This window comes from Micromonospora radicis, from assembly GCF_003583405.1.
Classification (GTDB): domain Bacteria; phylum Actinomycetota; class Actinomycetes; order Mycobacteriales; family Micromonosporaceae; genus Micromonospora; species Micromonospora radicis.
Window position 1 is genome coordinate 1 of record NZ_QXEC01000014.1, and the last position, 56401, is coordinate 56401.

Consider the following 56401-nt stretch of genomic DNA (forward strand, 5'->3'; position numbering starts at 1 on the left):
GCAAGAAACCGATGGCCGGCACCCGAGAAGGGTGCCGGCCATCGGCATACCCACCGTCGCCAACACACCCCGTGCCGGGCGGCCACCGGACGGAGCCCGACCCGGACGGGGCTGGGGGCGACCGTACCCGGCACAGGGATCAAGCCTGACCGCCCGAAGCCGGGGCACGGTCGCCCCAACCCCCACCCCAACCAGAGAAACTCGAACCCCGCCGGAACCGACCGGAGTGAGTCCCCCGCGAGTGGGAACAAGAACAGACGTGGGTCGGTTGTACCGAGCGTCGGTGTGATCCAGTGTCCCCGGGCCTCACCTATATCGCCTTCGCGGAATACCGTTCGGCTGGAGCCGCGTCGTGCCACTCGCCGAGAGGCGACCTGCGCACCGACACCCACCGCCGCCCTCGGCCCGCCTCGGGTCGGGGGCGGTGTCATGCCCGGTTCCGTCGACCTGGCTCGCCGCGGCGGCTCGGCTGGCCTAAGGTCAGGACGGAGAGTGCGGGCGGAGGTGACGAACGTGGGTCTGCGGGACGTGTTCCTGGGCTGGCCGGTCTTCCGGCAGCTCACCGGCGCCGACCCGCTGGGTCGGGGTGCCGCGGCGCAGTCCGCCCGTTCGGCCGAGCTGACCGCCCGTACCCAGCACGCCGACCGGGTGGCCCGTTCGGTGTGCCCGTACTGCGCTGTCGGCTGCGGTCAGCGGGTCTTCGTGGCCGATGGCCAGGTCACCCAGATCGAGGGCGACCCCGACAGCCCGATCTCCCGGGGGCGGCTCTGCCCGAAGGGGTCGGCCAGTAAGAGTCTGGTCACCAGCCCGCTGCGGCAGACGACTGTGCGTTACCGCCGGCCGTACGCCACCGAGTGGGAGGATCTGGACCTGGAGACGGCGCTCGACATGATCGCCGACCGGGTGCTCGCGGCCCGCGAGCAGACCTGGGAGGACGTCGACGAGCAGGGTCGTCCGCTGCACCGTACGTTGGGCATCTCCAGTCTGGGTGGGGCGACCCTGGACAACGAGGAGAACTACCTCATCAAGAAGCTGTTCACCGCGATGGGGGCGCTTCAGATCGAGAACCAGGCGCGGATTTGACACTCCGCCACCGTCCCCGGTCTGGGGGCCAGCTTCGGTCGCGGTGGTGCGACGGTCTTCCAACAGGACGTGGCCAACGCTGACGTCATCGTCATCCAGGGTTCCAACATGGCGGAGGCCCATCCGGTGGGTTTCCAGTGGGTGATGGAGGCGCGTAGGCGCGGGGCGAAGGTGTTCCACGTCGACCCGCGGTTCACCCGTACCAGCGCGGTGGCCGACGCGTACCTGCCGATCCGGGCGGGGACCGACATCGCGTTGCTCGGTGGGGTGGTCAACCACATCCTGACCAACGAGCTGGACTTCCGGGAGTACGTGCTGGCGTACACGAACGCCGCGACGATCGTCAGCGACGACTTCGTCGACGCCGAGGACGCCGCCGGGATCTTCTCCGGCTACGACCCGCAGACCGGCAGCTACGCGCAGGACTCCTGGCAGTACGCCGGGCACGAGCGGGACTCCGGCAGCGGCGACACCGCGCAGGCGCGGGAGACCGCCGCGGGGCTGCGGCACGAGTCGCACGGCGCGCCGATCTCGGGGCAGGCCGAGCGGGACGAGACGCTGCAACATCCGCGCTGCGTCTACCAGATCCTGAAGCGGCACTTCGCCCGGTACACGCCGGAGATGGTGGAGCGGGTATGTGGTCTGCCGCAGGAGAAGTTCCTGGAGTTGGCGCGTGCCTGGACGGAGAACTCGGGCCGGGAACGGACCGGCTGCCTGATCTACTCGGTGGGCTGGACCCAGCACACCGTCGGGGTGCAGTACATCCGTACCGGCGCGATCATCCAGCTGCTGCTGGGTAACGTGGGTCGGCCGGGTGGCGGTGTGCTGGCGTTGCGCGGGCACGCCAGCATCCAGGGCTCCACCGACATTCCGACGTTGTTCAACCTGCTGCCCGGCTATCTGCCGATGCCGCACCACGCCCAGCACCCCACGTTCGACGCCTGGGTGGATGCCATCCGGCATCCGGGTCAGAAGGGCTTCTGGGGTAACGCCCGCGCCTACGCGGCGAGTCTGTTGAAGGCGTACTGGGGGGACGCGGCGACGCCGGAGAACGACTTCTGCTACGACTACCTGCCCCGGCTCACCGGGGACCACGGCACCTACCGGCAGGTGCTGGACATGATCGACGGCAGGATCAGGGGCTACTTCCTGCTCGGTCAGAACCCGGCGGTCGGTTCGGCGCACGGCCGGGCGCAGCGGCTGGGCATGGCGAACCTGGACTGGTTGGTGGTCCGCGACCTGTTCATGATCGAGAGTGCGACGTTCTGGCAGCGTGGCCCCGAGGTGGCCACCGGCGAGATCGTGCCGCGGGAGTGCCGGACCGAGGTGTTCTTCCTGCCCGCCGCGTCCCACGTGGAGAAGGAGGGCACCTTCACCCAGACGCAGCGGCTGTTGCAGTGGCGGGAGAAGGCCGTGGAACCGCCGGGCGACGCCCGTTCGGAGTTGTGGTTCTTCTACCACCTGGGGCGCCGGCTGCGCGAGAAGCTGGCCGGTTCGACGCTGCCGCGCGACCGGGCGTTGCTGGACCTGACCTGGGACTATCCCACGCACGGTCCGCAGGCCGAACCGGACGCCGAGGCGGTGCTGCGTGAGATCAACGGGTATGACACGAGCACCGGTCGTCCCCTCGCCGGGTTCGCCGAGGCCCGCGACGACGGTACGACCGCCGTGGGTTGTTGGATCTATGCCGGGGTGTACGCCGACGGGGTGAACCAGGCGGCGCGGCGTCGGCCGGGCCACGAGCAGGACTGGGTGGCCGCCGAGTGGGGGTGGGCCTGGCCGGCGAACCGGCGCATGTTGTACAACCGGGCCTCCGCCGACCCGCAGGGACGGCCGTGGAGCGACCGCAAACGTTTCGTCTGGTGGGACGCCGCCGCCGGGCGATGGACCGGTCACGACGTGCCCGACTTCGAGGTGACCAAGGCGCCGTCGTACCGGCCGCCGCCGGGCGCCACCGGCCCGGCGGCGCTGGCCGGTGATGACCCGTTCGTGATGCAGGCCGACGGCAAGGGCTGGCTGTACGCCCCGAGCGGCGTGTTGGACGGCCCGCTGCCGACGCACTACGAGCCGCCGGAGTCGCCGGTGCGTAACCCGCTCTACGCCCAGCAGGCCAACCCGACCCGCAAGATGTACGCCGACCCGGTGAACTCGACCAACCCGAGTCCGCCGCAGCAGCACAGCGAGGTCTTCCCGTACGTGTTCACGGTCAGCCGGTTGACGGAGCATCACACCGCCGGTGGGATGAGCCGTACGGTGGCGCCGTTGGCGGAGTTGCAGCCGGAGATGTTCGTCGAGGTCTCCCCGGACCTGGCCGGGTTGGCCGGGTTGACCCACCTCGGTTGGGCGCATCTGGTCACCGCCCGCGCGGTGGTCGAGGCGAAGGTGCTGGTGACCGACCGGCTGGTGCCGTTGCGGGTGGACGGCCGGGTGATCCACCAGCTGTGGTTGCCGTACCACTTCGGGTACGAGGGGTTGGTCACCGGCGACTCGGCCAACGACCTGTTCGGCATCACCCTGGATCCGAACGTGCTGATCCAGGAGAGCAAGATCGGTACGTGTGACGTGCGGCCCGGTCGCCGGCCGACCGGGGTGGCGCTGCGCGAGTTGGTGGACGACTACCGTGTCCGGTCCGGTGCCGGACCGGGTGCCGCCGCGCCGGCGGTCACCCCGGGTGCGCGGTTCGAGGCCGGCGGTGCTCCTGCGCCGGACGGTGACGGAGAGGGGAACCGGTGATGGCCGACCCGTACGACCGGTCCGACCCGCAGGACCCGGCCTCGGGTGCCGGCTGGGTCGAGGCGCCACCGCGGATGGGCTTCTTCACCGACACCAGCGTCTGCATCGGCTGCAAGGCGTGCGAGGTGGCCTGCAAGGAGTGGAACGGGGTGCCGACCTCCGGACTGGACCTGCTCGGCATGTCGTACGACAACACGGGTGCGTTGACCGCGAACTCCTGGCGGCACGTCGCCTTCGTCGAGCAGCCCCGTCCCGCCGGTCACCGGCCCGCTGCGGATCCGGCGGGCGCCGCCGCGGCGACCGGCGACCCGGCCGGGCCGGCGTCGGCCACCGGCGGGGAGTTCCTCGGCATGCCCGCCGCCGGGCCGCCCGGCCGGACCGGCAGCGCGCAGGGCCGCACCGACTTCCGCTGGCTGATGATGTCCGACGTGTGCAAGCACTGCACCCGGGCCGGCTGCCTGGACGTCTGCCCGACCGGCGCGTTGTTCCGCACCGAGTTCGGCACGGTCGTGGTGCAGGAGGACATCTGCAACGGCTGCGGCTACTGCGTGTCGGCCTGCCCGTACGGCGTCATCGACCGGCGGGCCGACGACGGCCGGGCCTGGAAGTGCACCCTGTGTTACGACCGGATCGGCGCCGGGATGACGCCGGCCTGCGCGCAGGCCTGCCCGACCGAGTCGATCCAGTACGGGCAGCTGGACGAGCTGCGGGAGCGGGCCGCCGCCCGGGTCGCCACCCTGCACGAGCGGGGGGTGCCCGAGGCGCGGCTGTACGGTCACGACCCGCACGACGGCGTCGGTGGTGACGGTGCGTTCTTCCTCCTGCTCGACGAGCCCGAGGTGTACGGGCTGCCACCGGATCCGCAGGTCACCACCCATGACCTGCCGAAGATGTGGCGGCGGGCCGGGGTGGCCGCGCTGGCCATGGCGGCCGGCGCGGTGGTCGCGTTCCTCGGCGGTCGCCGGTGATCCCCGAGCGTCCGTCGGTGGGCGAGCGGTTCCGCCGTTTCCGGGAGCGGCTGCGCGGCGACACCCCCACGTCGGCCGAGCCCGTCCGCCCCGGTCGGGTGGGCGCCGGCCCGGATGGGCGATCCGGCGGTTCCTCGACCGGACCGGTCGACGCCTGCCCGACCGGAGTCACCGGCGGTGGTGGTCGGGCCGGCCGGGGACCTGGTCGGCGTGGCCGCGCCGACGCCGACCTGGCCGTGCCGCCGGCCGAGTTCACCTCGTACTACGGGCGGCCCATCCTCAAGCCACCGGTCTGGACCTGGGAGATCGCCGCGTACCTGTTCACCGGCGGGCTCGCCGCCGGGTCGTCGCTGTTGGCGGCCGGTGGGCAGCTCACCGGCCGACCGGCGGTACGCCGCGCCGGGCGGGTCGCGGCGCTGGCCGCGGTCACCGCCAGCGCCGGTCTGCTGGTCGGTGACCTGGGCCGGCCGGAACGCTTCCACCACATGCTGCGGGTGGCCAAGCCGACGTCTCCGATGTCGGTGGGCACCTGGATCCTCACCGCGTACGGCCCGGCCGCCGGGCTCGCCGCGCTCGCCGAGGCGGCTCCGCTGCTGCCCGAGCGGGGTCCACTGGGCCTGGCCCGTCGGGTGTTGCCGCCGGTGGGGCGGGTGGCCGGGCTGGCCGCCGCGGCGACCGCCCCGGCGTTGGGCACGTACACGGCGGTGCTGCTCTCCGACACGGCCGTGCCGTCCTGGCACGAGGCGTACCCCCATCTGCCGTTGGTGTTCGCGGGCAGCGCCCTGGCCAGCGGCGCCGGGGTGGGTCTGCTGGCGGTGCCGCCCGCGCAGGCCGGCGCGGCCCGCCGGCTGGCGGTGGCCGGTGCCGCCCTGGAGTTGTTCGGGGCGCATCGGCTGGAGACCGGCCTCGGCCTGGTCGGCGAGCCGTACCGGACCGGTCGTGCCGGTCGGCTGTTGCGGGCCGGGCGGGCGTTGACCGCCGCCGGGGTGGCCGGCGCGCTGCTGGGCCGGCGCAGCCGGCCGCTGGCCGCGATCTCCGGCGCGGCGTTGCTGGCCGCGTCGGTGGCCACCCGGTTCGGGGTGTTCCAGGCGGGTGTCGCCTCGGTGCGTGACCCCCGGTACACGGTGCTGCCGCAGCGCGAGCGCCTCGCCCGTCGGCGCGCCGACGACGCGGCGACCGACACACCGTAGCGGGCCTGCGGGAACGCGCCGGTGACCCGCGACGGTGGCGGCCGGTCACCTCGCGGTGTCGCCGTGACCGCCCTGTGATCCAATGCTCGGTGGAGGCGTTCAGGTGGCTGGTGCCCCTCCCGGTCTTCAAAACCGGTGTGGTCCGGGATCCGGGCCAGGCGGGTTCGATTCCCGTCCGTCTCCGCCAACGCTGCGAGGAGATGACCCGATGGGCGACGGTCACGCCGACCCGCGCCGCCGCGTGCCGCGTACCGACGCGTTGCTGGCGGCGCCGCGGCTGGCCGCCGCCGTCCGCATCCTCGGTCGGGACCGGGTCAGGGCCGCCGTCCGGCAGGCCCAGGACCGGGTGCGGCGCGGCGAACTCGACCCGGAGCAGGCGACCGAGGCGGCGTTGGCCGGATTACCACCGGCCGCCCCACGCGCGGTGCTCAACGCCACCGGGGTGCTGCTGCACACCAACCTCGGCCGGGCCGCGCTCTCCGACGGCGCGGTGGCGGCCCTGGTCGCCGCCGCCGGGCACACCGACGTCGAACTGGACCTGGACAGCGGGCGGCGGGCCCGCCGTGGCCGCGACGCCCTGGCCGCGCTCGCCGCCGCCGTGCCGCACGCCGAGGCGGTGCATGTGGTCAACAACGGCGCCGCCGCCCTGGTCCTCGCCGCCACCGCCCTCGCCGTCGACGCGGAGATCGTGGTCAGCCGGGGTGAGCTGGTGGAGATCGGCGACGGCTTTCGCCTGCCCGACCTGCTCACCAGCACCGGCGCCCGGCTGCGGGAGGTGGGTACCACCAACCGGAGCACCCTGGCCGACTACGCCGACGCCGTCGGCCCGCGGACCGGTTTCGTGCTGAAGGTGCACCCGTCGAACTTCCAGGTAACCGGCTTCACCTCGGCGGTGCCGGTACGGTCGCTGGCCGGCCTCGGCGTTCCGCTGGTCGTCGACATCGGGTCCGGGCTGCTCGCCCCCGATCCGCTGCTGCCCGCCGAACCGGACGCGGCGAGCACCCTGCGCGCCGGGGCGAGCCTGGTCACCGCCAGCGGCGACAAGCTGCTCGGCGGCCCGCAGGCCGGCCTGCTGCTGGGCGCCGCCGGCCTGGTCGACCGGCTGCGCCGGCACCCGCTGGCCCGGGCGTTGCGGGTGGACAAGCTGACCCTGGCCGCGCTCGCCGCGACGCTCGGCGGTGCCGGCACACCCACCCGCGACGCGTTGCACACCGACCCGGCGGTGCTGCGGGCGCGCACCGAACGGCTGCGTGACGCGCTCGCCGCCGACGGCCGCAAGGTCGAGGTGGTGCCGGCGGTGGCGGTGGTCGGTGGCGGTGGCGCACCCGGGGTGGAGTTGGACTCCTGGGCGCTGAGCCTGCCCGAGCGGTACGCGCGGCCGCTGCGCACCGGCGAGCCGCCGGTCCTCGGCCGGGTCAGCCAGGGCCGGTTGCTGTTGGACCTGCGCTGCGTACCGGACGAGGCCGACGCCGCTGTGCGGGCCGCCGTGCTGGCTGTCGCGGTGGACGACTGACCATGCTGGTGGTGGCCACCGCCGGGCACGTCGACCACGGCAAGTCGACGCTGGTGCGGGCGTTGACCGGGATGGAACCCGACCGGTGGGCCGAGGAACGGCGTCGGGGCATGACCATCGACCTCGGGTTCGCCTGGACGACGCTGCCCTCCGGGGTCACCGTCGCGTTCGTCGACGTGCCCGGGCACGAACGGTTCGTACCGAACATGCTCGCCGGTGTCGGTCCGGTGCCGGCGGCGGCGGTGGTGGTCGCCGCCGACGAGGGTTGGATGCCGCAGTCCGCCGAGCACCTGGCCGTGCTGGACGCGCTCGGGGTGGCGTACGGGCTGCTGGTGGTGACCCGCGCCGACCTCGCCGACCCCGGCCCGACCCTGCGGCAGGCCCGGGCCGAGTTGGCGACGACCTCGCTGGCCGGGGCGCAGGCGGTGGCGGTCAGCGCGGTCACCGGCACCGGCCTGTCCGACCTGCGTGCCGCGCTGGACCGGCTGGCCGCGCGGCTGCCCGGCCCGCAGCACGACGCCCCGGTGCGGCTCTGGGTGGACCGCAGCTTCACCGTGCGGGGCAGCGGCACCGTGGTCACCGGCACGTTGGGCGCCGGTGGGCTGCGGGTCGGTGACGAACTGGTGGTGGCCGGCACCGGCGAGGCGGTACGGGTGCGTGGCCTGCACCGCCTCGGCGAACCGTGCCGCGAGGTCGGTGCGGTGGCCCGGGTGGCGGTCAACCTGCGTGGGGTAGCCCACGACCGGTTCGTCCGGGGCGAGGCGCTGCTCACCCCGGGCCGGTTCGGCGGCACCGACCTGGTCGACGTACGGCTGACCGGTGACCCGGTGGCCGACCTGCCCGCCACGCTCACCCTGCACGTCGGCTCGGCGGGCGTGCCCGCCCGGGTCCGGCCGCTGGGTGCGGACACCCTCCGGCTGCGGTTGGGGCGCCCGTTGCCGCTGCTCGTCGGGGACCGGGCGGTGCTGCGCGACCCCGGCCGACGACACGTGGTGGGCGGGGTGACGGTGCTGGACGTACTGCCGCCACCGTTGCGGCGTCGGGGTGCGGCGGCGGCCCGGGCGGCCGTGCTGGCCTCCGTGGACGGCCGCCCGGACCTGGCCGGTGAGCTGCGTCGGCGGGGTCTGGCGCGGGCCGTCGACCTGATCCGGGCCGGGGTGCCGGTGGACGTCGCACCGGTGGCGGGGCAGTGGTTGGCCGATCCGGAACACTGGCGGCAGCTGTGTGGTCGGCTCGTCGCGGCGGTCGCTGAGTACGCCCGGACGCATCCGTTGGAGCCGGGCGCGCCGGTGGAGGTGCTGCGGCAACGCCTGGAGCTGCCCGACCGGATTCTGGTCGAGGCGCTGGTGCGGCCGCCGCTGCGGCTCGCCGCCGGGCGGGTGAGTACCGCCGCGGCGGATGCCCTGCCCACGCCGGTGGCCCAGGCGTTGGCGCTGCTGCGGGCCGACCTGTCGGCCCGTCCGTTCCGGGCGCCCGACGCCGATCGGCTCGCCGCCGTCGGGCTCGGTGCCCGGGAGATCGGTGCCGCGGTACGCGCCGGTGCGCTGTTGCGGCTGGCCGGTAACGTCCTGCTGCTGCCGGACGCGCCGCAGCAGGCGGTACGGGTGCTGGCCCGGCTGCCGCAGCCGTTCACGCTCAGTGCCGCCCGGCAGGCCCTGGACACCACCCGCCGGGTGGCGGTGCCGCTGCTGGAGTTGCTGGACCGCGGCGGGCAGACCCGCCGGCTGCCCGACGACGTGCGGTTGGTGGTGCCGACGCCCGACGAGGTGGCGGCCATGCCGCAGTGATCCGGCACCGGCGGGGCCGGTCGTGATCCGGCACCGGCGGGGCCGGTCGTGATGCGGCACCGGCGGGGCCGGGTTGGGGTAACCGCCGGCCGGCGGGCCGTCCGGGCACCTACCGTGACGCCATGGACCCGAGTGCGGTCTGGCGGGACAGGCAGCACCGGTGGCGGATCGAGGCGTACCGCGCACCGGACCTGCGGTTCGCCATCTTCGCCACCAACGGCACCACCGAGTCGGCGCCGCTGTGGCTGTTCGGCATGTCGGCGCTGGCCCGCTGGCTGATGAGCCACAAGATCTCGCTGGACGACCTGGAGACCGACTGACCGTCGTCGCCCAGAAGAGGGACAATCATCGCGTTCCGGCCTTCCGTCGCCGGCCCGGTCGTACGGTGCGAGCTGTGAAGGACCGAGGCATCCGGAAGTTCGTCGCGGTGCTCGCCGGGCTCGCCGTGATCTACTTCGGTACCACCGGCCGCTCCTCCTCCCCGGAGGACGGCGGTGGCATCTCCGGTGGGCTGGTGGTGCTCGCGCTGCTCGCGTCCCTGCTGGTGTGGCACCTGACCAAGCCGGCGGCCAAGTGAGGCCGACCCCGCGTGCAGGCGGCGGCCGAGGTCGGCTCAGCGCCGCGCGGCGCTGCGGCTGATCTGACCCGCCGACTCCTCACCGAGCGCCACCCGCACCAGCGCCGACGCCAGTCGGCTGAAGTCGACGTCGTCGACCAACCCGGCCAGCCGGTCCGTGGTGGCGGGCAGGCCGAGCCGTTTCGCCCCGGCGACGGTGCGCCGGTCGGCGTAGGGCCGCAGCTCCGGCCAGACCGCCTGTACCTCGCGCAGGAAGATGTCGGCGCCGGTGGGGCCGATGCCGGGGAACTCGACCAGCAGCCGGCGCAGCGTGTCACGGTCACCGCCGGCCTCCCGGTGCAGTCGCCGTAGGTCGCCGTGCCAGCGGTCCAGACAGAGTCGGGCACCGGTGCCGAGCATCGTGGCGGTCCGCTCGTCGTAGCGGCGGTAGTGGCCGCGACCCAGCGCGTCGACCCGCTGCTGCCAGCTCGCCGCCTCCATGGCCTGCGGGGTGCGGTAGCCGGCGGCGAACAGCTCGCGGGCGGCGGCCACCCCCACCTGGGCCCTGATCCGGGTGCTCAGCAGGGTGACGAGCACCAGCAGTTGGTACAGCGGCGCGGGTCGGTCGGCGAGGGAGATCCCCGCCTCCTCGGCGTACGTACGGCGGGTCAGCAGCGCCCGCGCGACAGCCCGTTGGTCACCCATCCCCGGCGGGTACCCGCCCCGCGGCCGGTTAGGCCCGGCCCGGGGCCCCGGCCGCGGTGTGCCCTCGACGGCGGCGGGTAAGCCGCGGGTGGACGCCGGCCGCCGGCCGTCGTCCGGGCACCCTGGCGAGAGGAGACGACCGTGACGAAGCCGCAGCAGGAGGAGCTCCGCCGTAACGACCTGGGCGCGACGAGCCAGGAGAGCAAGGGCCCGGGCCCGGGCGGGCATCCCCGCAACCGGGGTACGTCGCCCGGGGACACCGGTCGCCCGGTGCCCCGCGGGCAGGTGTCGCCGTACGGGCCGGCCGGGCAGCCGGTCGCCGAGGACGAGAGCGACCGGGTCTAACGCCCACCGGGAGTCGACGGCCGCAGCCTGTTCCAGGTGGCTGCGGCCGTCAACCCGTACGCGAGGTGCGGGACGAGGTCGGCGAGCCAGTCGGCCCGCCGCCAGGTACGCGGGTCGGTGACGCCGAGCAGCGTCAGCGAGCCGTCGGACAGGGTCATCGCCCCGCCGCCGAGCAGCGCGGCGGCGCGCAGGGTCGGCTGCCGCCGCCCCCGGGCCAACATGGCGAAGCCGACGGCCGCGGCCACGCCCAGGCCGTAGCCCATCAGCGCGCCGATCCCCGACCGGCGGTTGGCCGCCTGCTTCGGTGGCCCGAGGCTCACGTGGGCGGCGTCGGTCAGCCGGCCGGCGCTCTCCTCGGGAGTCTGGCTGGCCGGTCGGGCCCGCAGGGTGATGTCCAGGTAGGTCACGACGTTGAGGGCGGTGGTGCCCACCGCCCCCGCGATCAGCCCGTCGGCCAGTGCGCCGCCGCTCACTTCGGGTCGCCCGGCTCGCGGTTGCCCTTCGGGCCGTACGTGCGTTCGCCCCGGACGATGCCCCGCTGGCCCCGGTCCTCCTGCAGGATCCGGTTGGCGGTCTCGTCGGCCCGTTCGTCCGCTGCGCCCCGGCCGGAGTTGTCGATGGCGTTGCGGATGCGGGCGCGCTGCTTGTCGTAGGCGTTGCTGCCCGGCCTCGGTCCTGGCATCGCTGCCTCCTCTGGATGGTCGCCGGTGACGTACGCGCCCCGTCTACCCGCCTGGACCGGGGCCAACCCCGCCGGCCCGCCCAGCTCGCGTCGGCCCAGCCCGGCCAGCCCAGCCCGGAACCGGTCAGCCGGGTGCGCGGACCACCGCGACCGGGCAGGAGCTGTGGTGCAGCATCGACCGGCTCACCGAGCCGAGCAGCAGCCCGGTCAGCTCGCCGCGCCCCTGACCGCCGACCACCAGTAGCTGCGCCCGCCGGGAGAACTCGGCGAGCACCTTCGGCGCCCGGCCGCGTACCGACTCTTGGATGATCGGCACCTCCGGGTAGCGCTCGGCCAGCCCGGCGACGGATTCGGCCAGTGCCCGCTCCTCGTCGGCGCTCAGCTGTGCCTCGTCGTAGACGAGGGGCTGGATGTCGCCGGGGCCGGTGGAGACCGGATGGCGGTAGGCGTGGGCGGCGAGCACGGTGGCGCCGCGCCGGGCGGCGGTGCGCACCGCGAACTCCACCGCCCGGCGGGACAGTTCGGAGCCGTCCACGCCGACCACCACCGGCCCGTCGGGCTGGGCGGTGCCGCGGGCGACCAGCACGGGGCAGTCGGCGTGGGCGGCCACGGTGACCGCGACCGAGCCGACCACCAGTGCGGCGAAGCCGCCCAGGCCGCGGTCGCCGAGCACCACCAGCGCGGCGGTGTGGGCGGCGTCGAGCAGTACGGCGGCCGGCTGCCCGTCGACGATCTCCCCGGTCACCCGCAGGCCGGGCGCGGCGGCGGTGGCCTCGTCCACCGCCGCGGTGACGAGTTGTTCGGCCTGACCGCGCAGCCCGCGGCCGGGCGGACCGTCGGTGGCCGGGGTGACGGGGGAGTGCAGCGTCGGCCAGACGAAGGCGTGCACCACCCGCAGCGGCCGGTGCCACCGGGCCGCCTCGGTCGCGGCCAGCCGGACCGCGGCCCGCGCCGAGTCCGAGCCGTCCACGCCGACCACCACCGCCGTCGCGCCGTCGGCCGAGTTCACCGCCACCTCCCAGTCGGGGCCCGTACCGGACCGGTCTGGGTCAGTATCGCGGGGCGGTGCCGGTCAGCGGGGCGATACCGGTGAGCGGCGGGGTGTCGGTACGCTGGCCCCGAGCGCCGGGAGGGAGCGTCATCGATGGTGGAGCCCGACCAGCCGAGTACGGCACGGATGATCGACTTCTGGCTCGGCGGGGAACACCACCACGCGGTGGACGTGGCCGCGGCCCGGGCCTTCGAGCAGGCGTACGGGCCGTGTGCGCCGGTGTTCCGGTCCCTGCGGGCCTTCCTCGGCCGCGCGGTGCGCGCCATCGCCGCGACCGGTGTGGACAGCTTCCTGGTCTTCGGCGCCGGGGTACCGACGATGGGCAACGTGCACGAGTCGGCACCCGAGGCGACCGTCCTCTACACCGATGTGGATCCGGTGACCATCCGGCTCGGGCAGCGCCTGCTGGCCGGCAGCGACCGGGCGGGTTACGGCTTCGGTGACGCCACCGACATCGGCACGATCGACCCGGCGTTGCTGCACCGGTTCGTGCCGGGTTGGGGCCGTCGGCCGGTGGGTGTGGTGTTCCTCGGGCTGGCCGCCTTCCTCGCCGACGACGTCCTCGCTCGTACCCTCGACGAGCTGTACACCGCGACGGCGCCGGGCAGCCACCTGGCGATCGACTTCGATACCGAGGAGTTGGCTGGTTACCCGGAGGCGCTGGCCATGATGGGTCCGGCGTTCCGGATGCGGGCGCCGGCGACGTTCGGCTCGCTGCTCGGGCGGTGGACGCCCACATCGGAGGGGATCGTTGCGGTCCGGCACTGGCGGCCGGCGCGGCCGGTGGAGCCGGTGCCGGACGCCTTCTACGGTGCGGTGGCGGTGCGGTCGACCGGGTGACCATGGGCGGGGCCGCCTCCGTATGATGCTTGCCCCTAGGCAAGTATCTTCGGAGGATGGTCATGGCGGATGCGCTCACGGGGGTTTCGCGCGCCCTGCGGGAGGCCCCGCCCGACCGCGTGGTCGAGGCCGCCGACCGGGCCATCCGGTCCGTCCTCGGCGCGTCGGGCACATCCGTGTTCGTCGCCGACTACCGGACCAACGGCCTGTGGCCGGTGCTCGACTCGCGCCAGCCGGAGGCTGCCACACAGGCCGTGCAGAGTCTGGTCCAGCGTTGCTTCAGCAGCCAGCGTTCGGTACGAGACACCGGTGTGGAGGGTCGGTGCCGCCTCTACCTGCCCCTGTCGGTGTGGGGTGAGCGGCTGGGTGTGCTCATGGTGGAGCTGCCCGGGACGCCGTCGGAGGAGGTCGTCGGCCGGGCGGCGGACATCGCCGGTGAGGTGGCCATGGCGTTGCGCGCGGCGGACCGGGAGACCGACCGGTACCGCCGGGCCCGGCGGCGGGAGCGCCTGAGCATGGCCGCCGAGCTGCAGTGGGAACTGCTGCCGGGACGCAGTGTCAGCCACGGCGCCTTCCACCTGGCCGGGCAGCTCGAACCGGCGTACACGGTGGGCGGTGACCACTTCGACTGGTCGGTGGACGACGACCGGCTGACCGTCACCGTGCTCAACGGCGACGGCATCGGACTGGCCGCGGCGCTGCTGACCGCGGTCACTGTCAACGCGATGCGCAACGCCCGGCGTTCCGGTGGCGGGCTGGTGGAGCAGGCCGAGCTGGCCTCCGACACCGTCTACTACCAGCATCGGGGGCATCGGCACGTGGCCACCGTGTTGCTCGAACTGGACTGTGCCACCGGCCGGGTACGCGCGGTGGACGCCGGCTCGCCGCACCTGATGCGGCTGCGCGGCGGCACCGTCACCCGGGTGCAGCTGGAACAGCAACTGCCGTTGGGCATGTTCGCCGAGACCCGGTACGACCTGCAGGAGTTCGACCTGGACCCGGGCGACCGGCTGTTCGTGGTCTCCGACGGGGTGTGGGGCGCCGATCCGAGTGGTCGGGAGACGTACGGGCAACGGGCGATGGCGAGGTCGATGCGGGCCACGCGGTTGCAACCGCCGACCGAGGCGGTTGGTACGGTGATGCGCGAGCTGCAGGCCTTCCACGCGGACACCGACCTGCGCGACGACGCGGTCGTGGTCTGTCTGGACTGGCATGGTTCGGCCAGCCGGGAGGACGGTTGACCGACGACGCCGGGGCGGCCGGGCCGGATCAGCGGGACAATCGCAGGGGACGTCGGGTGGAAAGACCGGAGCTCGCCGCGGCGATCGACGTGGCCGCCGAGGCGTTGGTGGGTGTCCTCGACGCGGCCGTGTCCCGGCAGCGGCTGGTGGTCTCGCCGACCCAGTTGCGGGTGCTGGCGTTGCTCAGCAGCCGGCCGGCGACCAATGTCAACGGGCTGGCCGAGCTGTTGGACGTGGTGCCCTCGTCGGCGAGCCGGCTCTGTGACCGGTTGGAGGCGATCGGCCTGGTGCGTCGGGTGGCCGACCCACGGGACCGGCGCGAGGTGCGCCTGGAGCCGACCACCGCCGCGCAGGCCCTGCTGGGGGAGGTGCGTTCACGCCGGCACGAGGCGGTGCAGGCAGTGCTCGACCGGATGCCACCCCGGGTGCAGCAGGACCTGCTGCGGGCGTTGGTGGCGTTCGGGCAGGCCGCGGCGGTCGCGCAGCAGCCCGAGGCCGCCGCCCACACCGCCTGAGCGACCACCGGCCCGGCCGGGTCCGCCAACCGGAACCCATCATCCTAGGACGCTCTGCGCGCGGTGACCCACGCCACACGAGACGCCGCACCGCGCAGCCACCGCCGCTGGGCAACGGCACCGTCACCGGGGCCCGATATAGTGGCAGCGCATCCGGCCGGCCCGAGATCATCGGCGGTGGCCGGCAGGGCCAGGGGAGGTCCCGGAACGGGATCGCAGGGGGCGCCGGCGCCAGCCGGCTCGACAGCGCGCACCACGTGCCACGGCGGACCACGCACGGACCCGCGGTGGCCGGCGTGTGTCGCGGAGGAGGTTCGGTGGCGCGTCGGCCCGCTGGGGCGCAGCAACCGCAGGCCGCGGGCACCGGTGCGGACGCGCCCGACGACCGGGTGCTGACCCTGCCGAACCTGATCAGTTTCGCGCGGCTGCTCGGCGTACCGCTGTTCCTGTACCTGTTCCTCGTCGCGCGCGCGGACGTGGCCGCGATCGTGGTGCTCGCGATCGGTGGCACCAGCGACTGGGTCGACGGCTGGATCGCCCGCCGGCTGCGTCAGGTCAGCCGCCTCGGCGAGTTGCTCGACCCGCTGGCCGATCGGCTCTACATCCTGGCCACCCTGGTGGCGTTCACCGCGCGGGAGGTGGTGCCGTGGCAGTTCACCGTGGCGCTGCTGGGCCGGGAGTTGCTGCTGCTCGGCTCGCTGGCGGTGCTGCGTCGCCACGGCTACGGTCCGCCGCCGGTGCACTACGTCGGTAAGACGGCCACCTTCCTGCTGTTGGCGGCCTTCCCGACGCTGCTGCTGGCCGCCTCGGTGCCGGCCGCCGCGGCGGCCGCGGGTGCGGTGGGCTGGGCGTTGGCATGGTGGGGCTTGGTGCTCTACTGGGTGGCCGGTGCGTTCTACGTGGTGCAGGCGCGGCAGTTGGTGCGGGCGGTACGCGGAGGGTCGGCATGAGCGAGCGCACGGGTGACGACTCCGGTGAGGGTCGGCGCGGCCCGCGGACGTTCACCCCGGACTTCCTCACCGAGTTGTTCCGTAACCCGTTGGATCCGGGTTACGGAGATGCGGCGTTGCGCCGGGCGCGCACCGGGCAGCCGGCGCGGCCGGGTTGGTCGGTGAGTCCGGTGAGTGTGGTGGTGATCGTGCTGCTCGGTTTCCTGTGCGCGGTGGCGTACCGGCAGACGACGGCGGAGGAGCCGGGGCGGGCGCAGGCCCGGTCGGGGTTGGTGGCGCAGATCAAGCAGCGGCAGGCCGACACGGACGCGATGTCGGATCGGGCCGAGGTGTTGCGCGAGGAGGTGAACCGGCAGCGGCAGGCCGCGCTGGGTGGTTCGCAGGCGACGCGGTTGCGCAACCTGGAGGCGAGCACCGGGCTGGGGCGGGTCCGCGGCGACGGTGTGGTGGTGCGGCTGGCCGACGGGCCGGCTGGTCAGGGTTCGCTCAGCGGCGCCAACGTGGGTCCGGCCGAGGTGCTGTACAGCGACCTGCAGGGGGTGGCCAACGATCTGTGGGGTGCGGGCGCGGAGGCGATCTCGATCAACGGTCAGCGGTTGACGTCGACCTCGACGATCCGCAACGCGGCCAAGGCGATCCTGGTGGACTTCCGGCCGGTGACCGGGCCGTACGAGGTGTCGGCGATCGGGCCGGGGTCGATGCGTAAGCGGTACGAGGCGAGCCGCAGTGCGTTGACGATGCGCAAGGTGGCGCAGGACACCGGGTTGTCGTTCGAGGTGCGGGACGCCGATGACCTCACCCTGCCGGCGGCGCCGGAGCCGCAGCTACGCTACGCGGAGCCTGCGGTGAGTCCGAGTGCGTCGCCGTCGGGTGGTGACGAGTCGTCCGGCTCGGGTACGTCCCCCAGTCCCTCCGGAGGTGGTCGATGATCGCGGTGCTGGCGCTGTTGGCTGGCGTGGTGCTCGGGCTGTGGTTGGATCCCACGGTGCCGGCGGCGCTGCAGCCGTACCTGCCGATCGCGGTGGTGGCGGCGTTGGACGCGGTGTTCGGTGGGGTCCGGGCGAAGCTGGATCGAATCTTCGACGACAAGCAGTTCGTGGTGTCGTTCATCTCGAACGTGCTGGTGGCCGCGCTGATCGTGTATCTGGGTGATCAGTTGGGGGTGGGCGGGCAGCTGTCCACCGGTGTGGTGGTCGTCCTGGGGGTGCGCATCTTCGGAAACGTGGCGGCGATCCGTCGGCACATGTTCCGGGCGTAGGTTTGTGGCGTGAGTGACGAGCACACCGAGACGGGTACGGGGTGGCCTCAGCCGGCGGGGCCGGCTCGGCCGGGTGGGCCGGCGGGCGATCCGGATCCGCGGCCGGAGGCGCCGGATCCGGATGAGTTGAGTCCGTTGTCGCCGCAGGGGCGGCCGGCGCGCGATGGTGCGCAGCCGGCGGAGCCCGACGAGTCGCCTGCCGTGGCGGATCCGGTCGAGCGGCAGGCACCGGCTCCACCGGTGGAGCCGGCCGAGTCGGTGGTGGTGGAGCCGGCCGGGACGGTTGCCGGTGTCTGGTGGCGGCGGTTCGGTTCGGCGACGGTGATGATCGCCGCGTTGTTGGGGTTGCTGGGGTTCACCCTGGCGGTGCAGTTGAAGACGACGTCGACGGATTCGTCGTTGGCGGCGGCGCGGCAGGAGGACCTGGTGCGGATCCTGTACGACCTGGAGGCGCGGGAGAGTCGGCTGCGGCAGGATGTCGCGACGTTGGAGGAGAGCCAGCGGCAGTTGCGTTCGGGTGAGCAGGGGCGTCAGGCGGCGTTGGCGGAGGCGAGTCGGCGGGCTGACGAGTTGGGCATCCTGGCGGGTACGTTGCCGGCGCGGGGGCCGGGTCTGGCGGTGCGGTTCGAGGCGGGTTCGAAGCCGATCTCGGCGTTCCGGGTGTTGGACGCGGTGCAGGAGTTGCGGGGTGCGGGTGCGGAGGCGATGCAGATCTCCGGTGGGGATCGGGCGTCGGTGCGGATCGTGGCGTCGACGTACTTCCTGGACGGGGAGAACGGGTCGTTGGTGGTGGACGGGCGGCGGTTGACGGGTCCGTTCACGATCACGGTGATCGGTGATCCGGCGACGATGCGTACGGGGCTCAACATTCCTGGTGGGGTGGTGGCGTCGGTGGCGCAGGACGGCGGTAACGTGATCGTTGAGGATCGTGAGGTTGCCGAGGTTTCGGCGCTGCACAAGCCGAGAACGTTGGAACACGCCCGTCCGGTCGGCTAGGCCGGCCGGGCCGGCACCGGTTGGTCCGGTGTCGCGATGGATGAGGACGCTGCTGGTGATTCCTGAGGATCTGCGTTACACCGCTGAGCACGAGTGGGTGGGGGCCGCTGACGGCGGGGCCGTGCGGGTCGGCATCACCCACTTCGCGCAGGATGCTCTGGGCGACATCGTGTATGTGCAGTTGCCGGAGTCCGGTGCGGTGGTCGCGGCCGGTGAGTCGTTGGGTGAGATCGAGTCGACGAAGAGCGTGTCGGAGATCTACGCCCCGGTGGGCGGTACGGTGTCGGCCCGGAACGAGGTGTTGGTCGACACGCCGGAGGTGATCAACACGGATCCGTACGGGTCGGGTTGGTTGGTGGAGATCACTCCGGTGGATGTGGCGGCGGTCGACGGGCTGTTGAGCGCGGACGCGTACCGCGAGTTGACCGAGAGCTGAGCGTTTCCTGTGCCGGCGGGTCGGTATCTTGTGCCGCGCGTCCGGTTGCCCTGTTTTTCGGCGCTGGCTAGGCTCGCCCAGTCGACCGAGAACCCATTTGTTGAGCGTCGCGGACAGCCTTTCGGGGCACGGAGAGCCAGCCGCTGGGTGGATGTGCGCCCGGCGGCCAGACCCGCCGTCTCCCGACGCCGACCGAAACAGATCCGTGAGGTGGTCCCATGACTCGCCCAGGCGACGAGTTCCCCCCGCTCGACGTCACGTCGACGCTCAATCTCGGTTCGCTCGAAGAAGCGTTGGAGGGGCCGGACACCGATGTGGTGCCGAGCCGGATGTCCGGTTCGTTGCCGCCGGGGATGGCGCTGCTGGTGGTTCGTCGCGGTCCGAATGCCGGTGCCCGGTTCCTGTTGGATCACGATGTGACGACCAGTGGGCGGCATCCGGACAGTGACATCTTCCTGGACGATGTGACGGTGTCGCGTCGGCATGCCGAGTTCCACCGGGACGGTGGGACGTTCACGGTGCGGGACGTGGGCAGCCTGAACGGCACGTACGTGAACCGGGAGCGGGTCGAGGCGGCGACGTTGACCAACGGGGACGAGGTGCAGATCGGCAAGTTCCGGGTGGTGTTCATCGCCGGTCCGCGCCCGGAGGGTGAGGCCGGCCGGGGGTGAACGAGCCTGCGGCCTCGACGCCGTCCGGGGCGGGTCATGTCCAGCCGTTGATGAGTATCGGCGAGGTGTTGGCCCAGCTGCGGGTGGATTTTCCCGACGTGACGATCTCGAAGTTGCGGTTCCTTGAGGCTGAGGGCCTGGTGGAGCCGCAGCGGACGGCGGCGGGTTATCGGAAGTACGGCTGGGAGGATGTCGCTCGGCTGCGGTTCGTGTTGACGGCGCAGCGGGACCAGTACCTGCCGTTGCGGGTGATTCGCGAGCAGTTGGCGCAGTGGGACGCCTCGGGTGAGGCACCGGAGCGGGCACGGCCGGCGTTGGTGGCGGTGGGTCCGGACGGTGAGGTACCGGGGCGTGGCGTGGCGCAGCCGGGTGAGTCGGGTCAGTTACGGCTGGACCGGTCGGAGCTGGTGGCGCGTAGTGGGCTCGACGAGTCGACGTTGGGCGAGTTGGAGCGGCTCGGGTTGGTGGTGTCGGATCCGCCGGGTTGGTACGACGGTGATGCGTTGATCATCGCGCGGGCGGTGGCGGGGCTGTCGGCGTACGGGTTCCAGCCGCGGCATCTGCGGGGTTACCGGACGGCGGCGGATCGGGAGGTCGGTTTGTTCGCGCAGTTGGTGGCGCCGTTGGTGCGGCAGAGTGATCCGGCGGCGCGGGCGCGGGCGGCGGAGACGTCGCGGGAGTTGGTGGCGTTGTCGCAGCAGTTGCATGCGGCGTTGGTGCGGGTGGGGTTGCGCTCGACGTTGGGTCGGTGAGGTGCGTTGTGCGTGCTGATCGGCGGGTTCGTGAGTGGCGTAGGCTTGCGGGGGTAACCCCTCTTCTGGCGCGGTTGTTGGGTGCGGGAAGCGCATGGGACGGCCGTGTCGCGGTCCGTGTACCGTGCAGGGAAGGGCGCGGTGCGGCGTAGGTGACAACGACACGGAGGCGGCGGTGCGCGAGCTGAGCGTGGTCGGGGTTCGGGTGGAGTTGCCCAGTAACCAGCCGATCGTCCTGCTCAGGGAGGTCGAGGGGGACCGCTATCTGCCGATCTGGATCGGCGCGGTCGAGGCGACGGCGATCGCTTATGAGCAGCAGGGTGTCAAGCCGGCCCGGCCGTTGACCCATGATCTTCTGCGGGATGTGTTGGCGGCGTTGCAGGCGCCGTTGCAGGCGGTGGAGATCACCGAGCTGAAGGAGAACGTGTTCTTCGCCGATCTGTTGATCGGTGATGGGGTGCGGGTTTCGGCCAGGCCCAGTGATTCGATCGCGTTGGCGTTGCGGGTTGGTGCGCCGATTCGTTGTGCCGAGCAGGTCCTCAGTGAGGCGGGGATCGTGATTCCCGACGAGCAGGAGGACGAGGTGGAGAAGTTCCGGGAGTTCCTGGAGCAGGTGCGGCCGGAGGATTTTGCCGGTTGAGTGGGTGGCCCCGGTGTGGCTGGGGTCGGTGTTTCCTCGTTCCCGGGGTCGCTGGCGGTTGTCGGTGACTCCTGGTGATGGTGATGCTCGTCGCTGTCGATGCGCGGCGTGTCGCGATGGTTTCTCCGTGGTAACCCTCGGCGGTCGCTATAGGGTTGCCGTGTCGAGGGGTGCGCGTCCCGGAAACGACGTGTCACCGCACTGACGGGGAGGTTGTCCGGATGCACGAGCCGCGAGATTCCGATCCGGTTACGGGGCTGGACGAGTCGGGTGGGACGCCCGGTTCGGCAACTGACAGTGACGGTGCGGTGGGGTACCGGGGTGTGACGGCATGCCATGCGGTGGGGATCAGCTATCGACAGCTGGACTACTGGGCGCGTACGGCGTTGGTGGTGCCGAGTGTGCGGGATGCCTCGGGTTCGGGGACGCAGCGGTTGTACTCGTTCCGCGATCTGGTGGTGTTGAAGGTCGTGAAGCGGTTGCTGGACGCCGGGGTGTCGTTGCAGAACATCCGGAAGGCGATCGAGGCGTTGCGGTCGCGTGGTGTGGAGGATCTGGCCGGGATCACGCTGATCTCCGATGGGACGACGGTGTACGAGTGTCGTTCGCCGGAGGAGGTGGTCGACCTGTTGCAGGGTGGTCAGGGTGTGTTCGGCATCGCGATCGGTGGGGCGTTCAAGGAGATCCAGGGTTCGTTGTCGCATCTTCCGGCGGAGCCGGCGGGGGTGGCGCCGGAGTCTGAGCCGCAGCCGCAGGAGCCGGCGGTGGGTGACGAGTTGGCGGCGCGTCGGGCGCGGCGTCGGGCCGGCTGATCCCGCCGCCTGGGACCGCCGCAGGCCGGCCCGTTCTCAGGAACACGCCCTTGGTCGACCGGCGCCGGGCCGCGTGGCGGCTGGTCGGGTCGGCGATGTGGGTACCGCCCGTGGGTTTGCCGGGTGGGCTGCTTTCTTTGAGTTTTTTCTCGGTCACTTTGGGTGTGGGGCCTGGTGCGGGTGTCGGTCGGGTGGCGTTCCGGCCGGTCGGGCGAGGGCGGGTTGTCGGTGCTGGTTGGCGTGGGGGTCGGTGGGGGCTGCCGGATCGGCCGGTCGACCGGGTGTGGTGACCTGATGTGATCGGCTGACGCCCCTCTGTGGATGAATCGCCATCCGCTTGTCACTCTTCGTGATCGAGTGCTGTCGGGTAGCTGATAGGTCGGTCCTGACGGGGGCGGCGCGGCACGCTATCGTCCGTCACGGTCCGCTTGGCTTCACTGCCGCAGCGTCGCGGTTCGGTCGTGCCGGTGGACCGTCGTCGTGGTGCGCTGTCGCGCCAACCCCCTGCCTGACGGAAGGAACGCCCCTGTGACGGTTACCGAAGAGTCCACGCCGGTGTCGCACTTCGAGCGCATCGGTGGGGCCGGCTCGGTCACGGCCGCTGTCGAGCTGTTCTACGAGCGGGTGCTGGCCGACCCGGAGTTGGCCGGCTACTTCGTCGAGGTGGACATGGCGGGGCAGCGCCGGCACCTGGCGCAGATGTTGACCGTCGTGCTTGGTGGCCCGAACGCGTACACCGGCCGTGATCTGGCCACGGCGCACCAGCCGTTGGGGATTCCGGTGGCGCACTTCCGGCAGGTGGGTGGGCATCTGACGGCGGCGTTGACGCAGTTGGGTGTGCCGGGCGACGTGATCGAGGATGTGCAGGCGGTGTTGGCGCAGGTGCAGGAGCAGGTGGTGGCCGGCGGGGCTGGGGCGGACGCCTGAGCGTGGACGTCTCTCGGCTGAAGCAGAGCTGGTCGGTGGTCGTCGGGCACGGCGACCAGGTGCCGCTCTACTTCTACTCGACGCTGTTCCTGGCGTATCCCGAGACCCGGCAGCTGTTTCCGACGAACATGGCCGGTCAGCGGGACCGGCTGGTCACCGCGCTCGGTCACATCGTGTCGGAGGTGGACCAGGTCGACCGGCTCGTCGGCTACCTGCAGGAGTTGGGGGCCGACCATCGCAAGTTCGCGGTGCGGGCGGAGCACTACCCGGCGGTGGGGCAGGCGCTGCTGGCCACGTTGCGGCATTTCCTCGCCGAGGCGTGGACCGACGAACTGGCGCAGGACTGGGCGGCCGCGTACGGGTTGGTGGCGAAGGTGATGACGGAGGCCGCCCAGGCGGCGGAGTCGGTGCATCCACCGTGGTGGGTGGCGGAGGTGGTCGGCCATGAGCGGCGGACGTTCGACGTGGCGGTGCTGACGCTACGGCCGCAGTACCTGTTGCCGTTCGCGGCCGGCCAGTCGGTCGGGGTGTCGCATCCGGCGGTGCGGTCGTGGCGGTACTACTCGCCGGCGAACGCTCCCCGTGCCGACGGCACGCTGGAGTTGCATGTCCGGGCCGCGCCGGGTGGCGCGGTGTCGTCGCGGCTGGTGTACGGGTGCGCGGTGGGTGATCAGCTGCATCTGGCGGCGCCGGTGGGGGACGGTTTGACGCTGCGCTCGGCGGGGTCGGCGGATCTGTTGCTGCTGGCCGCCGGTACGGGTTGGGCGCCGTTGAAGGCGCTGGTGGAGCAGGTGGCGGCGGAGGGGTCACGGCGCCGGGTCGACCTGTACGTCGGGTTCCGTTCCCGTAGCGAGTGCTACGACGGTGAGGGGCTCGACAAGTTGGTGGCGTCCCACCCGTGGTTGACGGTGACCCAGGTGCCGGGGCTGGACCTGCACCGGCCCGGCGAGGTCGGGCATCCGGTGGACCGGGCGCTGGCCGACGGGGACTGGCGGTCCCGGCACGTGTACGTGTGTGGTTCCGATGACATGGTGTCGCGGACGGTGGCGACGCTGACGCGGTCCGGGTATCACCCCGGGCAGGTGCACCACGAGGCGCTGGGCGGGCAGTGGTACGGCCCGGCGTGGCGGTCGGCGGTGCAGGATCCGACGGTCCCTGACGATTCCGGAGGTGCCCGGTGAGTGAGTCGCGTAGTCGTGCCGGGGCGGGTACGGCCCCGGTGGGCCGGTACGACGGCACCCGTGTCGTCGGTGGGGTGCCGGCGCGGGTGACCGCGGACCGGGTCCGGCGGTGGGAGTTCGGGTCGGCGTCGTTCGCGCGGCGCGGCTACGACCAGGCCGACGTGGACCGGTTCCGGATGCAGGTGGCCGACGAGTTGGATCTGTTGGCCACGCAGGTGGCGAACCTGCGGGCGGAGAACGAGCGGCTGGGTGACCATGTCGAGTTGCACCGGCACGGGGTGATTCCGAGTGCGGAGCCGGTGGCGCGGTTGCCGGCGGCCAAGGAGGTGAATCTGCTCTCGGCGGCGCAGCGGGAGGCCGAGCAGATCATCGCCCAGGCGCACGACTACGCGCGTCGGGTCGCCGAGTACGCCCGTACCCAGTACGAGAGTTACGTGCGGGCGGCGGTGGAGCAGGCCCGGCAGGAGGCGGAGCGGGCGGTGCAGGAGTACCGGGCGTCGGCCGGTGCGTCGTTCGACGACGGGGTGGCGGCGCGGGAGGCGCTGCGGATCTACGGCGAGATGATGATCTCGCACATGCGGGCGGCGGCGCGGCATCTCGACGACGGCAGTGCCCAGTTGGCGCGCACGATGGAGCGCATCGGTGCGCCGGCGGGTGCGGCGCCGCGTCACCAACAGCCCTGACCCGGCGGCTACGGCACGGGCGGGTCGCGGAGGGGCGGGCGGCTGGTCGCGGTCGTCGGGCTGGGGCAGCATTGGTCGGGTGGAAGACGTGATCGAGCCGGTGGTGGGGCTGGCGGCCGGCGGCGGGGTGGTGGTGCTCAGCGGTGCCGGGTTGTCCACCGAGTCGGGCATTCCCGACTATCGGGGGCCCAGTGGGGTGGCTCGCCGGCAGCAGCCGATGACGTACCAGACGTTCGTCGGTGACGGGCAGGCCCGCCGCCGGTACTGGGCCCGTAGTCACCTGGGGTGGCGGTTGGTGGCGCGGGCGGCCCCGAACGACGGGCATCGGGCGGTGGCCCGGCTGCAGCGGGGTGGGCTGGTGACCGGGGTCATCACCCAGAACGTCGACGGGCTGCACACGGCGGCGGGTAGCCGGGACGTGGTGGAGTTGCACGGCCGGCTCGACGCGGTGGTCTGCCTGGCCTGTGGGGATCGGACGACCCGGCAGGAGTTGGACGGGCGGCTGCGTCGGGTGAATCCGGACTTCGCCGGGCGGGGCGCCGCGGTCAACCCCGACGGTGACGTGGAACTCGACGACGCCGAGGTGGCCGCGTTCCGTACCGTCGACTGCCGGGCCTGCGGCGGCCTGCTCAAGCCCGACGTGGTGTTCTTCGGTGAGACGGTGCCCGCCGGTCGGGTGCGGCGGTGTTTCGCCCTGGTGCAGCAGGCGCGGCTGCTGCTGGTGCTCGGGTCGTCGTTGACGGTGTTGTCGGGGCGCCGGTTCGTCACCGCGGCGGCGCGGCACGGTGTGCCGGTGGTGATCGTCAACCAGGGGGTGACGCGGGGTGACGGGCATGCCCGGCTGCGGGTGGACGCGGCGCTGGGCCGGTGGCTGCCGGCCCTGGCCGACCGGCTGCTGACCGGCGAACCGGCGCCGCGCGACCCGCGCCCGGTGCCGGTGGCGCCGGGCGGCACCGCCGGGTTGGTCGCGTAGCGCGGGGGTACGTTTCCGGACGGTTACCGGTCCGGGGGTTCGCGGTGGCCCGTCGGGGACGCTGGTAGCGTTGATCGCGCCGGTAGCACCCACGTGGGAGAGACCGCCTGGCGGTAGCCGGGTCGGCGCCGAAGGGGCAAATCCTCCCCGGAACCTCTCAGGCAAAAGGACCGCGTCGGGACAGGCACTGTGGAACACCTGCGGGTGTGACAGAGGGGGAGGGCCGACCTGTCGACCCCCGCCCCCGCAGGAGTGCCGCCGATGACCGCTGAATCGTTCGCCGACCGTCACATCGGTCCCGGCCCCGACGACGAACGTCGCATGTTGGAGACCGTCGGCTACGCCTCGATCGACGAGTTGATGGACGCGGCGATCCCCGAGGTGATCCGCTGGCACGGCCGGCTGGACCTGCCGGAGCCGGCCAGTGAGCACGACACCCTGGCGGAGCTGCGGGCCCTGGCCGGCCGTAACACCGTCGCCGTGTCCATGATCGGGTTGGGGTACCACGGTACGCACACCCCGGCGGTGATCCGGCGTAACGTGCTGGAGAACCCGGCCTGGTACACCGCGTACACGCCGTACCAGCCGGAGATCAGCCAGGGTCGGCTGGAGGCGTTGCTGAACTTCCAGACGATGGTGTCGGACCTGACCGGGCTGGCCACCGCCAACGCGTCGATGCTCGACGAGGGCACCGCGGCGGCCGAGGCGATGACCCTGGCCCGGCGGGCGTCGAAGAGCCGCAGCCGGGTGTACGTGGTCGACTCCGACGCCCTGCCGCAGACGATCGCGGTGATCGCCGGGCGGGCGGAGCCGCTGGGCATCGAGGTGCGGGTGGTGGACGTCGACCGGGACGCACTGCCGGCGGAGTTCTTCGGGCTGCACCTGCAGTACCCGGGCGCGTCGGGGGTGGTGCGTGACCACGCGCCGCTGGTCGAGGCGGCGCACGCGGCCGGGGCGTTGGTGACCGTCGCGGCGGACCTGCTGGCGTTGACGCTGCTGCGGGCGCCGGGGGAGATCGGCGCCGACATCGCCGCCGGCACCACCCAGCGGTTCGGCGTACCGATGGGCTTCGGTGGGCCGCACGCCGGCTACCTGGCGGTACGTGCGGGCCTGGAGCGGATGTTGCCGGGCCGGCTGGTCGGGGTATCCCGGGACGCGGCCGGCGCACCGGCGTACCGGTTGGCGTTGCAGACCCGGGAGCAGCACATCCGCCGGGAGAAGGCGACCAGCAACATCTGCACCGCGCAGGTGCTGCTGGCGGTGATGGCCAGCATGTACGCCGTCTACCACGGCCCGGACGGGCTGCGGCGGATCGCCGAGCGGACCCACCGGAGGGCGGTGCGGCTGGCGGACAGCCTGCGCGGCGCCGGGGTGGACGTGCCCGACGTGCCGTTCTTCGACACGGTCACCGCGGTGGTGCCGGGCCGGGCGGCGGAGGTGGTGGCCGCGGCCGAGCAGCGTGGCGTGAACCTGCGGCTGGTGGACGCCGACCGGGTCGGGATCTCCTGCGACGAGACCACCACCGAGGCGCACCTGGCGGCGGTGTGTGCCGCGTTCGGGGTGCCGCTCGCCGCCGGGGACGCCGAGCCGCGGCTGTTGGCGGCGTTGCGCCGCGGCAGTGACTTCCTCACCCACCCGGTGTTCCACGCTCACCGGTCGGAGACGGCGATGCTGCGTTACCTGCGGCGGTTGGCCGATCTGGACTACGCCCTGGACCGGGGCATGATTCCGTTGGGTTCGTGCACGATGAAGCTCAACGCCACCACCGAGATGGAGCCGGTGAGCTGGGCGGAGTTCGCCCATCTGCACCCGTTCGCGCCGGCCGGGCAGACCACCGGCTACCGGGAGATGATCTCTCAGTTGGAGGGCTGGCTGGCGGAGGTGACCGGCTACGATGCGGTCAGTGTGCAGCCCAACGCCGGTTCGCAGGGGGAGTTGGCGGGTCTGCTCGCGATCCGCGCCTACCACCGCAGCCGCGGCGAGACGCACCGGGACGTGTGTCTGATCCCGTCGTCGGCGCACGGCACCAACGCGGCCAGCGCGGTGATGGCCGGGATGCGGGTGGTGGTGGTCGGCTGCGACGCCGACGGCAACGTCGACCTGGTCGACCTTGACACGAAGATCGCGGCACACGCCGACGCCCTGGCGGCGATCATGGTGACGTACCCGTCGACGCACGGCGTGTACGAGACGGGCATCGCGTCGCTGTGCGCGAAGGTGCACGACGCCGGTGGTCAGGTGTACGTCGACGGGGCGAACCTCAACGCGCTGGTCGGGTTCGCCAAGCCGGGCCGGTTCGGGGCGGACGTGTCGCACCTGAACCTGCACAAGACGTTCTGCATCCCGCACGGTGGTGGTGGTCCGGGGGTGGGGCCGGTGGCGGTGCGGGCGCACCTGGCGCCGTTCCTGCCGGGTGACCCGGCGGGTGCGCCGGTGGACGGGCGGCCGGCGATCTCGGCGGCCCGGTACGGGTCGGCGGGGATCCTGCCGATCCCGTGGGCGTACCTGCGGATGATGGGTGCCGACGGGCTGGCCCGGGCGACCGGGGTGGCGGTGTTGGCGGCCAACTACGTGGCGGCGCGCCTGCGGGGGCACTTCCCGGTGTTGTACGCGGGCAACAAGGGTCTGGTGGCCCACGAGTGCATCCTGGATCTGCGGCCGGTGACGAAGGCGACCGGGGTGAGCGTGGACGACGTGGCCAAGCGGTTGATCGACTACGGGTTCCACGCGCCGACGATGTCGTTCCCGGTGGCGGGGACGTTGATGGTGGAGCCGACCGAGAGTGAGGACCTGGCCGAGCTGGACCGGTTCTGCGACGCGCTGATCGCCATCCGGGCGGAGATCGACAAGGTGGGCTCGGGGGAGTGGCCGGCTGGGGACAATCCCCTGGCCAACGCGCCGCACACGGCGCAGATGCTCACCGGTGACCAGTGGCCGCACCCGTACCCGCGGTCGGTGGGCGGCTACCCGGCCGGGGTGGACCGGGTGGCGAAGTACTGGTCGCCGGTGCGGCGGGTCGACGGCGGCTACGGTGACCGCAACCTGGTCTGTTCGTGCCCGTCGCCGCAGGCGTACGAGGACTGAGGTCGGGGCGTCTACCGCAGGCGGCGGGATGCCGCCTGCGGTGGCGCGTCGGGCCTGGGCGCCGCCGGTGACCGGCCGGGGGACTAGCCTGGGTCGACGCGGGAAAGGTCGTGACGGATCGTGGTCGTCTCAGGCGGCGAGAGCGTGTCGGGCGGGGCCGCGGTGCGGTGCGATGCTGCTGCCGTCGGGCAGCAGTTCGCCGGTGTCCTCGAAGACGATCACCCCGTTGCAGAGCAGGCTCCAGCCCTGCTCACGAAAGCAGGCGAGGACTTTGGCGGCTTCCCGGTCGGTGGCTTCGGCGGAGGGGCAGGTGGGTTGGTGCTGGCACATCGGGTTCTCCGGACTGTGGGGGCACTGTGTCATGGTTCACATGACCAGTGACGCACAGTACCAAGCGGAAGCGCGCCGCATCGAGCAGATGTGCGCGTGGTGCGTGGGAAATCCGCTGAACGGATGAGCCACATTCAACCAGACGTCGTGGAAGCGCTCCCACGGATGGTGGTCGATCCCCCCGCCGTACCCGCCGGCTGCCGGGGCCGCCTCGTCGAACGCGCCCGCTGGCAATGGCACCCCACCGACGGCGGCGACCCCGCCACACGTACCGAGGAGTTCCTCGCCGCCCACGGCCTACCCCTGCACGACCTCGCCCGCCCCGCACCCGCCCACGACCCGCACGGCGTCTGCGGCGCCGCCCTCTACCTCTCCGCCGCCGCCGGCGCCCTACTCGCCGGCGGCAACCCCGGCCCGGCCAACCCCGCCGACCTGCCCGAGGTCGCCGTCGTCGTCTACGCACACACCGACACCCCACCCGCCCCACCGGCGACCACCGGCTGGTGGCACGGACCGTGGACCGAGAGCTGGCAGCCCCACCAGCACGCCCACGCCGTCCACACCGCCCGCCAGGCCATCGGCCGCGGCGAGGTCTACCAGGTCAACGTCGTCGGCCACGCCAGCGCCCCCTACACCGGCGACCCACTACCCGCCCTGACCCGACTCGGCCGGCTACCCGGCGCCCGCTACGGCGGCGTGCTCACCGGCACCGGCTGGGCCATCGGCTGCGCCAGCCCCGAAACCCTTATCGAGGTCCACCACGGCACCCTCACCACCCGCCCGATCAAAGGCACCCGCCCCGCCACCACCGCCGGCCGCACCGACCTGCTCACCTCGGCCAAGGAACGCGCCGAACACATCATGATCGTCGACCTGGAACGCAACGACCTGGCCCGCATCGCCGCCACCGGCAGCGTCCGCGTCGACGACCTGTTCGCCGTCCGCCGCTGGTGCGACCTGTGGCAGGCCGAATCCACCGTCCGCGCCACCGCCGCCCCCGGACTCGGCCTGGCCGACCTGCTACGCGCCGTCTGCCCCGGCGGCTCGGTCACCGGCGCCCCCAAACTCGCCGCCCTCGACCACATCGCCACCCTCGAACCCGTCGGCCGCGGCGCCAGCATGGGCGCCCTCGGCTGGATCACCCCCGGCCACCTCGACCTCGGCCTCACCATCCGCACCGCCGCCGTCGACCGCCACCGCCTCCACGTCTGGGCCGGCGGCGGCATCACCTGGGACAGCGACCCCGACGCCGAAGTCGCCGAAGCCGCGGCCAAGACCGCACCGGTACGCGCCGCCCTCGCCCCCGACCGATAACCTTGCCGACATGACCATGCGTGACATCCGCATCATCGGCGACCCCGTGCTCCGCACCCCCAGCGAGCCCATCACCACCTTCGACGCCGAACTGCGCGCCCTGGTCACCGACCTGATGGACACCCTGCTCGGCAAACCCGGCCGCGCCGGCGTCGCCGCACCCCAGATCGGCGTCAACGCCCAGGTGTTCGTCTACGACGCCGACGGCCACCGCGGCCACATGATCAACCCCACCCTGGAACTCTCCACCGAACTCCAGGACGACGACGAGGGCTGCCTGTCCATCCCCGGCCTCTACTTCCCGACCCCCCGCGCCCTGCACGCCACCGCCCGCGGCTTCGACCAACACGGCGAACCACTCACCATCGCCGGCAGCGGATTCCTCGCCCGCGCCCTGCAACACGAGACCGACCACCTGCACGGCCGCCTCTACGTCGACACCCTGCGCGGCGAAACCCGCCGCCGCGCCCTACGAGAGATCCGCGCCGGCCGCTTCGAATCGCCCCGCCGCGCCTGAACCCACCCACCCGGCCCGGGTGATCTCGTACTCCACCTCACCCTGCTCCGCACCCGGCAGCGGATCCGGCCACGACTGGTGGAACGTGCGCACATACCGCATCCCCACCGCCGCCATCGTCGCCCGCGACGCCACGTTCACCGCCATCGTCTCCGCGAACACCCGCCGCAGACCCAACTCGGCGAAGCCGTACCGGAGCAACTCCCGGGGCCCTCACTGGCCAGCCCCCGACGCCACCACCGCGGCGACAACCGGTAACCCAACTCCGCCTGCCCGGCCACCGGCCCCTGATCAGGACGCTGCGGCGGCTCCAACAACCACCACCCGACGAACTCACCACCGACCAGACCGGCCCAGAACCCCAACCCCGGCGCCTGCCGCGCCACCGCCAACCGACGCCGATGCATCCGACGCACCTGCTCGGCCGAACGCACCGGCCCCAGAAAACGCATCACCTCCGCATCGGCGTCCAACTCGATCTCACCCGCCAGATGCTCATCGGCCAACGGCACCAACCGGACCCGCTCCGTCCGCAACACCACCTGCGACATGCGCGCATTCTGCCGACCAACGGCCCACCACCGCGACCGGAAACCCCCCCCACCACCCGACACCGGCGGCCCACAGCCCGCCCCACCGACCCGGCGCGGCCCGCTCAACGAGCCAACCACTGGTCGTAACCCAACCTCGCCACCAACGCCAACACCACCACCAACAACACCACCCGCACGAACCCGGCACCCCGACGCAACGCCATCCGCGCCCCCACCATCGCCCCCACGATGTTGCACACCGCCATCGCCGCACCCAACACCCACCACACGTGCCCGAACACCGCGAACACCACCAACGCCCCCGCGTTGGTGCCCGCGTTCACCACCTTCGCCATCGCCGAACCGTGCACGAAGTCCGCACCCACCAACGCGGTGAACGCCACCACCAGGAACGTGCCGGTACCCGGCCCGATCAGCCCGTCGTACAGCGCCACACCCACCCCGGCCACCAGCACCGCCACCACGACCCGGACCCGGGTACGCCGCCGCGGCACCGCCGACACCCCCAACCGCGGCCGCAGCACCACGAACAACGCCACCGACAACAACACCACCAACACCACCGGCCGGTACGCCGACGGCGGCACCGCACCCGCCAACGCCGCACCCAACCCCGCGAACACCACCGCCAGGGCACCCGCCGGCCCCGCCACCGCCCAGTCGATCCGGGTACGACGCGCATACGTCACCGCCGCCACCGACGTCCCCGCGATCGCCGTCAACTTGTTCGTCCCCAACGCCGTCGCCGGCGGCATCCCCGGCACCGCCACCAACAACACCGGCAACAGCAACAACCCGCCACCACCCACCACGGCATCCACCCACCCCGCCAGGGCCGCAGCGGTCAACAACAACACGACAGTCGACGGATCCAACTCCACGCGCCGCATTCTGCCCACCCCGCCGCCCCCGACACGGCCCGAAGTGGCACGCCTCACCGACCCCGCAGCCGCCGCACCCAGATCCCCACCCCGCCGACCGCTACGAACAACAACATCGAACAGAACAGACCCTTCACCATGGCCGAAACTGTGCCACCACATCGATAAAGTGGCAGCGTGCGCCTGGCCACGTTCAACCTGCTGCACGGACGGTCACTGACCGACGGCCTGGTCGACCCGGACCGCCTCGCCGCCGCCGTCACCGCGCTCGACGCCGACGTGCTCGCCCTGCAGGAGGTCGACCACGACCAGTCCCGCAGCGGCAACCACGACCTCACCGCCATCGCCGCCCACGCCCTCGACGCCCCCGAACACCGCTTCGCCGCCGCCGTCGTCGGCACCCCCGGCGAAGCGTTCCGCCCCCTCACCCACGACGACGACGGCCACGGCGAACCCCGCTACGGCGTCGGACTGATCTCCCGCCACCCCGTCACCACCTGGCAGGTCACCCGACTCCGCCCCGCACCCGTACGCTCCCCGGTCTACGCACCCGGCCCCGGCGGCGGACTCATCCTGCTGCGCGACGAACCCCGCGTCGTCCTCGCCGCCGTCCTGGACACCCCCCACGGCCCACTCACCGTCGCCGCCACCCACCTGTCCTTCGTCCCCGGCTGGAACATCCACCAACTCCGCCAGGTCGTCCGCGCCCTACGCGCCCTACCCGCCCCACGGATCCTGCTCGGCGACCTCAACCTGCCCGCCTGGGCCGCTCGACTCGCCTCCGGTTGGCGACCCCTGGGCCGCCGCCCCACCTACCCTGCCGGCCAACCCCGCGTCCAACTCGACCACGCCCTCGCCGACCGACACGCCTTCGACCAGCTACCGCCGGTCACCGCCGTAACCACCCCCCGCTCCACCATCTCCGACCACCGCCCCCTGCTGGTCGACCTCGGCCCGTGACCGCCCGACAGCCGCCCGCAACGCGTTGCGGAACAACATCGCCACCGTCACCGGGCCCACCCCACCCACCCGCGGTGTGATCGCCCCCGCCACCCGGTCGCACGACGGATCCACATCCGGCAACAACCGCCGCCCCGCGTACCGCACCCCACCACCGACCACCACCGCACCCGGCCGCACATGCTCCGGCCGCACGATCCCCGGCACCCCCGCCGCCGCCACCAGGATCTCCGCCCGCCGGGTGTACCGCGGCCAGTCCGCCACCCCCGTGTGCACCACCGTCACCGCCGCGTTCGCCGTCGACCGCTTCTGCGCCAACAACATCGCCAACGGGCGCCCCAACGTCGCACCCCGACCCAGAATCACCACCTCACGCCCGGCCACCGGCACCCCGTGGAACGCCAACAACGCCTCGATCGCCGCCGGCGTACACGGCAGGGGACCGGGCAACCCCAACGCCAACCGCCCCATGTTCACCGGATGCATCCCGTCGACATCGGCATCCGGATCCAGCACCTGCAACGCCCGGTCGTAGTCCAACCCCGCCGGAATCGGATACTGCAACAACACCCCGTGCACCCCCGCGTCGGCGTTGAAGTCCGCCAACACCGCGTGCACATCGGCCTGTGACGCCGACGCCGGCAACCGCACGTGCGGAGCGGCGAACCCCAGCTCCGTCGCCTGCCGCTGCTTGATCCGGATGTAACCCACGCTGGCCTCGTCGTCACCCACCAGCACCGTCGCCAACGCCGGCACCACCCCGGCCGCCCGCAACCCCGCCACACCCCGCGCCACCTCGGCCAGGATCTGCTCCGCCACCGGCCCACCCGGCAACAACCGGGCCGTCGTCATCGTCGACATGACACACCTCGCCCGCGGAGGCCCAGGCGGACGACCCCCACGACGAGAGCTCCCCGATGGTCGATCCCATCCCCGGTGCCGCCAGTCGCGTCACCACCAGCCTGCCACACCCGGCGACCATCCCGCTCAGCCCGGCGGACCGAACGCCAACGCCCACCGCAACGCCACGTCCCGCACCCCGGTGAACCGCCGCACCTGCGCCAACCGGCCCGCCCGCACCGCCATCGCCGCCATCCGCTGCGTCGGCCCCCGCCGCAACCCGTCGTACCGCGCCAACGCCGAGGCCACATCCGACTCCCCGGCCAACGCCTGCGCCAACACCACCGCGTCGATCAACGCCTGACAGGCACCCTGCCCCAGATCCGGGGTCATCGCATGCGCGGCGTCACCCACCAACACCGAACGCCCCCGCACGTACGACGGCAACGCCGGCAGGTACCGCACCTCGTGCCGCAACAACCCACCCGCCTCGACCCCCGCCAGCACCGCCGGCAGCGGATCGTGCCAGTCACCGAACCACCGGCGCAAAGCCGCCAGATCACCCTCCGGCGGCCGGTACCCCGACGGCGTGGTCACCGCCGCGTACCAGTTCGTCACCCCCGCCGCCTGCGGCGTCACCCCGAACTTGCGACCCCGCCCCCAGGTCTCACCACCGGCCGGCACCTCCACCGCCACCGTGCCCCGCCACGCCGTCATCCCCGAGTACCGCAACGGATGACGAGCGCCGAACATCGCCGCCCGGGTCGCGCTGCCGATCCCGTCGGCACCCACCACCACGTCGTACCCGTCAGCCAGCGCCGCCACGTCGCGCACCGGCGAGGAGAACCGCACCGTTCCCGCCGCAAGCGCCTGTGCCAACAACCCCAGCAACGCCGGCCGCGACAGCAGCAACACCCCCTCGCCGTGCCGCCGACGGATCCGACCCACGTCCAACGTGGCGATCACCGAACCATCGGGGCGACGCATCGCGCCGTCCGGCTGCGCCCGCCCCCGTTCCCGCGCCACCGCACCGACCCCGAGCTGGTCCAGCGCCCGCAACGCCGACGGCCAGATGCCCAACCCGGTGCCAGCCTCGGGCAACCCCGCGGCCCGCTCGAACACCGTCACCGTCCACCCGGCCCGCAGCAACCCGATCGCCACCGCCAACCCACCGACGCCGCCCCCGATGACGGCCGCTGAACCTCGCATCACCCGACCGTACTACAGGCGTAGTCGACAGCACTACTGCTGTAGTCTGCCAGTCGTGGACGCCCGCCAACGACAACTCCTCGACGCCGCCATCACCGTCCTCGGCACCCGCGGCACCCGCCACCTCACCCACCGCGCCGTCGACGAGCAGGCCGGCCTACCCATCGGCTCCACCTCCAACCGCTACCGCACCCGCGAATCCCTCCTCGCCGGTGTACTCACCCGCATCCTCGACACCGAAACCAGCGCCTGGACCCACCTCGCCGCCAACCTCCACCCCATCGACACCGACACCTTCGCCACCACCCTCGGCGCCCTCGTACACGAGCTCACCACCACCGGCCGCACCCGCACTCTCGCCCGGCTCGCCATCTTCACCGAAGCCGCCCACCAACCCGCCCTGCAACAACAGATCGCCCACCGCCAACAGGACCTCGCCACCTGGGCCACCCCACTACTGGCCGCCCTCGGCGCCCATCACCCGGCCACCGCACTACGGCTCCTGCTCGCCCTCGTCGACGGTCTGCTCAACAACCAACTCGCCAACCCCGACCCGGCCTTCGACCCGACCGCCGCCATCGCCACCGTCCTACCGGCCGTCCTCACCGCTCAACCCGGCTGAGGCCACACCAACCCGACCAGCGCCCGGTTCGTACGGTTGGCCCGCACCGCCTCCCGCTGCTGCCCAGCGGTCACCTCGATGTACGTCTGCGACGACGCCAACGACGCGTGCCCCAACAGCCGCATGATCTCCGCCGCGCCCGCACCGTCCTCCGCCAACCGGGTCGCGAAGGTGTGCCGCAAGGCGTGCAACCGAGCGCCGGCCGGCACCCGGTCACCCACACCGGCCCGCCGATAACAGGACTCCACCAGGTACTGCAACCCGCCCCGACGCAACGGCTCGCCCCGCCGATCCACCAACAACGGCGAATCCGGCCGAACCGTACGCGCACCGAACCGGCGAACCCGGCTGTCCAGATAGTCCGACACCACCGCGTCCAGACCCGGCTCCACCGGCAGCACCCGCGGGCGCCCACCCTTACCGGCCACCTCGACCCGCCGCTCACCGGGCCGACCGGACAGCGAACCGACCCGCAACGCCAACAACTCCGACAACCGCAACCCCGCGCACAACGCCAGCGCCAACACCGCCACGTCCCGCTCCGGCCACGGATCGCGCTGCCGCCCCTCACCCCGCGCCGCCGAGGTCAGCAACCGCTCCGGAGTGTCCTCGCCCCGCAGCGGCTTGGGCTGGGGGAGCGGCGCCCGGGGCCGGCCGACCGCCGGCATCGGATTGCCCGGCACCACCTGCTCGGCCACCAGGAACGTGAAGAAGCCGTTCCAGGTGGACCAGGCGCGCCCGACCGAGGTGGCGGCACGGTCGGCGGCGAACCGCGCGAACGCCGACCGCAGCAGCCCGGGGGAGAGCGCGTCGATCCGGAGATCGGCCAGGGGGAGGGGAGGGGTGGCCAGCTCCGCCGCGAGCGCGGCCACCGCGAGCAGATCCCGCCGGTACGCCTCCTGCGTGTGCGGCGAGGGCTTCCGGGTGGCCCGAGCCGTCAGGAACTCTGCTACCAACTCGATGACCGGTTCACCCGATTTGTCATGCATAAGGGATATTATGCATGTTTCTCGGGTTGGCCGGCAACGGGAGGGAAGCGGGGAAGGGCTGCGTTCCGGTCCACCTCGAACAGTTCGACGTCGAGGTGAGGGGCAGCACGGCCCGTGACGTGTTCGGCAACGCGATCTGGCGCCACGCACGGTTGGACGGCGTTCGTCGACGCCGCCAAGCGCCGGACGTTCCACTGAGTCAAACCCTGATCCTCGGGGTGGCGTACCGACCCCCTCGGGGGCGGGATTCCGGTGCCCGAACCCCGCTACTTGACATAATGTACATTATCGAATCTGAGGTCTGGTGGTCAGGGGAGTCGGATCGGTGTCAGGACGCCACAGCCAGCGCAGCGCGTCTGGCAGCAGGACGCCACCGTGGTTGGGACTGTGGCCGCCGTCGCCGAGCACCAGCCGGAAGTCGTAGCCGGCCTGCGCCAGGGCGGCCGCGACCCGCAGGTTCTCGGCGAGCCAGTTCCGCTCGGGTTCGTTCCAGTGCAGGTCGCGATGGCCGGCCTGCAGGAAGATCCGCAGCGGCTTGCGGGGTGCGCCGGCGATGAGTCGCGGGTACGGGTTACCGCCGGGCATCTGGGTGAAGCTGGACAGGCAGCCGATCACGCGTTGGAACCGGTCCGGGCGTAGCCAGGCGGCGGTGAACGCCGCGTTGCCGCCACTGCTGCCGCCACAGATGCCCCACCGTCGCGGGTCGGCACTGATGGCGTAACGCTGAGTCACCTGCGGGATGATCTCGGTGAGCAGGAAGGTGACGAGGCGGTCGTCGTACGCGTCGTACTCGATGTTGCGGTTCTTCGGCTGGTCCGATCCGACCCGGATACCGGGGTCGACGAACAGTCCGACGGTGGCCGGGAGGTCGCCGCGGTCGATGAGGTTGTCCAGGACGACGCTGGCCCGTACCTCGCCGTCAGGATCCAGATACCACCGTCCGTCGAGGAAGACCAGCAGTGACGCCGGTTGCGCCGGGTCGTACCGGGCCGGCAGGTGGATCCAGAACTTCCGTACGGTGCCCGGGTAGACGGCGCTGTCGGTGCAGTCCAACTCGACGGTCCGGCCGACGGGTACCCGGGGCTGCCGGTGGGAGTCGGGCCCGTGCAGGTACCGGACGTCGGACTGGTCGACGGGAAGAGCGCGGTACGGCACTTCCGTGGTCACGGGGTGATGGTAGGTGTCGGTGGCCGGTGCGGCGACGTGGTTTCGGGACGCGGGCTCGCCGGCCACTCCCCTCGCTCGCCGCAGGCTGGTCTGGTCGAGGACCTGCCGGGCCGACGGACATCAGTTGGTCCGTCTTGATTGCAGTCAGAAATCATTATTTCTCTGTGCAATCACGCGACACCCAGTGTGCCACCCGCTTGTGGCGATCTTCCGATCCACGATCTCGGTGCCCCGCGCTGCCCCACCCCCGGTGGTGGTCACCGCCCAGCCGACGGTATGTGCTCAGAGGCCGCCGCCGACGCGCAGGATGGCGCCGGTGGTGTACGAGGCGTCCGGGCTGAGTAGCCAGGCGATGGCGGCGGCGACCTCGTCGGGTTCGCCGGGGCGGCCCAGTGGGATGCGGGTGGCGGCGCGGTCGGGTCGGTCGGGTTGGCCGGACAGGGCGTGGATGTCGGTGCGGATGATGCCGGGGGCGACGGCGTTGACCCGGATGCCCTGTGGGGCGAGTTCCTTGGCCAGGCCGATGGTGAGGGCGTCGGTGGCGGCTTTGACGGCGGCGTAGTGGACGTACTCCCCTGGGCTGCCGAGGGTGGCGGCGACGGAGGAGATGTTGACGATGGCGGCGCCGTCGGTCATCCGGTGGGCGGCCTGTTGGGCGCAGAGGACGTAGCCGATGAGGTTGACGTCGACGACCTCGCGGAGGTCCTCTGCGCGCAGGTCGGTGAAGGGGCCGATCGGGCTGGTGATGCCGGCGTTGTTGACCAGGCCGGTGATGGGTCCGAGTTCGGCGGCGGCGTCGAACAGGGCGGTGACCTGGTCGGGGTCGCGGGTGTCGGCGGGTACGGCGATGGCGCGTACGCCGGTGGCGCGTAGCTCGGCGGTGAGGGTGTCGGCGGTGGTGTGGTCGCGGCGGTAGCCGAGGGTCAGGTGGTGGCCGGCTGCGGCGAGGCGGCGGGCGGTGGCGGCGCCGATGCCGCGGCTGCCGCCGGTGATGACGGTGACGGGTGTCATTGGTCCCCTCCCCTGGCGCCGGGCTGACGGCGGGGACGTTACCGGGGCGGTCGTGGGGGTGGACAGCGCGATGTGGTGGAGCACACGTGGTGGTGCGTAGGCTCGCCCGACGGTTGTGCTGGTGTCGAGTGAGGAGTGCCGGTGGTGGGTGTGGGTGACCTGGTCGAGGACTTCGAGTTGCCGGACGAGACGGGGCGGGTTCGCCGGTTGTCGGAGTTCCTGGCGGTGGGGCCGGTGGTGTTGTTCTTCTATCCGGCGGCGCTGACGCGGGGGTGTACGGCGGAGAGTTGTCACTTCCGGGATCTGGCGGCGGAGTTCGCGGCGGTGGGTGCGCAGCGGGTGGGGATCAGTCGGGATCCGGTGGCGCGGCAGGCGGAGTTCTCGCGTCGGCACGGGTTCGACTTCCCGTTGTTGTCGGATCCGGATGGTGTGGTGGCGGGGCGGTTCGGGGTGCGGCGGCGGTTGCCGCTGGGGGCGTTGAGTACGCGGCGGATGACGTTCGTGATCGGGACGGATCGGCGGGTGGTCGAGGTGGTGCACAGCGAGTTGGGCATGCACGAGCATGCGGATCGGGCGTTGCGGGCCCTGGGGGGTTGATCTTCCGGCTGTCGCAGTGGGCTGGTATCAAGGCTGCGGTCGAACATGGGTACGGAAGAGGGCGTGATGGCGGGTCAGGGTTTGTCCACCGATGAGGTGCAGGGCATCCGGGAGGCGTTGGCGGCTGGTCGTAAGCCGAAGGTGGTGTTCACGGCGTCGGCGGGTCAGGTCGCCGGGCAGTTGGGTCAGGTGGTCGAGTTGACCGATCCGGCGGTGTCCGACGAGTTCGTGGTGGTGCGGTTCGGGCGTGACGAGTTGCCCTTCTCCCCCGCGGATGTGGCGATGGCGCCGCGGGGTGCGGGGCGGCGGGTGGTGGAGCCGAAGGTGGAGGCGGTGGAGCCGGCGCCGGAGGTGGTGGCGCCGGAGTTCGTGTTGGACCGGGTGCCGCAGCCGCGTCGGGAGGAACCGGTGCAGCGGGAGGAGTCGAAGGTGGAGACGGTGGAGGCGAAGCCGGCGCGGCGGGCGGTGAAGGTCGTGAAGCCGAAGGGTCCGGCTGGTCTGACGGTGACGTTGGCGTACGCCGAGGGTGAGTGGACGGTGGCGGCGCAGCAGGGTGGGAAGGTGTTGGCAAAGCCGTACGTGTTGAAGCCGGCGGAGGCGCTGCGGATGGTGGCGTTGGTGGATGTGCCGGGGGTGCACGAGGCGGTGGAGCAGATTCTGGCGGCGGAGCGGTCGGAGGCGGAGCGGCAGGCGGAGAAGTTGCGGGCGGAGTTGGCGGAGATCGAGGCCCGGTTGGCGGAGTTGCGCGAGGCGGGCTAGCGGTTGGTGGTGGTGTGGTCGGGGGTCCGGGGCGGTTGTCTCGGGCCCCCGGTTTTTGTGTTCAGGGGTGGTCGGGGGTGTCGGCGGGTGGGTCGGCGGTGGTGGTGGGTTGGTGGTGGACCGGGAAGTTGACTGAGTTGGCGATGAAGCAGAGGTGGTGGGCCTGGTCGTGCAGGGCGGTGGCGGTGTCGGTGGTGTCGGGGTCGGCGACGGTGACGCGGGGGTGCAGGACGGCTTCGGTGAAGTGGCCGTTGCCGGTGTGGTCGGTGGTCATGGTGCCGGTGGCGTGGTCGACGTAGTCGGTGACGACGATGCCGTGGTCGGCGCAGAGGTGCAGGTAGGCGAGCATGTGGCATTGGGACAGGGCGGCGAGGAGGAGTTGTTCCGGGTTCCAGCGGGTGGGGTCGCCGCGGAAGGTGGGGTCGGAGCTGCCGGGGATGGGTGGGCGACCGGCGGTGGTGATGTCGTGGTCGCGGCGGTAGTCGCGGTAGCCGCTGGTGCCGGTGCCGAGGTTTCCGGTCCAGGTGACGGTGGTGGCGTAGGTGTGGGTGTGTAGGCGGGGCATGGTCAGTCTCTCGGTTCGTGGTGGGTGAGTAGACGGCGCAGGAGGCGGACGAGTTCGTGGCGGTCGGTGGGGTCGAGGGGGGCGAGCAGGGTGTCCTGGGCGGTGTCGAGGGCGTGTTGCAGGTGGGTGAGTTCGCGGCGGCCGGCGGGGGTGATGTGGATGATGTTGCGGCGGCGGTCGTTGGGGTCGGGTTGGCGGTGGACGAGGTCGCGGTCGGCGAGGTCGTTGATGGTGGCGACGATGTCGCTGCGGTCGATGCCGCTGTGTCGGCTGAGGTCGGCCTGGCTGGCGGGGCCGGTTTCGGCGAGGGTGGCCAGGAGTCGGTAGTGGTAGCCGCGGGCGTGGCGGGTGCCGAGTGCGGTGCTGACGATGCGGCTGGCGTGGGTGGCGGTCTGGGTGAGCAGCCAGCTGGGGGTGGTGCGCAGGTCGTGGGGGGTGTCGGCGGGCTGCATGGGGTGGACTCTACCGGTGGTTGTTGGTCGTACCCACGATCAGGTGTTACGTTGGCTCGGCCAACATTGGTCACGCCAACGGAATGGAGTCGGGGATGTCCGTCACCCTCAACGGTCAGCTGCTCGGTCGTACCCACCACGCCACCCGGGCGCTCCTGGAGCGGGAGTTGACCGCGCTCGGGCTGACCTTCGCCCAGTCGCTGCTGCTCACCGTCGTCGCCGCCGCGGACGCACCGATCCCCGTCGACCAGGCCGTACGGCGGCTGGTCGACGGGTTGAAGACCGATGCGGCGAGCGCCCGTGGCGTGCTGGCCGAACTGGTCGACGCGGCGCTGGTGGCACCGGCGCCCGGCGACGGTCACCTCGTCTCGGTCACCGAGCGGGGGCGGGTGGTCCAGAGCCGGGCGGCCGCCGCCGGTGCGGCGATCGGCGCCCGGCTCTGGGCGGACCTGCCGGTCGACGACGTGGCGGCGGCGGCGCGGGTGTTGGAGACGGTGCGGCACCGCGCCGAGGCGGAGGTGGCCGCGCGCTGACTCCGGTCGGGGTCAGTGCTGCGGGATGTGGGCCACGCCGATGCGCCTGCGGAACACCCAGTAGGTCCAGCCCTGGTAGGCCAGCACGATCGGGGTGAAGAACACCGCCACCCAGGTCATGATCGTCAGGGTGTAGGGGGTGGAGGCGGCGTTGCTGGCGGTCAGCGTGCCGGCCGGGTCCAGCGTGGAGGGCAGCACGTTGGGGAAGAGCGCGGCGAACAGGGTCGCCACGGCCAGGCCGATGGCCACGGCGGTGCCGGTGAAGGCCCAGCCCTCGCGGCGTACCTTGGCGGCGGCGAGACCACCGACCAGGGCGAGGGCGGCGCCGGCGGCGAGCACGACGGCGGCGGCGCTGGACCGGATGGTGAGGGTCCAGGTCAGGAAGGTCACGGCGAGGGCGGCGGTGCTCAGGCCGAGGCGGACCGCGAGGGCGGCGGCGCGTTCGCGGATGTCGCCGACGGTCTTGAGGGCGATGAACACCGCGCCGTGGGTGAGGAAGAGCGCCGCGGTGGTCGCGCCGCCGAGCAGGGCGTACGGGTTGAGCAGGTTGAGCAGTCCGCCGACGTACTCGTGGTCGGCGTCCAGGGGTACGCCGCGCAGGATGTTGGCGAAGGCGACGCCCCACAGGACGGCGGGGATGAGGGAGCCGAAGAAGATGGCGTGGTCCCAGCGCCGTTTCCAGGAGGCCTCGGGGCGCTTGTGGCGGTACTCGAAGGCGACGCCACGGGCGATCAGGGCCAGCAGGATGAGTAGCAGCGGCAGGTAGAAGCCGGAGAAGAGGGTGGCGTACCACTCGGGGAAGGCGGCGAACATGGCGCCGCCGGCGGTGATCAGCCAGACCTCGTTGCCGTCCCAGACCGGCCCGATCGTGTTGATCATGACGCGGCGTTCCCGGTCGTCGCGGCCGAGTACGGGCAGCAGCATGCCGACGCCGAAGTCGAAGCCCTCCAGGATGAAGTAGCCGGTGAAGAGCACGGCGACGAGGAGAAACCAGATGGTGGTCAGTTCCACGGTGGGGCTCCGGGTCAGTAGGCGAAGGCGAGGGGGCGGTCGGCGTCGTCGGTGTCGTCGGGTTCCGGCTCGGGCGTGACGTCGGGTACGCCGGCCTTGGCGTAGCGGACGAGGAGTTTGACCTCGACGACGGCGAGGGTGGCGTAGATGAGGGTGAAGGCGGTGAAGCTGGTGAGGACCTCGGCGAGGGAGACGCTGCGGGAGACGCCGTCGCGGGTGAGCATCTCGCCGAAGACGATCCAGGGCTGGCGGCCCATCTCGGTGAAGATCCAGCCGAAGGAGTTGGCCAGCAGTGGCAGGATCGGCATGGCCAGGCCGGCGCGCAGCAGCCACTTGCCGCGCGGGGTGCGGCCCTTGCGTTGTGACCAGAGGACCAGCAGTGCGATGGCGGCGGCGGCGAGCCCGAAGGCGATCATGAAGCGGAAGCTCCAGTAGGTGACCGGGATGATCGGGGTGTAGCTGCCGGGGCCGTACTGGGCGGTGTAGAGGGCCTGTAGGTCGTCGATGCCGTGCACGGTGCCGTTGGGGTCGCCGGTGCCCAGGTACGACAGCAGGTACGGGATCTTGATGGCGAACAGTTCGCGGCTGCCGTCGAGGCTGCCGATGGTGAGTACGGAGAACGAGGCGGGGCTCTCGGTGGTGTAGAGGCCCTCGGCGGCGGCCATCTTCATCGGCTGCACCTGGGTCATGATCTTGCCTTGGATGTCGCCGGTGATGACCACGACGGTGGCGGCGATCAGGGTGACCCAGGATCCGAAGCGGGCCGCGAACCGGTAGGCCGGGGTGTCGGTGCTGTCCGGGTTGCGGATCAGGTGCCACAGGGCGACGGCGACCAGCAGGGAGCCGGCGACGAGGAAGGCGCCGGCGATGGTGTGCGGGAAGGTGATCAGGGCGACCTTGTTGGTGAGTACGGCGACGAAGTCGGTCAGTTCCGCGCGGCCGGTGTCGGGGTTGTAGCGGTAGCCGACGGGGTTCTGCATGAAGGAGTTGGCGGCGAGGATGAAGTAGGCCGACAGGTTGGTGCCGATCGCGGCGGCCCAGATGCTGGCCAGGTGCAGGCGTTTGGGCAGCCGGTCCCAGCCGAAGATCCACAGGCCGATGAAGGTGGATTCGAGGAAGAAGGCGACCAGGGCCTCGATGGCCAGGGGGGCGCCGAAGATGTCGCCGACGAAGCGGGAGTAGTCGCTCCAGTTCATGCCGAACTGGAACTCCTGCACGATGCCGGTGACCACACCCATGGCGAAGTTGATCAGGAAGAGTTTGCCGTAGAACTTGGTGAGCTTGAGGTACTTCTCGTCGCCGGTGCGGTGCCAGAGGGTCTGCAGGATGGCGACCAGGACGGACAGTCCGATGGTCAACGGTACGAAGAGAAAGTGGTAGACGGTGGTGACACCGAACTGCCAGCGGGCGACGTCCAACGCGTCCACCTGCGACCCCCAGCTACTCATACTACAAGACGTAGTAAATACTACAGCTCGTCGTACGAGGATTTGCAGAGGCGGGCGACCCGAACCGTGGCGGGACCAATGACCCTGCTCACCTCTGCCGTAGGGCCCACCGGCGACGACATCCGCGAAGAGCCGCCCCGGGCCCGGACGAAGGGCCCGGACGTGCGACCATGCCCGCTGATGGACCTCGCCCACTCCCCCTGGCGACCGCCGCTGATCTGGCGTGCCGCGCAGGTGCTCGCCCGTGTCGTGGTCGCCCTGCTGGCCCGGCTGGAGGTCACCGGCGACATCCCCGCGCCACTGCGCGGCGGGCCGCTGATCCTGGCCGCCAACCACATCAGCCCGTTCGACCCGATCGTGCTCGCCGCCGCCTGCCGCCAACGCCGGATCGCGCCCCGGATCATGGCCACCGGCGGGCTGTTCCGGGTGCCGGTGATCGGCGCCGCGATGCGCGCCGCCGGGCACATCCGGGTCGATCGGGGCACCAGCGGGGTGCACCGGGCCCTGGACGACGCCGCCGCGGCGGCCGCCGACGGCGCGGCGATCCTGGTCTACCCCGAGGGGCGCATCGGTCTGGACCCGGGCCTGTGGCCCGAACGCGGCAAGACCGGCACCGCCCGGCTCGCCCTGGCCTGCGGCGCCCCGGTCATCCCGGTCGCCCAGTGGGGCAGCCACGAGGTACTCCCCTATCAGGCGCCCAAGGGCCTGCTAGCCGGCATGGCCCGCGCGTTGCTGCGCCGCCCGACGGTACGGGTGCACTTCGGCGCACCGGTGGAACTCGGCGACCTGGCCGGTGGGGCGCCCGGCGCCGCCCGGCGGGCCACCGACCGGATCATCGACGCCCTCACCGCCACCCTCGCCCCACTGCGCCCCGACGAACCGGACCGGCCCCGCCACGTCGACCCCACCCGCCCGGTCGACCCCACCCGTGCCCACCCCCGCCGCCCCCCACTCCCGCCCCGTTGATCATGAGGTTGACGGCGGCACGGAGATCAACTAGTGCCGCCAACCTCATGATCAACGGGGGCTGTCTAGGGGAGGGGGTGGTTGCGGGCGGTGAGCCAGAGGGCGTACCACTGTTCGTGGGTCAGCTCGGGGGCGCGGCGGGCGGCGTCGGCGCAGGCGCGGATGCGGTCGGGGTGGGCGGTACCGATCACCGGCACGATCCGGGCCGGGTGCCGTTGCAGCCACCACAGCAGGATCGTCTCCGGGGTGGTGCCGTGGTGCTCGGCGAGCGCGGTGACGTGCTCCGCCGTGGCGTGCTCCGCCGGGTTCTGCTGGGCGCCGGTGAACCGGCCCTTGGCCAGCGACCCCCAGGCCTGCACACTCATCCGGTTGCTGCGGCAGTGCTCGACGGTGCCGAGGGGGAAACCCAGCTCCGCGGACTGCCGGGTGTTGACCAGTACGCCGGCCTCCAACCAGTCCCGGTCGGCCAGGCTCATCTGCAGCTGGTTCACCACCAGCGGCAGGTCCAGGTGCGCCTGTAGGTACGCCACCTGTGCGGCGGCCATGTTCGACACCCCGAAGTGCCGGACCAGGCCCTGCCGGTGCAGCGCCGCGAGCGCCTCGGCTACCTCCTCAGGGTCGGCGAGGGGGTCCGGGCGGTGCAGCAGCAGCACGTCGATCACGTCGGTGCGCAGCCGGGTGAGGCTCTGCTCGACGCTGTGCACGATATGGCTGCCGCGTAGGTCGTAGAACCCGGGTGCGGTGCCGTCGGGCAGCCGGATGCCGCACTTGGTCTGTAGCAGGATGCGGGAACGCAGGCCGGGCGTACGGGCCAACACCTCACCGAAGACGGCCTCGGACTTGCCGTGGCGGTAGATGTCGGCGTGGTCGAAGGCGGTCACCCCGATCTCCAGGGCCGCCTCGATCGCCGCCTCGGCGGCCGCGATCTCCGGTGCGCCGTAGGGCTGCCGGTCCCATCCCCCGCCCAACCCCATGCACCCGTAGACCAGTCGGTGCGTACGGATGTCGGCGGGGGCGGTCGGTGGCGGATCACGGTGCTCGGTCATGGGACGTGGATAGCACAGCGGTCCCGGCCGGGCGGCGCGCGGGCGACCGGGCGGGTGGTTCGCCACGTCCCGGCCACCGGCAGGTCACCCACGCCGGGCATACTGCGCTGCGTGCCACCCGCCCACCCCTACCTCGACACCGCGACCCCACTGGCGTTCGCGCACCGTGGCGGCGCCGCCGACGGCGAGGAGAACACCACGGCGGCCTTCGCCCGCGCCGTCGAACTCGGTTACCGGTACGTGGAGACCGACGTGCACGCCACCGCCGACGGGGTGGCCGTGGTGTTCCACGACGACACCCTGCAACGGGTCACCGGGCAGCGTGGTCGGCTCGCCGAGCTGCGCTGGGCCGACCTGGCCTCGGTCCGGGTCGGCGGCTCGGCGGCGGTGCCGCGCCTCGACGAGGTGCTGGCCGCCTGGCCGCAGGTGCGGTTCAACATCGACGTCAAGTCCGACCGGGGTGCGGCACCCACGGTGGCGACCGTGGCCCGCGCCGGTGCCGGTGACCGGGTGCTGCTGGCCTCGTTCAGCGACACCCGGCTGGCCCGGCTGCGCGCCTTGACCCACGGGCGGGTGGCCACCAGCCTCGGCGTACGCGGGGTGGCCCGGCTGCGGTGGGCGTCGCTGACCGGGCGCCGGCTGCGGCTGCCGCCGTCGGTGGTGGCCGCGCAGGTGCCGGTGCGCTTCGGTCGGCTGCCGGTGGTGGACCGCCGGTTCCTGCGTACGGCGCACCGGCTGGGGTTGCAGGTGCACGTCTGGACGATCGACGAACCTGCCGAGATGCACGAGTTACTTGATCTTGGGGTTGATGGCATCATGACCGATCACGTCGGCGTGCTGCGCGACGTCTACCGCAGCCGCGGCCACTGGGCCGCCTGAGCAACCCGGGCAAAGGACCCCCACATGGCCGAGACGGTGACCCCCGCCGCGCAGGACGACACCCCGCCCCCCGCCAGCACCCGCCGCGAACGCACCGGCTGGTACCTCTACGACTGGGCCAACTCGGCCTTCCAGACCACCGTCATCGTGGTGTTCCTCGGGCCGTACCTGACCAGCGTGACCAAGATGGCCGCCGGGTGCGCCCCCGACGCGGACTGCACCGCGTACGTCTACCCGCTGGGTGTCAAGGTCGCCGTCGGCTCCTACTACCCGTACCTGATCTCGCTGTCGGTGCTGCTGACCGTCTTCGTGTTGCCGGTGATCGGGGCGATCGCCGACCGGTCGATGCACAAGAAGCGGCTGCTGGCCGGCGCCGCGTTCACCGGGGCGTTCGCCACCGTCGGGATGGTCTTCGTCACCGGCGACCGGTACCTGCTCGGCGGCGCGTTGTTCATGGTCGCGAACATCGCCTTCGGGGCGGCGATCGTGGTGTACAACTCGTTCCTGCCGCAGCTGGGCGGGCCGGACGAACGTGACGGCATCTCCAGCCGGGGCTGGGCGTTGGGTTACCTCGGCGGTGGCCTGCTGTTGGCGCTGAACCTGGTGGTGGTGCAGTCGTTCGACGACGGCACCACCGAACGGACCCTCGACCTGGCCCGCTGGTCGATCGTCTCGGCCGGTGTGTGGTGGGCGGTGTTCACCCTGTTCCCGCTGCGGTGGCTGCGCGAACACCCCACCGCTGCGGCGTTGGCCGCCGGTGACCGGGGCAACGTGCTGCTCGACGGGTTCCGGCAACTCGGCCGCACCCTGCGGGAGGTCAAGGCGTACCCGTTGACGTTGTTCTTCCTGCTGGCCTTCCTGGTCTACAACGACGGCATCCAGACCGTCATCACGTTGGCCAGCGTGTACGGCACCGAGGAACTGGGGCTGGGCCAGAGCACCCTGATCGTGACGATCCTGCTGGTGCAGTTCCTGGCCTTCGGCGGCGCGTTGGGGCTCGGTGGGCTGGCCGCCCGCATCGGCGCCTGGAAGACGGTGCTGCTGAGCCTGGTGCTGTGGACGGCGGTGATCGTCGCGGCGTTCCGGCTGCCGGCCGAGGCACCGGTGCCGTTCATGGTCCTCGGCGCGGCCATCGGTCTGGTGCTGGGCGGCAGCCAGGCGCTGAGCCGGTCCCTGTTCAGCCAGCTCATCCCGGCCGGCAAGGAGGGCGAGTACTACGGCTTCTACGAGATCAGCGACAAGGGCACCAGCTGGCTCGGCCCGGCGGCGTTCGGCCTGGTGTTCCAGCTGACCAACTCCTACCGGGTGGGCTTGGTCTCCCTGCTGATCTTCTTCGTGGTCGGTTTCCTGCTGCTGCTGGCGGTACCGATGCGCCGGGCGATCATCGCGGCCGGCAACACCCCACCGCGGGTGCTCTGACCCACACCGGCGGGGCGGCGGTGATCCACTGCGGGGCGCCGATCGGCTAGGCTGCCCGTCCGTGACGAGCCCTGCTGACGCCGTACCGAACTGCCGGTCCCGTTCCGCGCTGGACGGGCCGGGCGACGCCCCGGCCGGGTGTGTCGCCGCCCGTGGTGTCGACGGGCGGCCGGCGCACGCCGCCGCGCTGCGGTTCTACTGGGGGCCGATGGACTGCGGCAAGTCCACGATGGCCCTGCAGATGAACTACAACCACTCCCGGCAGGGCCGGCGGGGTCTGGTCACCACCCGCATCGACCGGTCGATGGGTCCGCAGGTCACCACCCGCATCGGGCTGGCCCACGAGGCCATCGAGATCACCGACGAGCTGGATCTGCGGGAGTTGGTCCGCGAGGCCTGGGCCGACGGCGTACGGGTGGACTACCTGATCTGCGACGAGGCCAGCTTCTACTCGGTGGAGCACGTCGAGCAGATGGCCGAACTGGTCGACAGCTACGACGTCGACGTGTACGCCTTCGGTTTGGCCACCGACTTCCGGTCCTGTCTGTTCCCGGCCGCCCAGCGGCTGTTCGAACTGGCCGACTCGGTGGCCCGCATCCAGGTCGAGGTGCTCTGCTGGTGCGGGCGTGAGGGGCTGCTCAACGCCCGCGTCGCGGGTGGGCGGGTGGTCCGCGAGGGCGAGCAGGTCGTGATCGGCGACACCGTCGACAGTGCCGACCTGCGGTACCAGGTGCTCTGCCGGCGGCACCACCGCAGCGGCGACCTGGGGCCCCGCGCCGACGCCTGAGGGCCCTCGACCTCGCCCACACCCCACCCCCGGATAACGAAACGATCACTGCCGCGAACCTTTTCCCGGGTCCGCCCCCTCCTGTTGCGTGACGACATCGAGCACGGGCCGCACCGGCCCGCGAGGCGGCGGGGGTACCAGACGGATGAGGTTCGCGTTGCGGCGTGCCCGCGCGACGAAGGGGCTGCTGCTCGCCGCGGCCGGGGCGGCCCTGGTGGCGACGGTGACCCTGACCGGGTTGGCCGCCTACAGCCAGGACGTGGTCGGCTCCGGAACCCGCAACGTGCTGGCCGAGGCCAGCGCGCAGGAACGCTCGATCCTGGTGCGCGCCTCGGCCGGGCGTACCCCGCAGGCGCTGCGGGACCGGGACGCCGCGCTGCGCGACCACGTCGAGGCCGACCTGGCCGGTATGCCGGCCCGGATCAGCACCGCCGGGTACGCCGCCGGTCGTCAGCTGCGCGGCGACACCGGCGACGCCGTCGCCGACCACACCGGCGCCACGTACGCCTCGGTGATGTTCCTCGACGACCTGCCCGCGTACGCCCGACTCGTCGACGGTGCCTGGCCGCAGCCCGACGCGGCGCGGGTGCAGACCGCGCTGGCCGCCGCCGCGGCGCAGACCCTGCGGGTGGGCGTCGGCGACCGCATCCCGATCACCGACGGGCTGACCGAGCGGGTCACCGAGGTGACCGTGGTGGGCGTCTTCACACCCGTGGACCCGGAAGCCGCGTACTGGCGGCTGGCTCCCGAGACGGCGACCGGCACCCTGCCGACGGCGGCCACCTACGGCCCGATGGTGGTGACCCGGGACGACTTCACCGACCGGTTCCTGGCCAACGCCTCCGCCGGCTGGCTGATCGAACCGGACCTGTCGGAGGTGAGCACCGGCGCGGCACTGGACCGGCTGGGTGGGTCCGCGACCCGGATCCTCACCGAGACCCCCACCGCGGCCGGTCTCGGCGACTCGGCGCTGGCCACCGGTGACCTCGGGGTGCTGGTGCAGCGGCTACAGCAGGCCACCCTCGTCGGCCGGTCCGCGCTGGTCACCCCGATGCTGCTGGTGGTGGTCCTCGGCGGGTACGCGTTGCTGCTGGTGGCGGGTCTGCTCACCGAGCACCGCCGGGGTGAGACCGCGTTGCTGCGCGCCCGGGGTGCCGCCCGCTGGCAACTGGCCGGGCTGACCGCCCGGGAGGCCACCCTGGTCGTGCTGCCCGCCGCCGCGCTGGCGCCGCTGCTCGCCGCGGAACTGGTCGGACTCGCCGACCGGCTGCCGGCGCTGGACGCGGTGTCGCTGCGGGTGGACCTGGCACGCACCTCCGTGGTGTGGCTGGTCGCGGGGGTCGCCGCGGCCGGCTGTGCACTGGCGATGATCGGGCCGAGCCTGCGTCGCGGCGACAGCTACGTCGCGGACCTGGCCAGCCGGTCCCGACCCAGCCGCCGGGGCATGGTGCAGCGGGCCGGGTTGGACCTCGTCCTGGTCGGTGCGGCCGTGCTCGCCTGGTACCAGCTCAGCCGCTACTCCTCACCGCTGTCCCGCTCCCGCGGCGGGGACCTGGGCGTCGATCCGCTACTGGCCGCCGCACCCACCCTGGGGGTGCTGGCCGGGGCGGTGCTGGCGTTGCGGCTGCTGCCGCCGCTGATCCGCCTCACCGAACGGTGGGTGGATCGCAAGCCGTGGACCGCGACGGTCCTCGGCACCTGGCAGGCGGGCCGACGCCCGCACGCCGGACCGGTGCTGCTGCTCGCCCTCGCCGTCGCGGTCGGCACCCTCGCCTGGTCCCTGGCCAGCACCTCCGACCGGTCCCTGCAGGACCAGGCCGCCCACCGCGTCGGCGCCGACCTGCGGCTGACCGAGGTCAACAACACCGCACCCGACGGCCGCGCCGACCAGGTCGCCGCGCTGGCCGGCGCCCAGGCGGTCCTGCCGGTGTGGCGGGACACCGCCCGGCTCGGGCCGACCGGCGAACCGGCCACCATGCTGGCGATGGACGCCGAAACCGCCGGTGACGTGGTACGGATCCGCGCCGACCTGGCCGGCGGCTCCACCGGCCAGCTGTTCGACAGCCTCGCCGGGCAGCGGGTCGAGGCGCCGGCGACCGTGCTGCCGGCCGACGCCCGTCGACTGACCGGCCGGCTGCTCACCCGCTCCGACGGCCGTGTGGTCAGCGGCTCGGTACGCCACCACGCGGTGCTGGTGGGGCCACGCGACGCGCACCGGCGGCTGCCGCTGGGGACCACCCGTGACCGGGAACCGATGCGGTTCGCCGTCGACCTGCCGGCCGAGGGCGGCCCGTGGCGGCTGGCCGGGTTCACCGCCGAGACCTCCGGCTCACCGGCGATGACGATGGACTGGCGGCTGTCCGACCTGCGGGTCGGTCCGGACGGCTCGGCGGGCACCCCGGTCGACCTGACCGGCGCGGGGCCGTGGCAGCTGAGGGACCGGCACGGGCAGGTGGCCTCCGCCACCACCACCGGCGCCAGCCTGAACATCCACTACGTCCGCGACATCCCCCGAGGCTGGTACGACCAGCCGTCCCTGGTGCAGCTGAGCATCGCCCGGCCCGCCGGGGCCGGCCGGGTGCCGGTGGTGGCCACCCCGCAGGCTCTCGCCGCGCTGCGCGTGGAAGCCGGTGCGCAGACCCGGCTGTTCCTCGGCGGCGCCGACGTCGACGTGACCGTGGTCGGCACCGTCGCGTCGCTGCCGGGCGACAACACGGACGCCGCCCTGCTGGTCGACCTGCCGTCGCTGAGCACCCGACTGTTCCACGACAACGGGCTGCTCCGGGCGACGCAGGAGTGGTGGCTGTCCACCCGGCCCGGTGCGGCCGAGCAGGTGGCCACCGCGGCCGGTGAACTGGGCGGCCTGACCGTGTTGAACCGGGCGGACGTCGCCGCCGAACTGGCCCGCGACCCGTTCGGGATCGGTGCTCGCGGCGCGTTGTTCGGTGCCGCACTCGCCGCCGTGCTGCTCGCGGCCGTCGGCATCGCGGTGGACGTCAGTGCCACCGCCCGCCGCCGGTCCACCGAACTGGCCGTACTGCACACCCTCGGCGCGGGACACCGCCTGGTCGCGCGGTCCCTGCTGGCCGAGCAGTCGCTGCTCGCCGGCATGGGGGTGCTGGTCGGTCTGGCTGTCGGTGTCGGCGTCGCCGCGACGATGGCACCGCTGGTGATCCTCACCCCGTCCGCCGACCGGCCCGACCCGCCGCCGCTGCTGAACGTCGACTGGCCGCCGGTGCTGGCCACCGGTGTGGGTCTGCTGGTGCTGGCGTTGGCCTTCAGCGCCATGGTGTCGACGACCATGCGGCGGCGTTTGGCCGCCACCCAACTCCGCACCGGGGAGGACCGGTGAGCGCGAGGAGTGAGCTTGCGAGCCCCGCAGTCGCGAACGAAAGGCTTGTCCGGTGAGCGCGAGGAGTGAGCTTGCGAGCCCCGCAGTCGCGAACGAAAGGCGGAACCCGTGAGTGTGCGACGGATCCGGGCGTACGTCGCCCAGCTGGGGTTGCTGGCGGTGCTGGGGCTGGTGGCGGCGCTGCTGGTGACCGCGGCGCCGCGGTTGGCCAACGGGTACGCCGACCAGGGGTTGCGGGCCGATGTGGCGCGGCTGCCGCACCTGGTCCGGGACGTGTCCATCGCTGTCGAGCGGCAACCGGACGAATCCACCGCCGCCGGCGGCCAGTACTCCCTCGACCGGTACGCCGACGCCCTTCCGCAGCCGTTGCCCACCCTGGTCGGCCCCCGCTGGTATGCCGCCGGTCTGCACGAGGAGAAGCTGACCGCCACCGGTGACGACCCGCCGATGGACGGCGGTGCGGTGAAGATGGTCGGCCTGCGGGCGCAGACCGGGGTGCAGGAGGCCACGGAGGTCGTCGCGGGACGCTGGCCGGCTACGCCCGAGGGTGGGCCGGCGGAGTTGGCGGTGTCGCGGGCGCTGGCCGAGCGGCTGTCGCTGCGTCCCGGCACCCGGCTGCGGCTGACCGGGCCGACGGGGGTGGCGCAGGCGCAGGTCGTCGGGGTGTTCGAACCGATCGACGCGGACGACCCGGTCTGGGACGACCTGGCGACCGCGCTGGAGCCGATCGTTCCGCTGGAGGACGGCGACCCGTACGTCACCCGGGCGGTCACCGACTGGGTAGGGCTGGACTCCGTGGCGAGCGCCAGCGGTGTCCCGCCGGTGTACAGCTGGCGGTACCGGGTCGACGAGAACCGGTTGACCAGTTCGACGCTGGAGCAGGTTACCGCGGCGGTGGCCGAGACTCGGCGCACCGAGTGGCTGCCCGGGTCGACGGTGCAGAGTTCGCTGGACTTCGCGCTGGTCCGCTTCGCCGGCCAACTGAACGCGGTACGGACGCTGCTGGCCATCGTGCAGGCCGGGCTGATCGCCAGCCTGCTCGGGCTGATCCTGCTGGCCGCCCGGCTGGTGGTGCAGCGTCGCCGCGACGAGTTGGCGTTGCTGCGGGCCCGGGGGGCGTCGCTGGGTGCGATCGGCCGGCGGACGCTGGCCGAGGCGCTGCCGGTGCAGCCGGTCGCGGTGCTGGCCGGTGCGGTGATCGGCAGCCGGTTGCCGGGGCGTACCGACGGCGTGCCGTGGCCGGTGCTGCTGCTGGCCGTGCTGACCACCGCCGCGGTGCCGGTGCTGGCGATGCTCACCGGGCGGCGGGTCGGCACTGTCACCCGGCGTACGGATCTGGCCCGGCAACGTCCGTCGCTGCGGCGGTTGACCGTGGAGGCCAGTGTGGTGGTGCTGGCCGTGGCCGGCGTACTGCTGCTACGTCGTCGTGGTCTCGACCCGGCCGGTGGGGTCGACGCGTACCTCAGTTCGGTGCCGGTGCTGGTCGCGGTGGCCGCCGCGGTGGTGGCGATCCGGCTGCTGCCGTGGCCGCTCGGGCTGGCCGGGCGGCTGGCCGGGCGGGCCCGAGGTGCGCTGCTGTTCCTCGGGGTGGCCCGGGCCGGTCGGGGCGCGCCGGTGGCGTTGGGGCCGCTGGCGGTGCTGATCGTGGCGGTCAGTACGGGCGTGTTCGGTGGGGTGGTGACGACCACCGTGGCCGCCGCGCGGGACCGGGCCACCTCCCTGACCGTGCCGGCCGACGCCCTGCTGACCGGGTACGCCTTCGCTCCCGACGCCGGTGCCGGGCTGGCCGAGGTGGCGGGGGTCGAGGCGGTGGCCCGGCTGTGGGTGGACTCCAACCGGCGGCTGCTGTCCGACGAGGGGCCCGGGGCCCGGCAGCTCGGCCAGGCCCGGGTGCTGGTGCTGGATGTGCCCGCCTTCGCCGAGGTGGTGGCCCGCAGCGGTGTCGACGTCGACGTGCCGGCCGCGTTGCGTGCCGCCGGGCGCGGCGACGGACCGGTGCCGGCGGTGGTCTCCCCGCGGGTGGCGGCCGCCGTCGGTGCCGCCGGGGTGGCCGACGTGCAGGGACGGCTCTACGGGTTCGAGGTCGCTGCCGTGGCCGAGGCGTTCCCCGGTGTCGGGTTGGGGGTGGAGCGGTTCGTGGTGCTGCCGTGGCAGGCGCTGCCCGAGTACGAGTACACGCCGATCATCCCGAACCAGTACCTGCTGGCCGGTGACGACATCGACCAGGAACAGCTGTTGGGGGTCGCCGACGACGCGCAACGGCGGCGGCAGGCGGCGGTGCTCGGTACGGAGGTGACCCGGCCGCAGCTGCCGGCGTCGGTGCAGACGTGGGCGGCGTACCGGGAGGGGTTGGACCGCAGCGGCGCCAACGAGGTGCTGACCCTGGCGTTCACCGCCGGTGCGGTCGGCGGGACGGTGTTGGCCGTGCTCGCGGTCGGGTTCGCGGTGGTCGCCGACGCCGGCGGTCGGGGTCGGATGCTGTCCCGGCTGCGCACGCTCGGGCTGTCCGCCGCGCACGGCCGCCGGCTGCTGGTGTACGAGTTGGTGCCGCTGGTACTGGTCGCCGCGGTGACCGGGGCGGTGGTGGGCGCCGGACTGCCCCGGATTCTCGGCCCGACCCTCGGGCTGTCCGCGTTCGCGCCCGGCGTGCCGATCCGCGACCACCTGGATCCGGTGGTCGTGGGTGGGGTGCTGGCGCTGGTGGTGCTCGGTCTGCTGGCCGGTCTGGTGGCGGAGAACCTGGTGAACCGACGGATGCGCCTCGGTGAGGTGCTGCGTCTGGGAGAGGAGAACGGATGAGCGGGCTGTTGGCGGGGCCGGGCCGGGTGCGGCGGGGCGGGGGGTCGTCGTGAGCGTGCTACAGGACGCCCCCGACCTGGCGACGCTGCAACGGCGGGCGGCGCAGCGGGCGGCCGACCGGGCCGGTGGCGCGGATCGGCTGCGCGGGCACATCGTCTGCGACGGGCTGGTACGGATCTTCACCAGTGAGGGGGTGGAGGTCGTCGCGTTGCAGGGGCTCGACCTGGTCGTCGACCGGGGTGAGCTGGTGGCCATCGTGGGGGCGTCGGGTTCCGGCAAGTCCACCGTGCTGAACATCCTGTCCGGGCTGGACACCCCGACCGCGGGCATCGCCCGGGTGGCCGGGTACGACCTGCTGACCATGTCGGCGCGTAAGCGGCTGCGGTACCGCCGGCACACCGTCGGGTTCGTGTGGCAGCAGACCGCCCGTAACCTGCTGCCGTACCTGACCGCCCGGGAGAACGTGCAGCTGCCGATGCGGCTGGCCGGGCGCAGTGGCCGGGCGGCGCGGCGGCGGGCGACGGAGCTGTTGGAGATGGTCGGCGTCGGGCACTGCGCGGACCGCCGGCCGGGGCAGCTGAGCGGCGGTGAGCAGCAGCGGTGTGCCGTCGCGGTGGCGGTGGCCAACGATCCGGAGGTGCTCTTCGCCGACGAGCCGACCGGTGAGCTGGACGAGGCGACGGCCGCGGAGGTGTTCGGGGCGCTGCGCACCATCAACGCGGAACTGGGGGTCACCGTCGTGGTGGTCACCCACGACCCGCAGGTCGCCTCGCAGGTGCGCCGGACCATCGCGATCCGTGACGGGCGGACCGCTTCGGAGGT

At 72.5% G+C, this 56401-nt stretch carries 55 protein-coding genes, 1 tRNA gene, 1 pseudogene and 2 riboswitches (1 of these 59 cut by a window edge); of the genes and pseudogenes, 40 read left to right on the top strand and 17 right to left on the bottom strand.

Annotated elements, in window-relative coordinates; genetic code table 11:
- Positions 1-513: 513 nt before the first annotated feature.
- The 8 genes from fdh (at position 514) to D2L64_RS15705 (ending at position 9851) form a co-directional block, all read left to right on the top strand.
- On the top strand, positions 514-3816 hold the full coding sequence (gene fdh / locus D2L64_RS15675) for a formate dehydrogenase (RefSeq protein ID WP_267898679.1): 3303 nt from the start codon (positions 514-516) through the stop codon (positions 3814-3816).
- Positions 3816-4784, top strand: coding sequence for a 4Fe-4S dicluster domain-containing protein (locus D2L64_RS15680; protein WP_119577216.1), 969 nt, complete (start codon positions 3816-3818; stop codon positions 4782-4784). Before fdh ends, D2L64_RS15680 begins: the two co-directional genes overlap by 1 nt.
- On the top strand, positions 4781-5974 hold the full coding sequence (nrfD, locus tag D2L64_RS15685; RefSeq protein WP_199714552.1) for an NrfD/PsrC family molybdoenzyme membrane anchor subunit: 1194 nt from the start codon (positions 4781-4783) through the stop codon (positions 5972-5974). Before D2L64_RS15680 ends, nrfD begins: the two co-directional genes overlap by 4 nt.
- A 91-nt stretch (positions 5975-6065) precedes the next feature.
- Positions 6066-6161: transfer RNA gene (locus D2L64_RS27300), tRNA-Sec, on the top strand.
- A 21-nt stretch (positions 6162-6182) separates the two neighbouring features.
- The gene (gene selA / locus D2L64_RS15690) at positions 6183-7487 is read left to right on the top strand and encodes an L-seryl-tRNA(Sec) selenium transferase (RefSeq protein WP_119577218.1); all 1305 of its coding nucleotides are present in this window, start codon (positions 6183-6185) and stop codon (positions 7485-7487) included.
- Between the two features lie 2 nt (positions 7488-7489).
- Positions 7490-9274: a selenocysteine-specific translation elongation factor gene (gene selB, locus D2L64_RS15695; protein WP_119577220.1), complete on the top strand. Its 1785-nt coding sequence runs from the start codon at positions 7490-7492 to the stop codon at positions 9272-9274.
- 122 nt (positions 9275-9396) lie between these two features.
- Complete coding sequence (locus D2L64_RS15700; protein ID WP_013733930.1) at positions 9397-9594, top strand: hypothetical protein; 198 nt, start codon at positions 9397-9399, stop codon at positions 9592-9594.
- Between the two features lie 74 nt (positions 9595-9668).
- A complete protein-coding gene (locus D2L64_RS15705; protein ID WP_119577222.1) occupies positions 9669-9851 on the top strand; it encodes a hypothetical protein in 183 nt (60 codons plus the stop codon).
- 36 nt (positions 9852-9887) lie between these two features.
- On the opposite strand, the gene D2L64_RS15710 is transcribed toward D2L64_RS15705, so the two are convergent.
- Complete coding sequence (locus D2L64_RS15710; RefSeq protein ID WP_119577224.1) at positions 9888-10535, bottom strand: hypothetical protein; 648 nt, start codon at positions 10533-10535, stop codon at positions 9888-9890.
- 141 nt (positions 10536-10676) lie between these two features.
- On the opposite strand from D2L64_RS15710, the gene D2L64_RS15715 reads away from it, so the two are divergent.
- Positions 10677-10880 carry a hypothetical protein gene (locus D2L64_RS15715; RefSeq protein ID WP_119577226.1) on the top strand — a complete coding sequence of 68 codons (204 nt, stop codon included), beginning with the start codon at positions 10677-10679 and terminating at the stop codon, positions 10878-10880.
- Here the strand turns inward: D2L64_RS15715 and D2L64_RS15720 are convergent.
- The 3 genes from D2L64_RS15720 to D2L64_RS15730 all read right to left on the bottom strand — a co-directional run bounded on the left by D2L64_RS15720 (position 10877) and on the right by D2L64_RS15730 (position 12571).
- Positions 10877-11353, bottom strand: a complete 477-nt coding sequence (locus tag D2L64_RS15720; protein ID WP_119577228.1) for a hypothetical protein — start codon at positions 11351-11353, stop codon at positions 10877-10879. The two genes, D2L64_RS15715 and D2L64_RS15720, sit on opposite strands and share 4 nt — an antisense overlap.
- Positions 11350-11562 carry a phosphatidylethanolamine-binding protein gene (locus D2L64_RS15725; protein WP_119577230.1) on the bottom strand — a complete coding sequence of 71 codons (213 nt, stop codon included), beginning with the start codon at positions 11560-11562 and terminating at the stop codon, positions 11350-11352. The genes D2L64_RS15720 and D2L64_RS15725 overlap by 4 nt, the downstream gene beginning before the upstream one ends.
- Before the next feature lie 124 nt (positions 11563-11686).
- Positions 11687-12571, bottom strand: coding sequence for a universal stress protein (locus D2L64_RS15730; RefSeq protein ID WP_119577442.1), 885 nt, complete (start codon positions 12569-12571; stop codon positions 11687-11689).
- Positions 12572-12706: 135 nt separating this feature from the next.
- Here D2L64_RS15730 and D2L64_RS15735 point away from each other — a divergent pair, with 135 nt between their 5' ends.
- The 17 genes from D2L64_RS15735 (at position 12707) to gcvP (ending at position 28572) form a co-directional block, all read left to right on the top strand.
- Positions 12707-13453 (top strand): SAM-dependent methyltransferase, encoded by a 747-nt coding sequence (locus D2L64_RS15735; protein ID WP_119577232.1) that lies wholly within the window; start codon positions 12707-12709, stop codon positions 13451-13453.
- Between the two features lie 62 nt (positions 13454-13515).
- Positions 13516-14694: a PP2C family protein-serine/threonine phosphatase gene (locus tag D2L64_RS15740; RefSeq protein ID WP_119577234.1), complete on the top strand. Its 1179-nt coding sequence runs from the start codon at positions 13516-13518 to the stop codon at positions 14692-14694.
- Between the two features lie 56 nt (positions 14695-14750).
- Positions 14751-15209 carry a MarR family transcriptional regulator gene (locus tag D2L64_RS15745; protein ID WP_119577236.1) on the top strand — a complete coding sequence of 153 codons (459 nt, stop codon included), beginning with the start codon at positions 14751-14753 and terminating at the stop codon, positions 15207-15209.
- 317 nt (positions 15210-15526) lie between these two features.
- Positions 15527-16159, top strand: a complete 633-nt coding sequence (locus tag D2L64_RS15750) for a CDP-alcohol phosphatidyltransferase family protein (protein ID WP_119577238.1) — start codon at positions 15527-15529, stop codon at positions 16157-16159.
- A complete protein-coding gene (locus tag D2L64_RS15755) occupies positions 16156-17088 on the top strand; it encodes a DUF881 domain-containing protein (RefSeq protein ID WP_119577240.1) in 933 nt (310 codons plus the stop codon). The genes D2L64_RS15750 and D2L64_RS15755 overlap by 4 nt, the downstream gene beginning before the upstream one ends.
- Positions 17085-17417: a small basic family protein gene (locus tag D2L64_RS15760; RefSeq protein WP_119577243.1), complete on the top strand. Its 333-nt coding sequence runs from the start codon at positions 17085-17087 to the stop codon at positions 17415-17417. Before D2L64_RS15755 ends, D2L64_RS15760 begins: the two co-directional genes overlap by 4 nt.
- Before the next feature lie 9 nt (positions 17418-17426).
- A complete protein-coding gene (locus D2L64_RS15765; protein ID WP_119577245.1) occupies positions 17427-18413 on the top strand; it encodes a DUF881 domain-containing protein in 987 nt (328 codons plus the stop codon).
- A gap of 55 nt (positions 18414-18468) precedes the next feature.
- The gene (gcvH, locus tag D2L64_RS15770; protein WP_119577247.1) at positions 18469-18849 is read left to right on the top strand and encodes a glycine cleavage system protein GcvH; all 381 of its coding nucleotides are present in this window, start codon (positions 18469-18471) and stop codon (positions 18847-18849) included.
- 218 nt (positions 18850-19067) lie between these two features.
- Positions 19068-19520, top strand: coding sequence for an oxoglutarate dehydrogenase inhibitor Odhl (odhI, locus tag D2L64_RS15775; protein ID WP_013733916.1), 453 nt, complete (start codon positions 19068-19070; stop codon positions 19518-19520).
- A gap of 50 nt (positions 19521-19570) precedes the next feature.
- Positions 19571-20272 carry a transcriptional regulator FtsR gene (gene ftsR, locus D2L64_RS15780; RefSeq protein ID WP_199714553.1) on the top strand — a complete coding sequence of 234 codons (702 nt, stop codon included), beginning with the start codon at positions 19571-19573 and terminating at the stop codon, positions 20270-20272.
- Positions 20273-20447: 175 nt separating this feature from the next.
- The gene (locus D2L64_RS15785) at positions 20448-20912 is read left to right on the top strand and encodes a bifunctional nuclease family protein (protein ID WP_119577251.1); all 465 of its coding nucleotides are present in this window, start codon (positions 20448-20450) and stop codon (positions 20910-20912) included.
- A 221-nt stretch (positions 20913-21133) separates the two neighbouring features.
- Positions 21134-21724: a MerR family transcriptional regulator gene (locus tag D2L64_RS15790; protein WP_233558975.1), complete on the top strand. Its 591-nt coding sequence runs from the start codon at positions 21134-21136 to the stop codon at positions 21722-21724.
- Between the two features lie 528 nt (positions 21725-22252).
- On the top strand, positions 22253-22651 hold the full coding sequence (locus D2L64_RS15795) for a group I truncated hemoglobin (RefSeq protein WP_119577253.1): 399 nt from the start codon (positions 22253-22255) through the stop codon (positions 22649-22651).
- Positions 22652-22653: 2 nt separating this feature from the next.
- Positions 22654-23832, top strand: coding sequence for a globin domain-containing protein (locus D2L64_RS28290; protein ID WP_119577255.1), 1179 nt, complete (start codon positions 22654-22656; stop codon positions 23830-23832).
- Entirely contained in the window at positions 23829-24515 is a 687-nt protein-coding gene (locus D2L64_RS15805) for a DivIVA domain-containing protein (RefSeq protein ID WP_233558976.1), read from the top strand. Before D2L64_RS28290 ends, D2L64_RS15805 begins: the two co-directional genes overlap by 4 nt.
- A 70-nt stretch (positions 24516-24585) precedes the next feature.
- Positions 24586-25488 (top strand): NAD-dependent protein deacetylase, encoded by a 903-nt coding sequence (locus D2L64_RS15810; protein ID WP_119577446.1) that lies wholly within the window; start codon positions 24586-24588, stop codon positions 25486-25488.
- 84 nt (positions 25489-25572) lie between these two features.
- A riboswitch (glycine riboswitch) is annotated at positions 25573-25671 on the top strand.
- A 78-nt stretch (positions 25672-25749) separates the two neighbouring features.
- Positions 25750-28572 (top strand): aminomethyl-transferring glycine dehydrogenase, encoded by a 2823-nt coding sequence (gcvP, locus tag D2L64_RS15815; protein ID WP_119577448.1) that lies wholly within the window; start codon positions 25750-25752, stop codon positions 28570-28572.
- 129 nt (positions 28573-28701) lie between these two features.
- Here gcvP and D2L64_RS15820 read toward each other — a convergent pair whose 3' ends face one another.
- Positions 28702-28902: a DUF5999 family protein gene (locus D2L64_RS15820; protein WP_119577259.1), complete on the bottom strand. Its 201-nt coding sequence runs from the start codon at positions 28900-28902 to the stop codon at positions 28702-28704.
- Positions 28903-29025: 123 nt separating this feature from the next.
- Between D2L64_RS15820 and D2L64_RS15825 the strand changes: the two genes are divergently transcribed.
- Together D2L64_RS15825 and def are read left to right on the top strand one after the other, a co-directional pair.
- A complete protein-coding gene (locus D2L64_RS15825) occupies positions 29026-30216 on the top strand; it encodes a chorismate-binding protein (RefSeq protein WP_119577261.1) in 1191 nt (396 codons plus the stop codon).
- Positions 30217-30226: 10 nt separating this feature from the next.
- A complete protein-coding gene (def, locus tag D2L64_RS15830; protein WP_119577263.1) occupies positions 30227-30733 on the top strand; it encodes a peptide deformylase in 507 nt (168 codons plus the stop codon).
- Here def and D2L64_RS15835 read toward each other — a convergent pair.
- Positions 30686-31284, bottom strand: a pseudogene (locus D2L64_RS15835) (GNAT family N-acetyltransferase). The gene def and the pseudogene D2L64_RS15835 overlap by 48 nt on opposite strands.
- Before the next feature lie 104 nt (positions 31285-31388).
- The gene (locus tag D2L64_RS15840) at positions 31389-32168 is read right to left on the bottom strand and encodes a sulfite exporter TauE/SafE family protein (protein ID WP_407663112.1); all 780 of its coding nucleotides are present in this window, start codon (positions 32166-32168) and stop codon (positions 31389-31391) included.
- A 177-nt stretch (positions 32169-32345) separates the two neighbouring features.
- Between D2L64_RS15840 and D2L64_RS15845 the strand changes: the two genes are divergently transcribed.
- Positions 32346-33128: an endonuclease/exonuclease/phosphatase family protein gene (locus D2L64_RS15845; RefSeq protein WP_119577267.1), complete on the top strand. Its 783-nt coding sequence runs from the start codon at positions 32346-32348 to the stop codon at positions 33126-33128.
- On the opposite strand, the gene D2L64_RS15850 is transcribed toward D2L64_RS15845, so the two are convergent.
- Together D2L64_RS15850 and D2L64_RS15855 are read right to left on the bottom strand one after the other, a co-directional pair.
- Positions 33048-33980, bottom strand: a complete 933-nt coding sequence (locus D2L64_RS15850) for a bifunctional 5,10-methylenetetrahydrofolate dehydrogenase/5,10-methenyltetrahydrofolate cyclohydrolase (protein WP_119577269.1) — start codon at positions 33978-33980, stop codon at positions 33048-33050. The two genes, D2L64_RS15845 and D2L64_RS15850, sit on opposite strands and share 81 nt — an antisense overlap.
- Before the next feature lie 22 nt (positions 33981-34002).
- A riboswitch (ZMP/ZTP riboswitch) is annotated at positions 34003-34088 on the bottom strand.
- 27 nt (positions 34089-34115) lie between these two features.
- Positions 34116-35177, bottom strand: coding sequence for an FAD-dependent monooxygenase (locus tag D2L64_RS15855; protein ID WP_119577271.1), 1062 nt, complete (start codon positions 35175-35177; stop codon positions 34116-34118).
- A gap of 55 nt (positions 35178-35232) precedes the next feature.
- Between D2L64_RS15855 and D2L64_RS15860 the strand changes: the two genes are divergently transcribed.
- Positions 35233-35799, top strand: coding sequence for a TetR/AcrR family transcriptional regulator (locus tag D2L64_RS15860; RefSeq protein ID WP_119577273.1), 567 nt, complete (start codon positions 35233-35235; stop codon positions 35797-35799).
- Here the strand turns inward: D2L64_RS15860 and D2L64_RS15865 are convergent.
- The 3 genes from D2L64_RS15865 to D2L64_RS15875 form a co-directional block, all read right to left on the bottom strand.
- Positions 35787-36788, bottom strand: coding sequence for a tyrosine-type recombinase/integrase (locus D2L64_RS15865; protein ID WP_119577274.1), 1002 nt, complete (start codon positions 36786-36788; stop codon positions 35787-35789). The genes D2L64_RS15860 and D2L64_RS15865 overlap by 13 nt on opposite strands.
- 285 nt (positions 36789-37073) lie before the next feature.
- Entirely contained in the window at positions 37074-37955 is an 882-nt protein-coding gene (locus D2L64_RS15870) for an alpha/beta hydrolase (RefSeq protein WP_119577450.1), read from the bottom strand.
- A gap of 282 nt (positions 37956-38237) precedes the next feature.
- Entirely contained in the window at positions 38238-38966 is a 729-nt protein-coding gene (locus tag D2L64_RS15875; RefSeq protein ID WP_119577276.1) for an SDR family oxidoreductase, read from the bottom strand.
- A gap of 135 nt (positions 38967-39101) precedes the next feature.
- Here D2L64_RS15875 and D2L64_RS15880 point away from each other — a divergent pair, with 135 nt between their 5' ends.
- Both D2L64_RS15880 and D2L64_RS15885 read left to right on the top strand, forming a co-directional pair.
- A complete protein-coding gene (locus D2L64_RS15880; protein ID WP_119577278.1) occupies positions 39102-39563 on the top strand; it encodes a peroxiredoxin in 462 nt (153 codons plus the stop codon).
- Between the two features lie 66 nt (positions 39564-39629).
- Positions 39630-40322, top strand: a complete 693-nt coding sequence (locus tag D2L64_RS15885; protein ID WP_119577279.1) for a hypothetical protein — start codon at positions 39630-39632, stop codon at positions 40320-40322.
- 61 nt (positions 40323-40383) lie between these two features.
- On the opposite strand, the gene D2L64_RS15890 is transcribed toward D2L64_RS15885, so the two are convergent.
- Positions 40384-40887: an OsmC family protein gene (locus D2L64_RS15890; RefSeq protein ID WP_119577281.1), complete on the bottom strand. Its 504-nt coding sequence runs from the start codon at positions 40885-40887 to the stop codon at positions 40384-40386.
- Between the two features lie 2 nt (positions 40888-40889).
- Positions 40890-41339 carry a MarR family winged helix-turn-helix transcriptional regulator gene (locus D2L64_RS15895; protein WP_119577283.1) on the bottom strand — a complete coding sequence of 150 codons (450 nt, stop codon included), beginning with the start codon at positions 41337-41339 and terminating at the stop codon, positions 40890-40892.
- Between the two features lie 95 nt (positions 41340-41434).
- On the opposite strand from D2L64_RS15895, the gene D2L64_RS15900 reads away from it, so the two are divergent.
- Positions 41435-41872: a helix-turn-helix domain-containing protein gene (locus D2L64_RS15900; RefSeq protein ID WP_119577285.1), complete on the top strand. Its 438-nt coding sequence runs from the start codon at positions 41435-41437 to the stop codon at positions 41870-41872.
- A 12-nt stretch (positions 41873-41884) separates the two neighbouring features.
- On the opposite strand, the gene cydB is transcribed toward D2L64_RS15900, so the two are convergent.
- Both cydB and D2L64_RS15910 read right to left on the bottom strand, forming a co-directional pair.
- Positions 41885-42883, bottom strand: a complete 999-nt coding sequence (gene cydB / locus D2L64_RS15905) for a cytochrome d ubiquinol oxidase subunit II (protein WP_119577287.1) — start codon at positions 42881-42883, stop codon at positions 41885-41887.
- 14 nt (positions 42884-42897) lie between these two features.
- Entirely contained in the window at positions 42898-44310 is a 1413-nt protein-coding gene (locus D2L64_RS15910) for a cytochrome ubiquinol oxidase subunit I (protein ID WP_199714564.1), read from the bottom strand.
- Between the two features lie 201 nt (positions 44311-44511).
- On the opposite strand from D2L64_RS15910, the gene D2L64_RS15915 reads away from it, so the two are divergent.
- Complete coding sequence (locus tag D2L64_RS15915; RefSeq protein ID WP_119577291.1) at positions 44512-45297, top strand: lysophospholipid acyltransferase family protein; 786 nt, start codon at positions 44512-44514, stop codon at positions 45295-45297.
- A gap of 65 nt (positions 45298-45362) precedes the next feature.
- On the opposite strand, the gene D2L64_RS15920 is transcribed toward D2L64_RS15915, so the two are convergent.
- The gene (locus tag D2L64_RS15920) at positions 45363-46343 is read right to left on the bottom strand and encodes an aldo/keto reductase (protein ID WP_199714556.1); all 981 of its coding nucleotides are present in this window, start codon (positions 46341-46343) and stop codon (positions 45363-45365) included.
- A gap of 111 nt (positions 46344-46454) precedes the next feature.
- On the opposite strand from D2L64_RS15920, the gene D2L64_RS15925 reads away from it, so the two are divergent.
- From D2L64_RS15925 to D2L64_RS15950, 6 genes are all read left to right on the top strand, one after another.
- Entirely contained in the window at positions 46455-47222 is a 768-nt protein-coding gene (locus tag D2L64_RS15925) for a glycerophosphodiester phosphodiesterase (protein WP_119577293.1), read from the top strand.
- A gap of 24 nt (positions 47223-47246) precedes the next feature.
- Positions 47247-48641, top strand: a complete 1395-nt coding sequence (locus D2L64_RS15930) for an MFS transporter (RefSeq protein WP_119577295.1) — start codon at positions 47247-47249, stop codon at positions 48639-48641.
- A gap of 109 nt (positions 48642-48750) precedes the next feature.
- Positions 48751-49428: a thymidine kinase gene (locus tag D2L64_RS15935; protein ID WP_119577453.1), complete on the top strand. Its 678-nt coding sequence runs from the start codon at positions 48751-48753 to the stop codon at positions 49426-49428.
- A 145-nt stretch (positions 49429-49573) separates the two neighbouring features.
- The gene (locus D2L64_RS15940) at positions 49574-52780 is read left to right on the top strand and encodes an ABC transporter permease (protein WP_119577297.1); all 3207 of its coding nucleotides are present in this window, start codon (positions 49574-49576) and stop codon (positions 52778-52780) included.
- A 108-nt stretch (positions 52781-52888) separates the two neighbouring features.
- Positions 52889-55579, top strand: coding sequence for an FtsX-like permease family protein (locus tag D2L64_RS15945; RefSeq protein ID WP_147376245.1), 2691 nt, complete (start codon positions 52889-52891; stop codon positions 55577-55579).
- A 49-nt stretch (positions 55580-55628) separates the two neighbouring features.
- Positions 55629-56401 carry the 5' portion of an ABC transporter ATP-binding protein gene (locus tag D2L64_RS15950; RefSeq protein WP_119577301.1) on the top strand. It continues 196 nt past the right edge of the window, so the window shows 773 of its 969 coding nt (coding positions 1-773); its start codon is at positions 55629-55631; the stop codon falls past the right edge of the window.

Bases quoted from the DNA above. Each gene is read 5' to 3' on its own strand.
- D2L64_RS15680 (WP_119577216.1), top strand. From the start codon at position 3,816: ATGGCCGACCCGTACGACCGGTCCGACCCGCAGGACCCGGCCTCGGGT.
- selA (WP_119577218.1), top strand. From the start codon at position 6,183: ATGGGCGACGGTCACGCCGACCCGCGCCGCCGCGTGCCGCGTACCGAC.
- selB (WP_119577220.1), top strand. From the start codon at position 7,490: ATGCTGGTGGTGGCCACCGCCGGGCACGTCGACCACGGCAAGTCGACG.
- D2L64_RS15700 (WP_013733930.1), top strand. From the start codon at position 9,397: ATGGACCCGAGTGCGGTCTGGCGGGACAGGCAGCACCGGTGGCGGATC.
- D2L64_RS15710 (WP_119577224.1), bottom strand. From the start codon at position 10,535: ATGGGTGACCAACGGGCTGTCGCGCGGGCGCTGCTGACCCGCCGTACG.
- D2L64_RS15725 (WP_119577230.1), bottom strand. From the start codon at position 11,562: ATGCCAGGACCGAGGCCGGGCAGCAACGCCTACGACAAGCAGCGCGCC.
- D2L64_RS15735 (WP_119577232.1), top strand. From the start codon at position 12,707: ATGGTGGAGCCCGACCAGCCGAGTACGGCACGGATGATCGACTTCTGG.
- D2L64_RS15740 (WP_119577234.1), top strand. From the start codon at position 13,516: ATGGCGGATGCGCTCACGGGGGTTTCGCGCGCCCTGCGGGAGGCCCCG.
- D2L64_RS15755 (WP_119577240.1), top strand. From the start codon at position 16,156: ATGAGCGAGCGCACGGGTGACGACTCCGGTGAGGGTCGGCGCGGCCCG.
- D2L64_RS15760 (WP_119577243.1), top strand. From the start codon at position 17,085: ATGATCGCGGTGCTGGCGCTGTTGGCTGGCGTGGTGCTCGGGCTGTGG.
- odhI (WP_013733916.1), top strand. From the start codon at position 19,068: ATGACTCGCCCAGGCGACGAGTTCCCCCCGCTCGACGTCACGTCGACG.
- ftsR (WP_199714553.1), top strand. From the start codon at position 19,571: ATGAGTATCGGCGAGGTGTTGGCCCAGCTGCGGGTGGATTTTCCCGAC.
- D2L64_RS15790 (WP_233558975.1), top strand. From the start codon at position 21,134: ATGCACGAGCCGCGAGATTCCGATCCGGTTACGGGGCTGGACGAGTCG.
- gcvP (WP_119577448.1), top strand. From the start codon at position 25,750: ATGACCGCTGAATCGTTCGCCGACCGTCACATCGGTCCCGGCCCCGAC.
- D2L64_RS15820 (WP_119577259.1), bottom strand. From the start codon at position 28,902: ATGTGCCAGCACCAACCCACCTGCCCCTCCGCCGAAGCCACCGACCGG.
- D2L64_RS15825 (WP_119577261.1), top strand. From the start codon at position 29,026: ATGAGCCACATTCAACCAGACGTCGTGGAAGCGCTCCCACGGATGGTG.
- def (WP_119577263.1), top strand. From the start codon at position 30,227: ATGACCATGCGTGACATCCGCATCATCGGCGACCCCGTGCTCCGCACC.
- D2L64_RS15850 (WP_119577269.1), bottom strand. From the start codon at position 33,980: ATGACGACGGCCCGGTTGTTGCCGGGTGGGCCGGTGGCGGAGCAGATC.
- D2L64_RS15855 (WP_119577271.1), bottom strand. From the start codon at position 35,177: ATGCGAGGTTCAGCGGCCGTCATCGGGGGCGGCGTCGGTGGGTTGGCG.
- D2L64_RS15865 (WP_119577274.1), bottom strand. From the start codon at position 36,788: ATGCATGACAAATCGGGTGAACCGGTCATCGAGTTGGTAGCAGAGTTC.
- D2L64_RS15875 (WP_119577276.1), bottom strand. From the start codon at position 38,966: ATGACACCCGTCACCGTCATCACCGGCGGCAGCCGCGGCATCGGCGCC.
- D2L64_RS15885 (WP_119577279.1), top strand. From the start codon at position 39,630: ATGGCGGGTCAGGGTTTGTCCACCGATGAGGTGCAGGGCATCCGGGAG.
- D2L64_RS15890 (WP_119577281.1), bottom strand. From the start codon at position 40,887: ATGCCCCGCCTACACACCCACACCTACGCCACCACCGTCACCTGGACC.
- D2L64_RS15895 (WP_119577283.1), bottom strand. From the start codon at position 41,339: ATGCAGCCCGCCGACACCCCCCACGACCTGCGCACCACCCCCAGCTGG.
- D2L64_RS15900 (WP_119577285.1), top strand. From the start codon at position 41,435: ATGTCCGTCACCCTCAACGGTCAGCTGCTCGGTCGTACCCACCACGCC.
- D2L64_RS15915 (WP_119577291.1), top strand. From the start codon at position 44,512: ATGGACCTCGCCCACTCCCCCTGGCGACCGCCGCTGATCTGGCGTGCC.
- D2L64_RS15920 (WP_199714556.1), bottom strand. From the start codon at position 46,343: ATGACCGAGCACCGTGATCCGCCACCGACCGCCCCCGCCGACATCCGT.
- D2L64_RS15930 (WP_119577295.1), top strand. From the start codon at position 47,247: ATGGCCGAGACGGTGACCCCCGCCGCGCAGGACGACACCCCGCCCCCC.
- D2L64_RS15940 (WP_119577297.1), top strand. From the start codon at position 49,574: ATGAGGTTCGCGTTGCGGCGTGCCCGCGCGACGAAGGGGCTGCTGCTC.